General features: G+C 67.2%; 60 protein-coding genes, 2 tRNA genes and 1 pseudogene (2 of these 63 cut by a window edge). 22 read left to right on the top strand and 41 right to left on the bottom strand.

Going from position 1 to position 53,095, the window contains the following annotated elements:
* From ACXAGF_RS17670 to ACXAGF_RS17655, 4 genes are all read right to left on the bottom strand, one after another.
* Nucleotides 1-8, bottom strand: partial view of a hypothetical protein gene (locus ACXAGF_RS17670; RefSeq protein ID WP_475018677.1) — the beginning only. It extends 520 nt beyond the left edge of the window; 8 of the gene's 528 nt are visible here — the first part of the coding sequence; the start codon lies at nt 6-8; its stop codon lies beyond the left edge, outside the window.
* The gene (locus ACXAGF_RS17665; protein WP_475018676.1) at nt 5-304 is read right to left on the bottom strand and encodes a PadR family transcriptional regulator; all 300 of its coding nucleotides are present in this window, start codon (nt 302-304) and stop codon (nt 5-7) included. Before ACXAGF_RS17665 ends, ACXAGF_RS17670 begins: the two co-directional genes overlap by 4 nt.
* A 227-nt stretch (nt 305-531) precedes the next feature.
* A tRNA-Arg gene (locus tag ACXAGF_RS17660) sits at nt 532-608 on the bottom strand.
* A gap of 125 nt (nt 609-733) precedes the next feature.
* Nucleotides 734-1,894 carry a M20 aminoacylase family protein gene (locus ACXAGF_RS17655; protein WP_475018675.1) on the bottom strand — a complete coding sequence of 387 codons (1,161 nt, stop codon included), beginning with the start codon at nt 1,892-1,894 and terminating at the stop codon, nt 734-736.
* A gap of 146 nt (nt 1,895-2,040) precedes the next feature.
* Between ACXAGF_RS17655 and ACXAGF_RS17650 the strand changes: the two genes are divergently transcribed.
* Nucleotides 2,041-3,135 carry a D-alanyl-D-alanine carboxypeptidase family protein gene (locus ACXAGF_RS17650; protein ID WP_475019338.1) on the top strand — a complete coding sequence of 365 codons (1,095 nt, stop codon included), beginning with the start codon at nt 2,041-2,043 and terminating at the stop codon, nt 3,133-3,135.
* 13 nt (nt 3,136-3,148) lie between these two features.
* Nucleotides 3,149-4,333: a CobW family GTP-binding protein gene (locus ACXAGF_RS17645; RefSeq protein ID WP_475018674.1), complete on the top strand. Its 1,185-nt coding sequence runs from the start codon at nt 3,149-3,151 to the stop codon at nt 4,331-4,333.
* Nucleotides 4,334-4,398: 65 nt separating this feature from the next.
* Here ACXAGF_RS17645 and ACXAGF_RS17640 read toward each other — a convergent pair whose 3' ends face one another.
* The 5 genes from ACXAGF_RS17640 to ACXAGF_RS17620 all read right to left on the bottom strand — a co-directional run bounded on the left by ACXAGF_RS17640 (nt 4,399) and on the right by ACXAGF_RS17620 (nt 8,484).
* Nucleotides 4,399-4,635 (bottom strand): sulfurtransferase TusA family protein, encoded by a 237-nt coding sequence (locus tag ACXAGF_RS17640; RefSeq protein WP_475018673.1) that lies wholly within the window; start codon nt 4,633-4,635, stop codon nt 4,399-4,401.
* Entirely contained in the window at nt 4,632-6,155 is a 1,524-nt protein-coding gene (locus ACXAGF_RS17635) for a L,D-transpeptidase family protein (RefSeq protein ID WP_475018672.1), read from the bottom strand. The genes ACXAGF_RS17640 and ACXAGF_RS17635 overlap by 4 nt, the downstream gene beginning before the upstream one ends.
* Before the next feature lie 206 nt (nt 6,156-6,361).
* Nucleotides 6,362-7,315: an acetyl-CoA carboxylase carboxyltransferase subunit alpha gene (locus ACXAGF_RS17630; protein WP_475018671.1), complete on the bottom strand. Its 954-nt coding sequence runs from the start codon at nt 7,313-7,315 to the stop codon at nt 6,362-6,364.
* A gap of 75 nt (nt 7,316-7,390) precedes the next feature.
* Nucleotides 7,391-8,341: a site-specific tyrosine recombinase XerD gene (locus ACXAGF_RS17625; RefSeq protein WP_475018670.1), complete on the bottom strand. Its 951-nt coding sequence runs from the start codon at nt 8,339-8,341 to the stop codon at nt 7,391-7,393.
* Nucleotides 8,338-8,484, bottom strand: a complete 147-nt coding sequence (locus ACXAGF_RS17620) for a hypothetical protein (RefSeq protein ID WP_475018669.1) — start codon at nt 8,482-8,484, stop codon at nt 8,338-8,340. The genes ACXAGF_RS17625 and ACXAGF_RS17620 overlap by 4 nt, the downstream gene beginning before the upstream one ends.
* Nucleotides 8,485-8,631: 147 nt before the next feature.
* On the opposite strand from ACXAGF_RS17620, the gene ACXAGF_RS17615 reads away from it, so the two are divergent.
* From ACXAGF_RS17615 to ACXAGF_RS17605, 3 genes and pseudogenes are all read left to right on the top strand, one after another.
* The gene (locus ACXAGF_RS17615; protein WP_475018668.1) at nt 8,632-9,201 is read left to right on the top strand and encodes a shikimate kinase; all 570 of its coding nucleotides are present in this window, start codon (nt 8,632-8,634) and stop codon (nt 9,199-9,201) included.
* Nucleotides 9,202-9,206: 5 nt separating this feature from the next.
* On the top strand, nt 9,207-10,337 hold the full coding sequence (aroB, locus tag ACXAGF_RS17610) for a 3-dehydroquinate synthase (protein ID WP_475018667.1): 1,131 nt from the start codon (nt 9,207-9,209) through the stop codon (nt 10,335-10,337).
* A gap of 14 nt (nt 10,338-10,351) precedes the next feature.
* Nucleotides 10,352-11,182: pseudogene (locus tag ACXAGF_RS17605) on the top strand (transporter associated domain-containing protein); the annotation flags it as partial.
* 16 nt (nt 11,183-11,198) lie between these two features.
* Here ACXAGF_RS17605 and ACXAGF_RS17600 read toward each other — a convergent pair.
* Complete coding sequence (locus tag ACXAGF_RS17600) at nt 11,199-11,480, bottom strand: BolA family protein (RefSeq protein WP_475018666.1); 282 nt, start codon at nt 11,478-11,480, stop codon at nt 11,199-11,201.
* Nucleotides 11,481-11,593: 113 nt separating this feature from the next.
* Here ACXAGF_RS17600 and ACXAGF_RS17595 point away from each other — a divergent pair, with 113 nt between their 5' ends.
* The 4 genes from ACXAGF_RS17595 (at nt 11,594) to ACXAGF_RS17580 (ending at nt 16,251) form a co-directional block, all read left to right on the top strand.
* Nucleotides 11,594-12,226 carry a J domain-containing protein gene (locus tag ACXAGF_RS17595; RefSeq protein WP_475019337.1) on the top strand — a complete coding sequence of 211 codons (633 nt, stop codon included), beginning with the start codon at nt 11,594-11,596 and terminating at the stop codon, nt 12,224-12,226.
* 61 nt (nt 12,227-12,287) lie between these two features.
* Nucleotides 12,288-13,286, top strand: coding sequence for a cobaltochelatase subunit CobS (cobS, locus tag ACXAGF_RS17590; RefSeq protein ID WP_475018665.1), 999 nt, complete (start codon nt 12,288-12,290; stop codon nt 13,284-13,286).
* 10 nt (nt 13,287-13,296) lie between these two features.
* Entirely contained in the window at nt 13,297-15,198 is a 1,902-nt protein-coding gene (gene cobT, locus ACXAGF_RS17585; RefSeq protein WP_475018664.1) for a cobaltochelatase subunit CobT, read from the top strand.
* A gap of 45 nt (nt 15,199-15,243) precedes the next feature.
* Nucleotides 15,244-16,251, top strand: coding sequence for an esterase-like activity of phytase family protein (locus tag ACXAGF_RS17580; RefSeq protein WP_475018663.1), 1,008 nt, complete (start codon nt 15,244-15,246; stop codon nt 16,249-16,251).
* Between the two features lie 86 nt (nt 16,252-16,337).
* Here the strand turns inward: ACXAGF_RS17580 and ACXAGF_RS17575 are convergent, their stop codons facing one another.
* Both ACXAGF_RS17575 and rpmB read right to left on the bottom strand, forming a co-directional pair.
* Nucleotides 16,338-16,979, bottom strand: a complete 642-nt coding sequence (locus ACXAGF_RS17575) for a VUT family protein (RefSeq protein WP_475018662.1) — start codon at nt 16,977-16,979, stop codon at nt 16,338-16,340.
* Between the two features lie 122 nt (nt 16,980-17,101).
* Nucleotides 17,102-17,386, bottom strand: coding sequence for a 50S ribosomal protein L28 (gene rpmB / locus ACXAGF_RS17570; RefSeq protein WP_475018661.1), 285 nt, complete (start codon nt 17,384-17,386; stop codon nt 17,102-17,104).
* 281 nt (nt 17,387-17,667) lie between these two features.
* On the opposite strand from rpmB, the gene ACXAGF_RS17565 reads away from it, so the two are divergent.
* Both ACXAGF_RS17565 and yddG read left to right on the top strand, forming a co-directional pair.
* Entirely contained in the window at nt 17,668-18,444 is a 777-nt protein-coding gene (locus tag ACXAGF_RS17565; protein ID WP_475018660.1) for a DUF3108 domain-containing protein, read from the top strand.
* Nucleotides 18,445-18,474: 30 nt separating this feature from the next.
* Nucleotides 18,475-19,368, top strand: a complete 894-nt coding sequence (gene yddG, locus ACXAGF_RS17560) for an aromatic amino acid exporter YddG (RefSeq protein ID WP_475018659.1) — start codon at nt 18,475-18,477, stop codon at nt 19,366-19,368.
* A 21-nt stretch (nt 19,369-19,389) separates the two neighbouring features.
* Here the strand turns inward: yddG and ACXAGF_RS17555 are convergent, their stop codons facing one another.
* The 7 genes from ACXAGF_RS17555 to gloB all read right to left on the bottom strand — a co-directional run bounded on the left by ACXAGF_RS17555 (nt 19,390) and on the right by gloB (nt 24,180).
* Nucleotides 19,390-20,043 carry an SGNH/GDSL hydrolase family protein gene (locus ACXAGF_RS17555; protein WP_475018658.1) on the bottom strand — a complete coding sequence of 218 codons (654 nt, stop codon included), beginning with the start codon at nt 20,041-20,043 and terminating at the stop codon, nt 19,390-19,392.
* Nucleotides 20,040-20,759 carry an SDR family NAD(P)-dependent oxidoreductase gene (locus ACXAGF_RS17550; protein WP_475018657.1) on the bottom strand — a complete coding sequence of 240 codons (720 nt, stop codon included), beginning with the start codon at nt 20,757-20,759 and terminating at the stop codon, nt 20,040-20,042. Before ACXAGF_RS17550 ends, ACXAGF_RS17555 begins: the two co-directional genes overlap by 4 nt.
* Nucleotides 20,756-22,063, bottom strand: a complete 1,308-nt coding sequence (locus ACXAGF_RS17545) for an AMP-binding protein (protein WP_475018656.1) — start codon at nt 22,061-22,063, stop codon at nt 20,756-20,758. The genes ACXAGF_RS17550 and ACXAGF_RS17545 overlap by 4 nt, the downstream gene beginning before the upstream one ends.
* Nucleotides 22,060-22,308 carry an acyl carrier protein gene (locus tag ACXAGF_RS17540; RefSeq protein ID WP_475018655.1) on the bottom strand — a complete coding sequence of 83 codons (249 nt, stop codon included), beginning with the start codon at nt 22,306-22,308 and terminating at the stop codon, nt 22,060-22,062. Before ACXAGF_RS17540 ends, ACXAGF_RS17545 begins: the two co-directional genes overlap by 4 nt.
* Before the next feature lie 25 nt (nt 22,309-22,333).
* Nucleotides 22,334-22,681, bottom strand: coding sequence for an acyltransferase (locus tag ACXAGF_RS17535; protein ID WP_475018654.1), 348 nt, complete (start codon nt 22,679-22,681; stop codon nt 22,334-22,336).
* A gap of 306 nt (nt 22,682-22,987) precedes the next feature.
* Entirely contained in the window at nt 22,988-23,410 is a 423-nt protein-coding gene (locus ACXAGF_RS17530) for a cupin domain-containing protein (RefSeq protein WP_475018653.1), read from the bottom strand.
* A complete protein-coding gene (gloB, locus tag ACXAGF_RS17525) occupies nt 23,410-24,180 on the bottom strand; it encodes a hydroxyacylglutathione hydrolase (RefSeq protein WP_475018652.1) in 771 nt (256 codons plus the stop codon). The genes ACXAGF_RS17530 and gloB overlap by 1 nt, the downstream gene beginning before the upstream one ends.
* A 94-nt stretch (nt 24,181-24,274) precedes the next feature.
* Here gloB and ACXAGF_RS17520 point away from each other — a divergent pair, with 94 nt between their 5' ends.
* Both ACXAGF_RS17520 and ACXAGF_RS17515 read left to right on the top strand, forming a co-directional pair.
* A complete protein-coding gene (locus tag ACXAGF_RS17520) occupies nt 24,275-25,054 on the top strand; it encodes a methyltransferase domain-containing protein (RefSeq protein WP_475018651.1) in 780 nt (259 codons plus the stop codon).
* 87 nt (nt 25,055-25,141) lie between these two features.
* The gene (locus ACXAGF_RS17515) at nt 25,142-26,068 is read left to right on the top strand and encodes a prephenate/arogenate dehydrogenase family protein (RefSeq protein ID WP_475018650.1); all 927 of its coding nucleotides are present in this window, start codon (nt 25,142-25,144) and stop codon (nt 26,066-26,068) included.
* Between the two features lie 24 nt (nt 26,069-26,092).
* Here ACXAGF_RS17515 and ACXAGF_RS17510 read toward each other — a convergent pair whose 3' ends face one another.
* On the bottom strand, nt 26,093-27,088 hold the full coding sequence (locus ACXAGF_RS17510) for a DUF2125 domain-containing protein (protein ID WP_475018649.1): 996 nt from the start codon (nt 27,086-27,088) through the stop codon (nt 26,093-26,095).
* A gap of 102 nt (nt 27,089-27,190) precedes the next feature.
* Between ACXAGF_RS17510 and ACXAGF_RS17505 the strand changes: the two genes are divergently transcribed.
* Entirely contained in the window at nt 27,191-27,730 is a 540-nt protein-coding gene (locus ACXAGF_RS17505) for a gamma-glutamylcyclotransferase (protein ID WP_475018648.1), read from the top strand.
* A gap of 14 nt (nt 27,731-27,744) precedes the next feature.
* Here the strand turns inward: ACXAGF_RS17505 and ACXAGF_RS17500 are convergent, their stop codons facing one another.
* The 4 genes from ACXAGF_RS17500 to ftsE all read right to left on the bottom strand — a co-directional run bounded on the left by ACXAGF_RS17500 (nt 27,745) and on the right by ftsE (nt 31,068).
* A complete protein-coding gene (locus ACXAGF_RS17500) occupies nt 27,745-28,533 on the bottom strand; it encodes a lysophospholipid acyltransferase family protein (protein ID WP_475018647.1) in 789 nt (262 codons plus the stop codon).
* Nucleotides 28,534-28,614: 81 nt separating this feature from the next.
* The gene (locus tag ACXAGF_RS17495) at nt 28,615-29,328 is read right to left on the bottom strand and encodes a YdcF family protein (RefSeq protein WP_475019336.1); all 714 of its coding nucleotides are present in this window, start codon (nt 29,326-29,328) and stop codon (nt 28,615-28,617) included.
* Between the two features lie 77 nt (nt 29,329-29,405).
* Nucleotides 29,406-30,416, bottom strand: a complete 1,011-nt coding sequence (locus ACXAGF_RS17490; RefSeq protein WP_475018646.1) for a cell division protein FtsX — start codon at nt 30,414-30,416, stop codon at nt 29,406-29,408.
* Nucleotides 30,409-31,068, bottom strand: coding sequence for a cell division ATP-binding protein FtsE (ftsE, locus tag ACXAGF_RS17485; RefSeq protein WP_475018645.1), 660 nt, complete (start codon nt 31,066-31,068; stop codon nt 30,409-30,411). Before ftsE ends, ACXAGF_RS17490 begins: the two co-directional genes overlap by 8 nt.
* A 193-nt stretch (nt 31,069-31,261) precedes the next feature.
* On the opposite strand from ftsE, the gene ACXAGF_RS17480 reads away from it, so the two are divergent.
* The 3 genes from ACXAGF_RS17480 (at nt 31,262) to ACXAGF_RS17470 (ending at nt 33,103) form a co-directional block, all read left to right on the top strand.
* The gene (locus ACXAGF_RS17480; protein ID WP_475018644.1) at nt 31,262-31,948 is read left to right on the top strand and encodes a hypothetical protein; all 687 of its coding nucleotides are present in this window, start codon (nt 31,262-31,264) and stop codon (nt 31,946-31,948) included.
* 110 nt (nt 31,949-32,058) lie between these two features.
* Nucleotides 32,059-32,604 (top strand): hypoxanthine phosphoribosyltransferase, encoded by a 546-nt coding sequence (gene hpt, locus ACXAGF_RS17475; RefSeq protein WP_475018643.1) that lies wholly within the window; start codon nt 32,059-32,061, stop codon nt 32,602-32,604.
* Between the two features lie 139 nt (nt 32,605-32,743).
* On the top strand, nt 32,744-33,103 hold the full coding sequence (locus tag ACXAGF_RS17470; protein WP_475018642.1) for a response regulator: 360 nt from the start codon (nt 32,744-32,746) through the stop codon (nt 33,101-33,103).
* A 66-nt stretch (nt 33,104-33,169) separates the two neighbouring features.
* Here the strand turns inward: ACXAGF_RS17470 and ACXAGF_RS17465 are convergent, their stop codons facing one another.
* The 4 genes from ACXAGF_RS17465 to argH form a co-directional block, all read right to left on the bottom strand.
* Complete coding sequence (locus tag ACXAGF_RS17465; protein ID WP_475018641.1) at nt 33,170-35,767, bottom strand: TIGR02302 family protein; 2,598 nt, start codon at nt 35,765-35,767, stop codon at nt 33,170-33,172.
* Nucleotides 35,768-35,908: 141 nt separating this feature from the next.
* Nucleotides 35,909-37,177, bottom strand: coding sequence for a diaminopimelate decarboxylase (gene lysA, locus ACXAGF_RS17460; RefSeq protein ID WP_475018640.1), 1,269 nt, complete (start codon nt 37,175-37,177; stop codon nt 35,909-35,911).
* 12 nt (nt 37,178-37,189) lie between these two features.
* Nucleotides 37,190-37,378, bottom strand: coding sequence for an LPS translocon maturation chaperone LptM (lptM, locus tag ACXAGF_RS17455; protein ID WP_475018639.1), 189 nt, complete (start codon nt 37,376-37,378; stop codon nt 37,190-37,192).
* Between the two features lie 119 nt (nt 37,379-37,497).
* Nucleotides 37,498-38,901: an argininosuccinate lyase gene (gene argH, locus ACXAGF_RS17450; RefSeq protein ID WP_475018638.1), complete on the bottom strand. Its 1,404-nt coding sequence runs from the start codon at nt 38,899-38,901 to the stop codon at nt 37,498-37,500.
* 25 nt (nt 38,902-38,926) lie between these two features.
* Here argH and tlpA point away from each other — a divergent pair, with 25 nt between their 5' ends.
* The gene (tlpA, locus tag ACXAGF_RS17445) at nt 38,927-39,601 is read left to right on the top strand and encodes a thiol:disulfide interchange protein TlpA (RefSeq protein WP_475018637.1); all 675 of its coding nucleotides are present in this window, start codon (nt 38,927-38,929) and stop codon (nt 39,599-39,601) included.
* Between the two features lie 33 nt (nt 39,602-39,634).
* On the opposite strand, the gene ACXAGF_RS17440 is transcribed toward tlpA, so the two are convergent.
* The 8 genes from ACXAGF_RS17440 to ACXAGF_RS17405 form a co-directional block, all read right to left on the bottom strand.
* A complete protein-coding gene (locus tag ACXAGF_RS17440; RefSeq protein ID WP_475018636.1) occupies nt 39,635-41,035 on the bottom strand; it encodes a sulfatase-like hydrolase/transferase in 1,401 nt (466 codons plus the stop codon).
* Between the two features lie 75 nt (nt 41,036-41,110).
* Complete coding sequence (locus ACXAGF_RS17435; RefSeq protein WP_475018635.1) at nt 41,111-41,989, bottom strand: 3-hydroxybutyryl-CoA dehydrogenase; 879 nt, start codon at nt 41,987-41,989, stop codon at nt 41,111-41,113.
* A gap of 151 nt (nt 41,990-42,140) precedes the next feature.
* A complete protein-coding gene (locus ACXAGF_RS17430) occupies nt 42,141-43,070 on the bottom strand; it encodes an electron transfer flavoprotein subunit alpha/FixB family protein (RefSeq protein ID WP_475018634.1) in 930 nt (309 codons plus the stop codon).
* A gap of 25 nt (nt 43,071-43,095) precedes the next feature.
* The gene (locus ACXAGF_RS17425; protein ID WP_475018633.1) at nt 43,096-43,845 is read right to left on the bottom strand and encodes an electron transfer flavoprotein subunit beta/FixA family protein; all 750 of its coding nucleotides are present in this window, start codon (nt 43,843-43,845) and stop codon (nt 43,096-43,098) included.
* 170 nt (nt 43,846-44,015) lie between these two features.
* Entirely contained in the window at nt 44,016-44,801 is a 786-nt protein-coding gene (locus ACXAGF_RS17420; RefSeq protein ID WP_475018632.1) for a rhomboid family intramembrane serine protease, read from the bottom strand.
* 28 nt (nt 44,802-44,829) lie between these two features.
* Complete coding sequence (locus ACXAGF_RS17415; protein ID WP_475018631.1) at nt 44,830-45,408, bottom strand: cob(I)yrinic acid a,c-diamide adenosyltransferase; 579 nt, start codon at nt 45,406-45,408, stop codon at nt 44,830-44,832.
* A 16-nt stretch (nt 45,409-45,424) separates the two neighbouring features.
* A complete protein-coding gene (locus tag ACXAGF_RS17410) occupies nt 45,425-45,628 on the bottom strand; it encodes a twin transmembrane helix small protein (protein WP_475018630.1) in 204 nt (67 codons plus the stop codon).
* Between the two features lie 87 nt (nt 45,629-45,715).
* A complete protein-coding gene (locus tag ACXAGF_RS17405; protein WP_475018629.1) occupies nt 45,716-46,561 on the bottom strand; it encodes an SDR family oxidoreductase in 846 nt (281 codons plus the stop codon).
* Nucleotides 46,562-46,650: 89 nt separating this feature from the next.
* Here ACXAGF_RS17405 and ACXAGF_RS17400 point away from each other — a divergent pair, with 89 nt between their 5' ends.
* Nucleotides 46,651-47,592, top strand: coding sequence for a YihY/virulence factor BrkB family protein (locus ACXAGF_RS17400; RefSeq protein ID WP_475018628.1), 942 nt, complete (start codon nt 46,651-46,653; stop codon nt 47,590-47,592).
* Here ACXAGF_RS17400 and gluQRS read toward each other — a convergent pair.
* On the bottom strand, nt 47,539-48,462 hold the full coding sequence (gene gluQRS / locus ACXAGF_RS17395) for a tRNA glutamyl-Q(34) synthetase GluQRS (RefSeq protein WP_475018627.1): 924 nt from the start codon (nt 48,460-48,462) through the stop codon (nt 47,539-47,541). The two genes, ACXAGF_RS17400 and gluQRS, sit on opposite strands and share 54 nt — an antisense overlap.
* Nucleotides 48,463-48,544: 82 nt before the next feature.
* On the opposite strand from gluQRS, the gene ACXAGF_RS17390 reads away from it, so the two are divergent.
* Both ACXAGF_RS17390 and ACXAGF_RS17385 read left to right on the top strand, forming a co-directional pair.
* Nucleotides 48,545-49,183 (top strand): DNA-3-methyladenine glycosylase family protein, encoded by a 639-nt coding sequence (locus ACXAGF_RS17390; protein WP_475018626.1) that lies wholly within the window; start codon nt 48,545-48,547, stop codon nt 49,181-49,183.
* A gap of 122 nt (nt 49,184-49,305) precedes the next feature.
* Entirely contained in the window at nt 49,306-49,863 is a 558-nt protein-coding gene (locus ACXAGF_RS17385) for an HNH endonuclease (protein WP_475018625.1), read from the top strand.
* Nucleotides 49,864-49,908: 45 nt separating this feature from the next.
* On the opposite strand, the gene ACXAGF_RS17380 is transcribed toward ACXAGF_RS17385, so the two are convergent.
* Nucleotides 49,909-50,424: a disulfide bond formation protein B gene (locus tag ACXAGF_RS17380; RefSeq protein WP_475018624.1), complete on the bottom strand. Its 516-nt coding sequence runs from the start codon at nt 50,422-50,424 to the stop codon at nt 49,909-49,911.
* A 12-nt stretch (nt 50,425-50,436) separates the two neighbouring features.
* Nucleotides 50,437-51,024 carry a YqaA family protein gene (locus ACXAGF_RS17375; RefSeq protein WP_475018623.1) on the bottom strand — a complete coding sequence of 196 codons (588 nt, stop codon included), beginning with the start codon at nt 51,022-51,024 and terminating at the stop codon, nt 50,437-50,439.
* A gap of 159 nt (nt 51,025-51,183) precedes the next feature.
* Between ACXAGF_RS17375 and ACXAGF_RS17370 the strand changes: the two genes are divergently transcribed.
* A tRNA-Leu gene (locus tag ACXAGF_RS17370) sits at nt 51,184-51,268 on the top strand.
* Between the two features lie 58 nt (nt 51,269-51,326).
* Here the strand turns inward: ACXAGF_RS17370 and ACXAGF_RS17365 are convergent.
* Both ACXAGF_RS17365 and ACXAGF_RS17360 read right to left on the bottom strand, forming a co-directional pair.
* Complete coding sequence (locus ACXAGF_RS17365; RefSeq protein ID WP_475018622.1) at nt 51,327-53,024, bottom strand: recombinase family protein; 1,698 nt, start codon at nt 53,022-53,024, stop codon at nt 51,327-51,329.
* Nucleotides 52,984-53,095: the final stretch of a hypothetical protein gene (locus tag ACXAGF_RS17360; protein ID WP_475018621.1), read on the bottom strand. 185 nt of this gene lie beyond the right edge of the window; 112 of the gene's 297 nt are visible here — the last part of the coding sequence; its start codon lies off the right edge, out of view; it ends in the stop codon at nt 52,984-52,986. The genes ACXAGF_RS17365 and ACXAGF_RS17360 overlap by 41 nt, the downstream gene beginning before the upstream one ends.

The raw sequence follows: 53,095 nt of genomic DNA, 5'->3' as shown, positions 1-53,095 counted from the left end.
TTGATCATGCAGTGGCCCCATAGAAACTGCTAGCTGCAGCGGCAGCAGCCCTTGCTGCTCTATGGATCCGCTGCCCCTCGCCTGTGAGATAATAGCAACGCCGGGCCATGCCAGCCTCGCCTGTTTCAATTGCTTCGGAACGAATCCATTTCTTGTCCTCCATGCGCGACAGGTGGACATAGATCGTCGCGCGCTTGAGCTTGTTGGATGCCTTGACCATTTCCAGACCATACATTCCATTTTTGCCGACCAGTAGGTCGAGGATCTCGAACTGGATCTCCGTTACGTTAAAGCCCAACATCATTTGATTCCCTAAGTGCCTGAGTGTGAGTGGTGCCTAAGTGTCTTACGTCCTGTAAGAGTTACTCTTACATCATGTAAGACTGAAGCGCAAATGCAGGGTATCGTGTGCCAATCATGCGCCACCGAATTCCCGCTAACGCCTGAAAACGCCTGTAAATTCTGGTAATTCTGGTGAATGCATGGCGCACGACGATGCGCTCTGAGTTTGGTTTAACTATTTGAGATTATTGGTGATCCCGCCGCGATTCGAACGCGGGACCCTCAGATTAGGAATCTGATGCTCTATCCTGCTGAGCTACGGGACCACTGACAGAACCCATACAAAAGCCGGCGCGCGAAGCCAAGTGGTTTTCCGCGAGAGGCGCGGCCGTCGCGGCGCCGATGCCTAGCCGGTGGCTCTGAAGGGCGCGGCGGGCGGGCGGCGCAAAGCCTATGCCGTCAGCCGTGCCTCGGCCAGCTTGACCCAGTAGCTGACGCCGTGCGGGATGGCGTCGTCGTTGAAGTCGTAGGCCGGGTGGTGCAGGCCGGCGCTGTCGCCATTGCCCATGAAGATGAACGCGCCGGGGCGCGCCTCCAGCATGTAGGCGAAGTCCTCGCCGCCCATCATCGGGCTGAGAGCCGCGTCGACGTTGCCGGCCCCGGCGATGGTGGTGGCGACCGCCACAGCGTGCCCGGTTTCGGTCTCGTGGTTGATCACGACCGGGTAGTTGCGCTGGTAGCGCACGCCGATCTCGGCGCCGTGGGCGGCGCCGGTGCCGGCACAGAGCTGGCGCAGGCGGCTTTCGGCCTCGTCGCGTACCTGGGGGCTCAGCGTGCGCACCGTGCCGGCGAGCTTGGCCTCCTCGGGGATGACGTTGTGGGCGAAGCCGGCGTTGAACTTGGTCACCGAGACCACCAGCGAATCGACCGGGTCGGTGCTGCGCGCGACCAGCGTCTGCAGCGCGGTCACGAGCTGTGCGCCGACGACGATCGGGTCGATCGTCCGGTGCGGCTGGGCGGCGTGGCCGCCGCGTCCCTTCACCGTGATCTCGAACTCGTCCGTCGCCGCCATGATCGCTCCGGGGCGTATGCCGAAGCGGCCGACCGGCATGCCCGGCATGTTGTGCATGCCGTATACCTCCGCGATGGCGAAGCGCTCCATCATGCCGTCCCTGACCATCTCGCGGCCGCCGCCGCCGCCCTCCTCGGCCGGCTGGAAGATGACCGCGACGCTGCCGTCGAAGTTGCGCGTCTCGGCGAGGTACTTCGCCGCGCCGAGCAGCATGGCGGTGTGGCCGTCATGGCCGCAGGCGTGCATCTTGCCGGGCACGGTCGAGGCCCAGGGCTTGCCGGAGGCCTCGACGATCGGCAGCGCGTCCATGTCGGCGCGCAGGCCGATCGTGCGGCCCGGCCCGCGCCCGCGGATCAAGCCGACGACGCCGGTGCGGCCGATGCCGGTCACCACCTCGTCGACACCGAACGCCCGCAGCTTGTCGGCGACGAAGGCCGCGGTCTTCTCCACCGCAAACATCGTCTCGGGGTGCTGATGAATCTGGCGGCGCCAGCCGGCGATCTCGTCCTGCAGTTCCGCGGCGCGGTTCAAAATGGGCATGCGCTTTTCCTGTGTTGCGGCCGAAAATCGGCAGGGGATCGGTCGAGGCCTTTGCCATCAGCATGCCATATAGGCTAAATAGGCGGAGCAAACGAGACAACTCCCGAATTTCCGAGGACAGGCCCTTGCAGACAATTGCACGGTTCATGCGCCGCAAGGCGTCCCGCGTTGGAGCAGCCGCGGTTGCAATCTCCCTTCTGGCGGGCACAGCCCTGGCCGACAGCGGGCCGCGCCTGCTCGTCGACGTCAACACGCTGAAGGTGATCGAGCATCGCGACGCCTTCCGCAAATGGTATCCCGCCTCGCTGACGAAGCTGATGACCGCCTACACCGTGTTCCGCGCGATCAAGGCCGGCCAGATCACGCTCGAGACGCCGGTGGTGATGTCCAAGCACGCCGCGGCTGAGCCGGCGAGCAAGATGTACTTCAAGCCGGGACAGGCGCTGACGCTCGACAGCGCGCTGAAGATCATGCTGGTGAAGTCGGCGAACGACGTGTCGGTCGCCATCGCCGAGGCGGTCGCCGGGTCGGAGCAGGCCTTCGTCGGGCGCATGAACGCCGAAGCGGCCCGTATCGGCATGAGCTCCTCGCGCTTCGTCAACCCCAACGGCCTGCCCGGCAAGGGACAGTACACGACCGCGCGCGACCTGGCGGTGCTCGCCGTGACGCTGAAGCGCGAGTTCCCCCAGTACGCCCCCTATTTCGCGCTCGAGGGGTTCACCACCGGCAAGAAGAACTATGCCAACTACAACATGCTGATCGGCCGGTTCGATGGGGCCGACGGCATGAAGACCGGCTTCATCTGCGCCTCCGGCTTCAACCAGGTGTCCTCGGCCACCCGGGGCGGGCGCAGTGTCGTTTCGGTCGTGCTCGGCGAGGCCAGCCTCGGTGCGCGCGCGGACGAGTCGGCCCGCATGCTGCAGAAGGGGCTGACCGAACGCGGCGGTGGGCCGAGCCTCGGCGGGCTCGCGCCCTACGGCAACACGACCGAGGTCACCGACATTTCCAAGGAGATCTGCAGCAAGCACGCCGCCAAGGTGCGCAGCGAGGGCCGCGACGAGGCCGGACGGCAAAAGCTGCTGTCGCCCTATATCCGCGAGATGAACCGGCCGCCGCGCTACGTCTTCGCCGGCCTGATCGCCGGCGGGGCGGCCAAGGCGGGCACCAACGAGCAGGCCTCCATCGGCGATGGCGACGCGGCCGCGAACGTGCCGATCCCGGTTCCCCGGCCGTCCTTCTGAACAGGAAAGTCCCATGTCCGCCGCTGATCACACCGTCCCGGTCACCATCCTGACCGGCTTTCTCGGTGCCGGAAAGACAACCCTCCTGAACCGGCTGCTGAAGCACCCGGAACTCACCGACACGGCCGTCGTCATCAACGAATTCGGCGAGGTCGGCATCGATCATCTGCTGGTGGAGCGGTCCGGCGACGGCATCATCGAACTGTCCGACGGGTGCCTGTGCTGCACCGTCCGCGGCGAACTGGTCGACACGCTCGCCGACCTGATGGATCGCATGCAGACCGGCCGTATCCGTCCGCTCCGGCGCGTCGTCATCGAGACCACCGGGCTCGCCGATCCGGCGCCGGTGATCCAGGCGGTGATCGGCCATCCGGTCATCGCCCATTCGTTCCGGCTCGACGGCGTGATCACCCTCGTCGATGCGGTCAACGGTGTCGCGACACTGGCCCAGCACCCGGAATCGGTCAAGCAGGTCGCCGTGGCCGACCGGCTGGTGCTGACGAAGGCCCGGCTTGCGGACGAGGCGGCGCTCGCGCCGCTGCGGCAGGCGCTCCTTGAGCTGAACCCGCGGGCGGCGTTCGTCGACGGCGACGAGCAGGCGCAGACCGGGCCGGGGCTGCTCGCCTGCGGTCTCTACGATCCGGGCTCCAAGATCGCCGACGTCGATCGCTGGCTGCGCGACGAGGGCCGGCACGACGCCCATGCCGATCACGATCACGGTCACGCGCATGGGCATCCGCACCACGATCACGGCCATCACCATCACCACGGCGACCATGCCAACCCGCATCAGCACGCCCATGACGTGACGCGCCACAGCGCCAGCATCCGCTCCTACTCGATCCTGCACGACCGGCCGATCGACGCGATGGCGCTCGACATGTTCGTCGATCTGCTGCGGTCGGCCCATGGCGACAGGCTGCTGCGAATGAAGGCGATCGTGGCGGTGACGGAGCATCCGGACCGGCCGCTGGTGCTGCACGGCGTCCAGTCGGTGTTCCACCCGCCGGAGCGGCTCGCCGCCTGGCCGGACCCGTCCGACCGGCGCACGCGCATGGTTCTGATCACCCGGGACCTGCCGGAATCCTTCGTGCGCGACCTGTTCGACGCCTTCGTCGGCACGCCGCGCGTGGACCGGCCCGACCGGGCGGCGCTCGAGGACAATCCGCTTGCTGTGCCGGGGCTGAAGATGCGCTGACGGCGGCGGGCGGCGGAGGCGTCGGCGCTCTTCCTGCAGCCGCGGAATCTGACGTTGCGGCGTTTTCAGCCCTTGCGGATCAGGAAGCGGTGGCCGGCCTCGGTCTTCTCGCTCGCCTCGAGCGTGTGGCCATGCTCGTTGCAGAAGTGCGGGATGTCGATGACCGCCAGAGGATCGGTCGTTTCGATCCAGAGCATGGCGCCGGCGGCGAGCGGCTCCAGCTTCTTCTTCGTCTTCAGCACCGGCAGGGGGCACTTCAGCCCCCTGAGGTCGTAGACCTCGGTCGCAGCCGGCAGCGTCATTGCCTCTTCCAGAACTTCCAGAACGGCGCCTTGCCGCCGGCATCGGCGGTCGCCTGCGGGCTCGGCGCGGTCAGCGAGGTGCCGTCGCCAACTGTGCCGGTCTGCGCGGCAGCTTCGTCCTGAGGGGCTGGCTGCGGCGCGGGCACGTCCGCGGGCGCGCCGGCCGTGGCGGCCTGAGCCTGCGGCTCCGGCTGCTGCTGCGGCCGTTGCGGGGCGGCGGTTGCCGCGGCAGCGCCGGCGGCCCCGGTCGCGGCGCTGCTCCTGCTCGACCACAGCTTCCAGAACGGTTTGGCATCGGCCGCGGCTGCGGCCGGGGGCTCGGCCGTGGCGGCGCCGGGGTTGCTGCCCGGAACGGCCACACCGACCTGGCCTGTCTTCTGCTCGGCCTTCGCGGTGGCGACGTCATCGGCGAGCTTCTGCAGTTCGGCCGCCTTGCGTGCTTCTTCTTCCTGCCGGGCCTTCTCGGCCATCTCGATCTTGCGCTGCGCGGCTTCCTCGGCCTTCTTCTTCTCGGCCTCTATGTCGCGCAGGCTCATCAGCTTGCCGGCGTCGATCGAATTGCCGGTGGGGGCATAGGCAAGCTCGCGCCCCTTGCGCTTGTCGGCGACGATGGCCTTGCGCTGGGCCTCGCTCGGCTCCAGCCAGACCGTGCCCTCGTATTTCTTCATCGCCTTGGCGTACTGCGCCGCATAGGTCTTGTCATGGGCGTTCAGCGCGGCCAGCAATTGCGGCGGGGTCGTCGTCGCCGGGCACTGGCTGGCGCCGGCGAAGGGGCTGCCATCGGCCGTCTGCTGGTTGAACACGTACCTCGCGTCACAGACGGCAACCTCGGGCGGACGCTTGGTGAGGTGGAAATGGTCGTAGCCCACCTTGAGCATCTTCCAGAATTCGATGTGCGGATTGTCGCGGTGGCGCGCCATGTTCTCCGCCGTCATGCGGAAGGGGAAGGCCTGGAGCTGGATCGTCTTCTGGCCGCCCTTGAAGGCGTCGCGGGCGAAGGCGAAGATCTCGATCATCTGCTCGTCGGTCATCGAGTAGCACCCCGACGAGGAGCAGGCGCCGTGGATCATCAGGTCGGAGCCGGTGCGCGCGTTCGCCTGGTCGTAACGGTTGGGAAAGCCGGTGTTGATCGCCAGGTAGTATTTCGAGTTCGGATTCATGTGCTGCGGGCCGAGCGGGTAGAAGCCTTCCGGCGCCTGCCGGTCGCCTTCCTTCACCTTCGGCCCCAGCTTTCCGGACCAGGCGCAGACGTTGTAGCTCTTGATCATCTGGAAGCGGTTGGAGCGGTCGGCCTTCCAGACCTCGAGCGTGCCTTCCTCCTTGAAGATGCGCAGCATCAACGGCGAATGGCGGTCGATGTTGAGCGAGGCCATCTTCGAGACGACCTGGCCGGACAGCTGGTACTGGGTCTTGTTCGACACCTTCTTGACGTCGACGCCGACGGTGTCGAGCGTGTCGTTGGTGCAGCCGGCCAGGGCCAGGGCGAGAACGGAAACGGCGGCGAGTACCTTTAAGCGCATGCGTCAGGTCCAACAAATCTGATAGGCACGACGTCCGGGACGGCGGACGCGGAATCATACCCGTTTATACTTAACCAAGCGTTAGCGGGAAGTCGCTCGCGCAACTCGCGATCTGTGGCTACGCTGAAACCACGGGAATATGTCCAAGATTTGGCCATATTCCCGCCGTCCCCGCAAAATCGGTGTGCCTGCGGACAAAACTCCGCTCAGAGTTGCCGGCCGATGTTGAGGTAGCGCTGGCGCCGGTCGCGACGCAACTGGTCGCCGGGCTTGGCCGACAACTCGCGCAGTGCCTCGGCCACGACGTTGCCGGTGGCGGAGATCACCGCGTCCGGGTCGCGATGGGCACCGCCGACCGGCTCGGTGATGATGCCGTCGATCACGCCAAGCGCCTTGAGGTCGTCGGCAGTGATCTTCATGTTGCTGGCCGCCTCCTTCGCGCGGGTGGAATCGCGCCAGAGGATGGAGGCCGCGCCTTCCGGCGAGATGACGCTGTAGATCGCGTGCTGCAGCATGTAGACGCGGTCGCCGGTGGCGATCGCGATCGCCCCGCCGGAGCCGCCCTCGCCGAGAATGACGGAAACGATCGGCACGCGCACGTTGAGGCACATCTCGGTCGAGCGTGCGATCGCCTCGGCCTGGCCGCGCTCCTCGGCGCCGATGCCCGGGTAGGCGCCGGCGGTATCGACCAGCGTGATGACCGGCAGGCCGAAGCGATCGGCCATTTCCATCACTCGGATCGCCTTGCGGTAGCCTTCGGGGCGGGCGCTGCCGAAATTGTGCCTCAGGCGCGACTTGGTGTCGTTGCCCTTTTCCTGGCCGATGATGGCGACGGACTGGCCGCGGAACCGGCCGAGGCCGGCCTGGATCGCCTCGTCCTCGGCAAACTTGCGGTCGCCGGCCAGCGGGGTGAACTCCTCGAACAGCTTGTCGGCGTAGTCGAGGAAGTGCGGGCGCTGCGGATGGCGGGCAACCTGGGTCTTCTGCCACGGCGTCAGCTTGGAATAGATGTCCACCATGGCTTCGCGGGCGCGCGCCTCAAGCCGGCCGACTTCGTCCGACGTGTCGATGCTCTCGTCTTCCTCGGCGAGCTTGCGCAGCTCGTGAATCTTGCCTTCGAGGTCCGAGATGGGTTTTTCGAAGTCGAGGTAATTGTGCATGAGATGCGGTTCCGATCGTTTGCTCCAACTGTCCGTCGGCCGTTCTCGCAAGGCACGACGGCGGAATGGGGGCCTCTAATCCGGCTTTTTTGCCTGTTTGGCAAGGGGGTGATGGTCCTGAACCAGACGGTGCAGGCGCTCTTCTAGCACGTGGGTATAGATCTGGGTGGTTGAAATGTCGGAATGCCCGAGCAGTTCCTGCACCGCGCGCAGGTCGGCGCCGTTCGCCAGCAGGTGGCTGGCGAAGGCGTGGCGCAGAACGTGCGGCGACAGCGTGGCGGCCCGGATTCCCGCCCGTGCGGCCAGTGCCTTCAGGTCGCGGGCGAACACCTGCCGCGGCAGATGACCCTCCTTGCTCGCGGCGGGAAACAGGAAGGGACTGTCCGGCGCCTCCTCCCGTCCGGCGCGCTCGGCCAGCGCCGCACCGTAGGCCTGAAGGGCGGCGACCGCCGAGCGCGACAGCGGCACGAGCCGCTCCTTGCTGCCCTTGCCCCGGACAACGATGAAGCGGCCGTTCTGCGCGAGCACGGTGGCGGGCAGCGAGACCAGTTCGCTGACGCGCATGCCGGTGGCGTAGAGCAGTTCCACCAGGGTATGCATGCGCAGCCGGGCGAGCCGGTCCGGCCCCGGCTGCCCCGCCTCTTCCACGGCCAGACCCAACAGCCGCGTGACGGCGTCGACCGACAGCGTCTTCGGCAGCGGCCGCTCCTTGCGCGGCGCGTCGAGGATCCCGGTCGGGTCGTCGGCGCGCAGGCCCTCGGCATAGAGGAACTTGTAGAACTGTCGCAGCGCCGACAGCCGGCGCGCCTGCGAGGACGCCTTGAAGCCCTGACGCGCGAGGTGGCCGAGATAGGCGCGCAGATCGTCGGACGCGGCCTCGGTCATGGCGACCTTGCGCCCGGACAGGAAGGAACGCGCATCCTCGAGGTCACGCTCGTAGGAGGACAGCGTGTTCACCGCCGCGCCGCGTTCGGCGCTCATCATTTCCAGAAATGCCTCGATCCGGATCGCCGAACGGTCCGTCATGGCTGGTTGACCCGCTCGGAGGGGATGCGGATGGTGACATCGCGCGGGCGCGGCTCGACGAAGGTGACGAGCGCGACCATCGCCCCGTAGATCAATCCGGCAACGACGGCGCAGAAGAACAGGAAGCGAAAGAGGGTGGGCATTGCGCACTCCGTGGATGTCTCCGCTCTATATCGCCCCGCGCCGGCGCAAGCGCAAGGCGGTGTCAGGCGGTTCAAACACTTGACGCTTTGGCCGCTTTTGCCGATACCGGAGGCAGCAACAACCGGAAACTCCCGATGATCGGCCTGATGGAAACTGCCCCTCCGGAGCTCGTGCAGCAGGCACGGGCGGTTCTCGGCAAGCGCAACCTCGTGCTGGTCGGGCTGATGGGCGCCGGCAAGTCGGCGATCGGCCGGCTGGTGGCGCAGGCACTCTCCGTGCCCTTCATCGATTCCGACCACGAGATCGAGCGCGTCTCGCGCATGTCGATCACCGACCTGTTCGCAACCTACGGCGAGGACGAGTTCCGGGCGCTCGAGGGGCGGGTGCTGAAGCGCCTGCTGCGCAGCGGGCCGCGCGTGGTCTCCACCGGCGGTGGCGCCTTCGTCAACGAGCGCACGCGCCGCTACATCAAGGCGGGCGGGCTGACGGTCTGGCTGAAGGCCGATCTCGACGTGCTCTGGGAGCGGGTCAACAAGCGCGACACACGCCCGCTGCTGAAGACCGAGAACCCGCGGCAGACGCTCGAAAACCTGATGAACGCACGCTATCCGCTCTATGCGGAGGCCGACCTGACGGTGCATTCGCGCGACGTCAGGAAGGAAGTGATGGTCGACGAGGTGCTGGCCGCCGTCGTCGCCAGCAAGGACGAGAAGTGAACCGCATGAACACCTCCCCTTCCGAAAGCCGGCGCACCGTCCGAGTCGAACTCGGCGACCGTGCCTACGACATCCTGATCGGCCCGGGCCTGATTGGCGCCGCCGGCACCGAGATCGGCGCGCGCCTCAAGGGGCGCCGCGTCGCGGTGGTGACGGACGAGCAGGTCGCCCCGCTCTATCTCGAGCCGTTCATGCAGTCGCTGGCAAGGGCCGGGATCGAGGCGGTGGCGCAGGTGCTGCCGGCCGGCGAAAAGACGAAGAGCTTCGAACAGCTGATGGCGGTGTGCGACGGCGTGCTCGCCGCGCGCATCGAACGCAACGACGCGGTCGTCGCGCTCGGCGGCGGCGTCATCGGCGACCTCACCGGCTTTGCCGCCGGTATCGTGCGGCGCGGGTCGCGCTTCGTCCAGGTGCCGACGTCGCTGCTGGCCCAGGTCGATTCCTCGGTCGGCGGCAAGACCGGCATCAACTCGCGCCACGGCAAGAACCTGATCGGCGTGTTCCACCAGCCGGACCTCGTGCTGGCCGACAGCGACGTGCTCGACACGCTGTCGCCGCGCGAATTCCGCGCCGGCTATGCGGAGGTGGCGAAATACGGGCTGATCGACAAGCCGCAATTCTTCGCCTGGCTGGAGGGCCACTGGCGCGAGATCTTTGCCGGGGGCGCCGCCCGCATCGAGGCGATCGCCGCCAGTTGCCAGGCGAAGGCGGACGTGGTTGCCGCCGACGAGCGCGAGAACGGGTTGCGGGCGCTGCTCAATCTCGGCCACACCTTCGGTCACGCACTCGAGGCGGCGACCGGGTATGACAGCCGTCGCCTCGTCCACGGCGAGGGGGTGGCCATCGGCATGGTGCTCGCCCACCAGTTCTCCGCGCGCATGAACCTCGCCAGCCCGGACGACGCGCGCCGGGTCGAGGCGCACCTGAAGGAGGTCGGCCTGCCGGTGGCGATGGACGCCATTCCCGGCGAGTTGCCGCCGGTGGAGGTGTTGATGGACGCGATCGCACAGGACAAGAAGGTGAAGGGGGGCAAGCTGACCTTCATCCTCACCCGCGGCATCGGCCAGTCCTTCGTCGCCGATGACGTGCCGGCGTCCGCGGTGTTGGGCTTCCTGAGAGACAAGCACCCGCGATGAGCCCGCGCATCGATATGCTGCATCGGTTGTTCGGGCTGTTTGGCCTGAAGCCCGCGCGGGATGCCACGCTCCTGCCGGCGCCGGGCGACGCGCGCAGCCAGATCGATCTTGCCGCGCGCGAGATCGCGCGGCCGGACCGGAGCGCCGGCAAGGCCGAGCTCGACGAGCTGGAAGTGTCCGACGTCATGGTCCACCGCACCGCCATGCGCAGCCTCAATGCCGACGATCCGCCGGAGACGATCGTGCGGGCCGTGCTCGAAAGCCCGTTCACGCGCATGCCGCTCTGGCGCGGCTCGACCGACGACATCATCGGCGTCGTCCACGCCAAGGACCTGTTCCGCGCGCTGGCCGAGCCGGGGACGACTCCGACCACGGTCGACATTGCCAGGGTCGCGGACAAGCCCTGGTTCGTACCCGACACGACCAGCCTCAAGGACCAGCTCAACGCCTTCCTGCGGCGCAAGATGCACCTGGCCATCGTCGTCGACGAATACGGCGAGGTGCAGGGCCTCGTGACGATGGAGGACATCCTCGACGAGATCGTCGGCGACATCTCCGACGAGCACGACATCGACATCCAGGGTGTGCGGCGGGAGGCGGACGGCTCGATCGTGGTCGACGGCGGCGTGGCGATCCGTGACCTGAACCGCGCGCTCGACTGGGAATTGCCGGACGAGGAGGCGACGACGATCGCCGGGCTGGTCATCCACGAATCGAAGTCGATCCCCGAGGAGCGGCAGGCGTTCACCTTCCACGGCAAGCGCTTCATCGTCATGAAGCGGGTGAAGAACCGGATCACCAAGCTGCGCATCCGCCCCGCCGACGGGGCGGCCGGGCCGGCCTAGAGCAGGCGGGCGGCCGCTACCAGCGCATCGGCTCACCGGGGGCGGCGGCCTCGATCGCAAGTGCATGCAGGCCGGCGTCGAACTCCTCCTGCAGCAGGGCGTTGACCATCCGGTGGCGAGCCACCCGGCCGACGCCGGCGAACCGGGCCGAGACGACGCGGATGCGCATGTGCGTCCCGGAAGCGCCGGTGAATTCCGGCTTGTGGCCGGCATGAAGGTGGCTTTCGTCGACCACCTCCAGCCGCTCTGGCGAGAGCGCCTCGGCCAACCTATATTCGATCCGCGATCTCATCGACATCTGCCACCTTGAACCTTGCGCAAGACAGCGGCTTGCGTGCGTCAAAATGGGCCCACCAAGCCAGCAACATTCCGCTTTGTCAATTCTTGCTGCGGCCCCTCGCCAGCTCCATAATCGTCGCCATGAAACTCGATTCCAAATTCTTCGACCAGATCAGGACCCGCCGCCGGGTGGAGCGTCCGGAGCCGGTCGCGCCCACCTGCCAGTGGGACGGCTGTGACAAGACCGGCGCCCACCGCGCCCCGGTCGGCCGCAACGCCGAGGGCCAGTTCTTCCTGTTCTGCTTCGAGCATGTGAAGGAATACAACAAGGGCTACAACTACTTCTCCGGCCTGTCGGATACGGAGATCGCGCGCTACCAGAAGGAAGCGATCACCGGCCATCGCCCGACCTGGACGATGGGCGTGAACAAGTCGGCGAAGAACGGGCCGGTGCAAGGCAATGTCCGTTCCGGCAGCGCGGGCGCGCAGCAGCGCATTCGCGACCCGTTCGGCTTCGTCAACGAGGGCAGGGGCCGCGCACCGCGCATGGAGCCGCGCGCACGCAAGCTCAAGACCCTGGAGGCGAAGGCTTTCGATACACTCGGCCTCTCCGCCACTGCCACCGCCGAGGACATCAAGTCGGCCTACAAGGGGCTTGTCAAAAAGCACCATCCCGACGCAAATGGCGGAGACAGGGGCTCTGAAGAGCGCTTTCGGGCCGTCATTCAGGCATATCAATTGTTAAAGCAGGCCGGCTTCTGCTAGAGCAGGTCGGCAGCAACAGGACATTAGGGCGGATGCGAGCGGCGTCTGCTGCGGAGACATTATGAGCAAGATGGATCTCGACATTTCCAACCTCCCGGATACCACGGTGTCGGTCCGGGAGGTTTTCGGCATCGATACGGACATCCGCGTGCCCGCCTATACCAAGGCCGACGCCTATGTGCCGGATGTCGATCCCGACTACCTGTTCGACCGCCAGACCACGCTCGCCATCCTCGCCGGCTTCGCCCACAACCGCCGCGTCATGGTGTCGGGCTACCACGGCACCGGCAAGTCCACCCACATCGAGCAGGTCGCCGCCCGCCTGAACTGGCCCTGCGTGCGCGTCAACCTCGACAGCCATGTCAGCCGAATCGACCTCGTCGGCAAGGATGCCATCGTCGTCAAGGACGGGCTGCAGGTCACCGAGTTCAAGGACGGCATCCTGCCCTGGGCCTACCAGCACAATGTCGCGCTGGTGTTCGACGAGTACGACGCCGGCCGCCCGGACGTGATGTTCGTCATCCAGCGCGTGCTCGAATCCTCCGGCCGCCTGACGCTGCTCGACCAGAGCCGCGTCATCCGCCCCCATCCGGCCTTCCGCCTGTTCGCCACCGCCAACACGGTCGGCCTCGGCGACACGACCGGCCTCTACCACGGCACCCAACAGATCAACCAGGCGCAGATGGACCGCTGGTCGATCGTGACGACGCTGAACTACCTGCCGCATGACAACGAGGTCGATATCGTCGCCGCCAAGGTCAAGTCGCTGGCCGCCAGGCCGGAGGGCCGCGAGACCGTCTCGCGCATGGTGCGGGTGGCCGACCTGACGCGCGCCGCCTTCATCAACGGCGACCTGTCCACGGTGATGAGCCCGCGCACGGTCATCACCTGGGCGGAGAACGCCGAGATCTTCGGCGACATCGCCTTCGCCTTCCGCGTCACCTTCCTCAACAAGTGCGACGAACTGGAGCGGGCGCTGGTCGCCGAGCACTACCAGCGCGCCTTCGGGGTGGAACTGAAGGAAAGCGCGGCCAATCTTGTGCTGGACGCGACGGCCTGACGGGTGAAGCATGGCTGCGCGCGGTGACAATTCCAGGCCGAGACCAAATGCCCCGGTCGATGTCGAGCCCTTCCGCCGGGCGGTGACCGGCTGCATCCGCTCGGTCGCGGGCGACGCCGAGGTCGAGGTCGTGTTCGCCAACGAGCGGCCGGGCCTCACCGGTGAGCGCATCCGCCTGCCGGAGCTGTCCAAGCGTCCCTCGCGCGAGGAGCTGGCGGTCACGCGCGGTCTCGGCGATTCGATGGCGCTGCGCAAAGCCTGCCACGATGCGCGGGTGCACGCGACGCTGTCGCCCCAGGGGGCGGATGCCCGCGCCATCTTCGACGCCGTCGAGCAGGCCCGCGTCGAGGCGATCGGATCCAACCGCATGCCCGGCATGGCGGCCAATATCGGCTCGATGCTGTCGGAGAAGTACACCCGGGCCAATTTCGGCGCGATCAGCCGCCAGGCCGACGCGCCGCTCGAGGAAGCGGTCGCGCTCCTGGTGCGCGAGCAGCTCACCGGGCAGGCGGCGCCCGCCTCGGCCGGCAAGGTGCTCGACCTGTGGCGCGGCTTCATCGAGGACAAGGCCGGCGGTGACCTGCCGGGCCTGAAGGCGGCGATCAACGACCAGCAGGCATTCGCCAAGGTGGTCCGGCACATGCTTGCCTCCATGAATGTCGCCGAGGACATCGGCGAGGAGGAGGCCGAGCCGGACGAACAGGACAGCGAGACCGACGAGGATCAGCCGCGCAGCCAGGAGCAGGACGATAGCGATTCCCAGGAGGAGGCCGGCGACGAAGCCGCCCCCGCCGAGGAGAACGAGGCCTCGCAGGAGCAGATGGACGAGGGCGAGATGGACGGCGCGGAGATCTCCGACGACGACCTCGCCGACGAGGAGAACGAGGACAGCGAGACGCCCGGCGAGGTACGTCGGCCGAGCATCTTCGGCGACTTCAACGAGAAGGTCGACTACGCGGTCTTCACCCAGGAATTCGACGAGACGATTGCGGCCGAGGAACTGTGCGACGAGGCCGAACTCGACCGCCTGCGATCCTTCCTCGACAAGCAGCTGGCCCATCTCCAGGGCGCCGTCGGCCGGCTGGCGAACCGCCTGCAGCGCCGCCTGATGGCCCAGCAGAACCGCTCCTGGGAGTTCGACCTCGAGGAGGGCTACCTCGATTCGGCCCGGCTGCAGCGCATCATCATCGACCCGATGCAGCCGCTCTCCTTCAAGCGGGAGAAGGACACGAAGTTCCGCGACACCGTGGTCACGCTGCTGATCGACAATTCCGGCTCCATGCGCGGCCGGCCGATCACGGTCGCGGCCACCTGCGCCGACATCCTGGCGCGCACGCTCGAGCGCTGCGGCGTCAAGGTCGAGATCCTGGGCTTCACCACCAAGGCCTGGAAGGGCGGGCAGGCGCGCGAGACGTGGCTGGCGAGCGGCAAGCCGCAGACGCCGGGCCGGCTCAACGACCTGCGCCACATCATCTACAAGGCGGCCGACGCGCCGTGGCGGCGTGCCCGCCGCAACCTCGGGCTGATGATGCGCGAGGGGCTGCTGAAGGAAAACATCGACGGCGAGGCGCTGATCTGGGCCCACAACCGGCTTCTCGGCCGGCCCGAACAGCGCCGCATTCTCATGATGATCTCCGATGGCGCGCCGGTCGACGATTCGACCTTGTCGGTCAATCCCGGCAATTATCTGGAGCGGCACCTGCGCGCGGTGATCGAGCAGATCGAGACGCGCTCGCCGGTCGAGTTGCTGGCGATCGGCATCGGTCACGACGTCACCCGCTACTATCGCCGCGCGGTGACGATCGTCGATGCCGACGAACTCGCCGGCGCCATGACCGAGCAGTTGGCGTCGCTGTTCGAAGACGTGTCCTCCGGCCGCAGGCGGCCGAGCGGACCGAGCCGCAGCAGTTGAACATCAATCCGAACCCGGCGACGTCGCGCGTTCGCTAGCCCCGAGATGCCGATGAAGCGCCTGCCCGTCCTGTTTTCCGCAGTCCTCGCCGCAACGATGCTCGCCGCCCCCGGATCGGCCACCAGCGTCGCGCTCGAGGTCGACAGCCGCATCATCTCGCACTTCGGCATCGGTTCGACCGACCGCGCCTTCGGCCGGCTCGAATTCGTCGGCGGCCTGAACTACTCCTCGCCCAATTCCCTGCTCGGCGCGGTCTCCGCGATCCGGTTCCGGCCGGACCGAACCCATTTCGTCGCGGTTCTGGACACCGGGCACTGGCTGACGGGCCGGATCCGGCGGGACGGGGAGGGGACGCTGTCCGGCCTGGGCGAACTGACCATCAGCCCGATGCTGAACGCTGACGGGGTCGCCGACAGCCGGAAGGCGTGGATGGATGCCGAAGGCTTGGCCTTTGTGCCGGGCGCGGCGATCGTCAGCTACGAGCAGCGCCACCGGATCGACTACTATCCCGATCCCGGCTTTGAAGGGGCGCCGCCGCAGGGCCGCTATGCCATTCCCTTCCCGCGTGCCGAGCTGCGGAACAATCGCGGCTTTGAGACGGTGGTGACCGCTCCCGGGGACGGACCGCTGCGCGGCGCGCCGGTGATCATCGCCGAACGCAGCCTGGACGGCAACGGCAACGTGCTGGCGGCGATCCTCGGTGGCCCGCGCAAGGGGACCTTCGCAGTTGTCCGCAACGATCCCTTCGACATCACCGACGGCGCCTTTCTGCCGGACGGCGACCTGCTGCTGCTGGAACGCCGCTTCAGGCTGGCGGACGGGGTGGGCATGCGCATCCGCCGCATCAAGGGCGGGGACATCAGGCCCGGCGCGGTCGTCGACGGCGAGGTGCTGATCGACGCGAACATGAGCCACCACATCGACAACATGGAAGGGATCGACGTCCTGCAACTGCCGGACGGCGACATCCGCATCATCGTCGTCTCCGACGACAACCACTCCATCCTGCAGCGCAATCTGATGCTGGAATTCCGCCTGATCGGCGGCCTCTGACAGGCTGAAACAAAAAGACCGCCCCGGATTCCCGGCGCGGCCGCGTTCGTTGCTACGTTCGCCTTGTCAGCCAGGGCCAGGGCTGGTCAGGCCACGGCCTTGTCGGCGCCGGGCATGGGCTTGAGCGTGCTCATCAGTGCGCCGTAGGGCAGCAGCATCACCAGGCCCATCAGCATCTTGACGCCGAAGTCGGTGATCGCCCACGAGGTCCAGCGCTGCGCCTCAGCGCCGAAGAGCCCGAGCACCGGCGCATGTTCGATCGCGAACGGGTCGTTCGGGCCGAAGATCGCGAACATCGGCGCGAAGGCGAGGGAGAAGAACACCAGCGTGTCGAGCGCGGATCCGACCAGCGAGCCGACCAGCGGCGCCCGCCACCAGGCCTGGCGCCGCAGCCGGTTGAACACCGAAATGTCGAGCAGCTGGCCGAGGAGGAAGGCGGAGCCCGAGGCGACGGCAATCCGCGGCGTGGCGACGGCGAAGGAGAACAGCACCGCCACGGCAAAGCCGGCGACCACCACCTTGCGGGCGACCTTCGGGCCGAACTGCCGGTTGGTCAGGTCGGTGATGAGGAAGGCCACCGGGTAGGTGAAGGCACCGAAGGTGAGGATGTCGCCGAGGTTGACGCCAAACAGGCTGCCCGGCAGCGGGTACTGCACGAGCACGTTGGAGGCGACGACGACGAGCGTCATCAACAGAACGTAGGTCAGGGTAATGCGGTTCGCCTGCATTTTTTTATCCTGGGGTATGCCACCAGTGGACGGCGCGAGGTGTGCTCAAGCAAACGAGGCCTGTCCGGCTGTCCGGCCAAGCCTCGAGAAGCAGTCAGGGAAGGCCGCGGCCCTCTACAGGATCAGGCGGCGAGCTTCTTGGCGATCTGGCGACGCAGCAGGCGGGCGCGCATCGACAGTTCGTTCTCGTCGGCCTTCAGCAGGAAGGCGTCGAGGCCGCCGCGATGCTCGACCGAGCGGAGCGCTGCAGCGGAAACGCGCAGGCGGAAGCGCTGGCCAAGCGAATCGGAGATCAGGGTGACGTTGCACAGGTTCGGCAGGAACTTGCGCTTGGTCTTGTTGTTGGCATGGCTCACATTGTGGCCCGACTGGACGCCCTTGCCGGTCAATTCGCAACTACGGGACATGGATGCACCTATTCTTCTTTGGTTTCGGACAATGCGAATTCGACGCCGTGGTCGGCCGCCGTCCGTCTGGCCTTATTGGAAAGTCGCGGTTCTATAGTCACCTGCAGCGGTGGCGTCAAGCCAATCCTCCGCCTTTCGGGCAAAACAGTTGCAAACGGCGGCATTTTGCGGCCAATGGGCGGTGCGCGGACAGGCGCGTTTGCGGTGGCGTCCCGGATAGCATTGGCGCAGAATTGCCGCAATGGGTCGTACACTGACGGGTGGGTAAGGAGCGCAGGACAATGAACTGGCGGGCTTGGTTTGCAGCAGCGGCTGTCCCGGTGATGCTGACGGGCGCTTCGAGCGTCGCGCCGGCGGCGGAGATCAGCCATATCACCAATTACAGCATCCGATTGTCCGGCCTGCCGGTCGCCACGGCGAGCTTCCGTTCGCAGTTCGACGGCCGCCGCTACTCGATTTCCGGGCGCATGGACTCGGCCGGGCTCGCCGAGATCCTGGCGAGCACGCACGGCACGACGTCGGTGAGCGGCGTTGTCAATGGCGGCAGGCTGCAGGCGACGAACTACGCGATGTCCTATCGCAGCGGCAAGAAGGCGCGCGCCATCAGCGTCGCCTTCCGCAACGGCGATGCGGTGCGCGCGTCGATCCGCCCCGAGCGCAAGCGGGCCAAGAACTGGGTGCCGGTGCGCGCCAGCGACATGCGCTCGGTGGTCGACCCGATCTCCGGGCTGATCGTGCCCGCCAAGACGAATGTCTGCAACTCGACGCTGCCGATCTTCGACGGCGAGTCGCGCATGGACATCCGGCTGTCGGACAAGGGAACCCGGCCGTTTTCGACCAGGGGGTTCCGGGGCGAGGTGAAGGTCTGCGGCGTGCGCTTCGTGCCGCGTGCGGGCTATCGCAAGGGGCGCAAGGACGTCGAATACCTGCGCAACCTGAGCACGATGGAAATCTGGTTTGCCAGGGCCCAGGCGGTTGACGTATACGCACCCGTCTATGTCCGCATTCCCACGGCGCTCGGCCCGGTCACGGTTTCCGCCACCCGGTTCGGCGACTGAGGTCCTGCGGCGCGTCCGCGGGAGGAAACGGTGAGGTTACGGGCAACGCTGGTCGGCTTTTCTGCGATCCTGATGTGGTCGCTGCTCGCGCTGTTTACCGCAGCCTCCGGCAAGATGCCGCCGTTCCAGCTGTCGGCGATCTGCTTTCTGATCGGCAGCCTTCCGGGCATCATCGTCCTGCTCGTGCGGCCGACGCGGCTGGCGCTGTTGCGCCAGCCGGCCAGGGTCTGGGCCGTCGGCATTGCCGGCCTGTTCGGCTACCACTTCCTCTACTTCACCGCGCTGCGCAACGCCCCGGCGGTGGAGGCCGGCCTGATCGCCTATCTGTGGCCGCTGCTGATCGTCGTCGGCTCAGCCATGCTGCCGGGCGAACGGCTGCGCTGGCATCACGTCATCGGCGCCCTGGCCGGGCTCGCCGGGACGGTGCTGATCGTCGCCCGCAACGGCGTCGCCTTTGATGGCGCCCACGCGCTCGGCTATGGCGCGGCCTTGCTCTGCGCCATCACCTGGTCGGGCTATTCGCTCTTGACGCGGCGCTTCGAGGCGGTCTCGACCGACGTCGTCACCGGCTTCTGCCTTGCCGCCTCGCTCCTGTCCCTGCTGTGCCACCTGGCGCTGGAGACGACGGTCTGGCCTGCGGCGGGTGGTGAATGGCTCGCCGTTCTCGGCCTTGGGCTGATGCCGGTCGGGGCGGCCTTCTATGCCTGGGACTACGGCGTGAAGAACGGCGACATCCAGATCCTCGGCGCCGCAAGCTACGCCGCGCCGGTGCTGTCGACGCTGACCCTGATCCTCACCGGCTTCGCCGAGCCGTCCTGGGGCATCGCCGCGGCCTGCGCCCTCGTCACCGGCGGGGCGGTGCTCGCTGCCCGCGACATGCTCTTCCGCAGGCGGCGCCCCGCAGCCGAAGGGGTGGCGGCCTGAGCGCGGCAGCGCCACCGCCGCTCAACGGCAGCCGCCGAAAAACTCCATCAACCGCGGCAGCATCAGCTCTGCCTCAAAGGCCGGATCGGGATGGCTGCCGTCGGCCATCACCTGCGCCAGCACCGCGGGGGCGACGCCGGCCCAGTCCGGGCGGAAGTCGATCGTCCGCGCGCCGCGCTTCCCGGCCTCGGCGAAATGGGCGGAGATATAGTCGTCGACGAAGGGCCGGAGGTAGCGCTTCAGTCCCGTCTGCGGGCTCATGGCCATCACCGCCAGACGGGCGCCGGGAAGGTTGTGCCGCAGTTGCCCGAGAATGGCGGCGATGTTGTTCCGGCTCGCCTCGACCGAGACGAACCGGTGGAGCGCGGCGTCGTTGACATACAGCTCCATCAGCACCGCGTCCGGCTTCAGCAGGGTGACGGTCCCGACCTGGGTCAGCGCCCAGTCCGTCGTGCCACCGCCTCTGGCGACCGTTGTCACGGACACCGGCCTGCCGCGACAGGCCGCGAGCCGCCGCTGCAGTTCCGCCGGCCAGCGGCCGCGGTCCGTCAGGGAGGTTCCCACGGCGACGATGGCATAGGGCCGGGCGGTGCCCGCGCCCGGGTCCGACCGTGCCGGGCCGGCCGGCGTGGCGGCCAGAGCCACGGCAGCGGCCATGGCGCTCGCGCCTCTCACGCGGTGCTTCCGCCATCGACCGTCAGCACGGTCCCGGTGACCGAAGCTGCGCCGTCCGAGAGCAGATAGACCACGGCACCGGCGACCTGGCCGGGATGCGGCAGGCCGAGCGGCGCGCGCCTGCGGATGGCGTCGAGCCGGTCGCCCTGAAGCGAGGCCGTCATCTCGGTTTCCATGAAGCCCGGCGCCACGCAATTGACGGTCACGCCGAGCTTGCCGGCCTCCCGGGAAAGGGACCGGGTGAAGCCTTCCAGGCCGGCCTTGGTCGCGGCATAGACCGACAGGCCGTGGAAACCGGTCGATGCGATGATCGAGCTGATGTTGACGATCCGCCCCTGCCGCTGCACCAGCATCGATCGCATGATGTACTTGGTCAGGATGATCGGCCCGACAAGGTTCGTCGCCACAACGTCCTGGATGTCGGACCGGTGCATGGTCGCCAGCACGCCATCCAGGCCAATGCCGGCGTTGTTGATCAGCGCGTAGATCGGCCCGAACTCCCTGGTCAGCTGGCGGGCGACCGCCTCGACCGCTTCGGGGTCGCCCACGTCGAGCGCAACGAACGAGAAGCTGTCGGGATGCCGGGCGGCCAGCACGGACAGCGCCGCGCTTGTCTTCCTGCTGGCGCCGACGACACGGTAGCCGTCCGACAGCAGCGCTTCCACGATTGCAAGACCCAGCCCCCTGGAGGCCCCGGTGACGATGACCGTCCTCATTGGGTCACCACCCTTGCCGTCTTGCCACCGGCGGAGACCGCGATCGCGTCGACCACCCGGATCGTCGCCGGCCGCGCTTCGCGGGGAAGGTGGTCCGTGCACCAGCCGCGCACGGCCGACCTGGCGTCGTCGGCCGCCACTCCGGGCTTAAGGACGATCGACAACGACAGCACGTAGCCGCTGAAGGGGTTCTTCCTGGCCTCGACCGCACACTCGGCGACGCCGGGGCATTCCGCGGCGATCCTTTCGACCTCCTCGATCTGGACCTTGACGCCGCCGACGTTGACGACCGAGCTCTCGCGACCGCGGAACAGCACCCGGTCGCCCTCGACCTCGACCCGGTCCTCGGTGCAGGCGAAGCCGTCCTCGTCCTTTCTGATGTGCGGCGCGTGGATGCTCGCGCGTTCGTCGTCGGCACGCGCCCAGAGCACCCCATCCTTGATCCTGAAGCTGATGCCCTCCAGGCCGGCAAGGTAGTGGAGCGGAAAGCCGGCACGACCGTCATGGACGGAAAAGCCGACCCCGAGCTCGGTCGATGCATAGATGTGGGTGATCCTTGCCTGCGGCTGGTTCTGCTGCAGCGCCGCCAGAAGGCGGTTGTCGGCAATCTCGCCGCCGACGGTGATCTGCCGGAGGCGGAGCTGGTCCGCCCCCGGAAGCATCAGGCACTTGCGCCACAGCGTCGGCGTTGCCGACAGGTGGGAGCACCCCTCGCGGGCAAGGAAGGCGAGGCGCTCCGGCAGTTCCCCCGGTTCCGGAGCCAGAAGCAGGCCGCCGCCGAGCAGCGCCTGCATGACGACCTGCAGCCCGGCAAAACGCGAGGCCTCGTAGAGCAGCCCCCACCGGGCCGGCTCGCCGGCCGGACCGGTGCCCTGCCTGGTCCGCGCGATGATCGAGCCGAGCGTGTGGCTGACAACCTTGGGCGGGCCCGTGGTTCCGGAGGTCGTCAGCAGCCACTCGGTGCGATGGATGCGCGGCCCCGGCGACGGCAGCCGGCCGGACGCGGCCTTCAGGTCGTTCCGGTCGGTAACGAGCGCTTGGCAACCTGCGGCGGCCATCAGATGCGCGACGGAGTCCGGCGGCAGCGAGGGCGACAGCAGCAGCATCCGCCGGACGCGACCGTCGAGTGCGATGAGCTGCCGGACGAGGTTGATCGGGCTCGTTGCCGAAACCGCGGCGGTTTCCGTGGCCGGCCCGCCGCCGCTCTGGTCGTTCCCGGCGTCGTGCATCGAGAGCGTTGCCTGCTGGCTCCTGGCCAGCGTCGGCGATCCGGTCCGTTGCTGCAGGAGTTGCAGCAGGTTCATGGCCGCGGCGCGTATTTTTCGTAGAACGCCACGAACTCCCCGAAGGTGCGGGGATAGGCCGCCTCGGTGGCGGCCGTGAACGGGTCGAAGCCCAGTTCCTCGTCCAGCCGCGTGACGAAGACCGCGAACGCCATGCTGTCGACGCCGGTCTCGAGCAGCACCGTGTCCTGATCAAGCGCCGGCGGCGGCTCGGCGTGATCCTCGGACCAGAGTGCGTTGAATATCGACTGTATCCTGTCCCTCATGGCCGGTCCTGACCTCCCCAAGGCCTCATGCTTGAAGTCTCGCGCCCCAGACGCCCGTTCGGATGCCTCGCTCCACCACCGTCCCCGGGTTGCCGATCACGACCGAGCCATCCGGGACGTCCTTCATCACGACCGTGCCGGGCCCGACGATGCAGTGATTGCCTACCTTCCGGCCCGGCATGATGATCGCGCGGGCGCCGATGAAGCAATAGTCGCCTATGTAGGTATCCATGTGCCGGTTGTTGATGAAGTCGTGTGTCAGCACGGCGACTTCGAATGCCAATGCGGTATGTCTGCCGATATGCACGCCGGCCGGATTGGTCTTGTCTAGCCTGACAGACAGCGAAACACGTGTGTTCTCACCGATGTCCATTCCGTACAAGGAAGCGTAATATCGTCTTACCGCATGTACTACGACATGCCGGTGTACGAATGTTCGCACATCAGGTATTACTGAAAGCGACGACACCAATAGCCCCTTTTTGCCGTGCCTCATAACAAAAGCACATTTTTCCGCAGGTTACAATGACAATGGCGTCGTTCTGTACGTCTCGTCGAGAATGGTACTTTTACAAATATTTGCCGGTGATGCCCTCAGACCAAGTAAAAGCGGGCGTCGGGCGCAGAAAGTCGGCGCTCCGCCGCGATATCCGGGTGCGGCTCCAGAATTGAGGAAGGCCTAGAGTCCGGGTCGCCAGCCCGGCGCGGCGATCTCGAAGCCGTCGAAGGAGAAACCCGGCGCCACCGTGCAGCCGACCAGCGTCCAGTCGCCCAGCGGTTCGGCCGATTGCCACCAGTCGGCCGGCACCAGCACCTGCGGGCGCTGGCCCCGCATCAGGTCGGGGCCGAGCACCTGGGCATGGCTAATCAACCCGTCGTCGGAAATCAGCAGCCTGAGCGGGCCGCCGGCATAGTAGTGCCAGATCTCGGCGGCATCGCGTACCCTGTGCCAGTGGGAAAGCTCCCCGCGTTCGAGCAGGTAGTAGATTGCCGTCGAGTGGCCACGAGACCCGCCGGCGGCATCTCGAAACGTCTCGACATACCAGCCGCCCTCGGGATGGCGGGCCATGCCGAGGGTGGCGATGATGTCCTTTGGCGTCATCAGAACCGGTCCTTTCGTGCGCGCAGTTCGGCAAAGACCTCGGCGTCCGTGGCGTTCGGCATGCCCAGCACCGCACGTATGCCCGGATCCGCGGGCCGCAGGAAGGGATTGGTCGCCTTTTCCACGCCGATCGTCGTCGGTGCGGTGAAATGGCCGGCGCCGCGGATGCGCTCGATCTCCCCGGACCGTTCGCGCAGCAGCGCGTTGTCGGGGTCTAACGCCAGCGCGAAGCGGGCATTGGCGAGGGTGTATTCGTGGCCGAAATAGACGACGGTCTCGTCGGGGAGCGCTGCGAGCTTCGACAGCGACCGCCACATCTCGGCAGCCGAGCCCTCGAACAGCCGGCCGCAGCCGAGCGCGAACAACGTGTCGGCGGCAAACAGCAAACCGTCCTCGGGCAGGTGGTAGCAGATGTGCCCGGCGGTGTGGCCGGGCGTCGAGATCACGCTCACCGGATGGCCGGCAAAGCTGAAGCGGTCGCCGTCGTCCACCGCCTGATCGAGGCCGGGGATTCGGTCGGCCTCGCGCGCGGGTCCGACGACCTTCGCGCCGAACTGCGCCTTCAACGCCAGGTTTGCCTCGACGTGATCGCCATGGTGGTGCGTGGTGAAGATGTGGGTCAGGCGCCAGCCGCGCCGCGCCAGCGCCTCGAGGATCGGCCGCTCCTCCGGAGCGTCGATGCTGGCCGTGGCCCCGGTCGCCGGATCGTGGAGCAAAACCCCGAAATTGTCGGTCCGGCAGCCAAACAGTTCGATATCGAGCGGTCTCATCGGTGGTCCCTTCCTGCGGCGCGTCGGGTGTCGAAGGCTGGAATGTAGGGGGTAAGGCCTTGAAGTCCATCGCCCGGTCGCTAACATCGCGCGCATGCACGCAGATATTGTCGATCTCCGCGAGTTTTACCACTCTCCCCTCGGGCACCTTGCGGAGCATTCGATCACGATGGCGCTATCCTCGATCTGGTCGCGCATGCCGGACGAGCGCCTCGTCGGGCTCGGCTATGCCGTTCCCTATCTCGAGCGCTTCAGGGCCGATACCGAGCGGACCTTCGCCTTCATGCCGGCGGGGCAGGGGGCGGTGAACTGGCCGGTCGGAGAGACCTCCTCGACGGCGCTGGTGTTCGACGAGGAACTGCCGTTGCCCGATTCCTCGGTCGACCGGGTGCTGATGGTGCATGCGCTCGAATTCGCGGAGAACCCGCGCGAGACGATGAAGGAGCTGTGGCGGGTGCTGGCGCCGGGCGGCCGGCTCGTCATCGTCGTGCCCAACCGCCGCGGGGTTTGGGCCCGGATGGAGCACACGCCGTTCGGCTCCGGCCGGCCCTATTCCCGCGGCCAGCTCATTCATCTCCTGCGCGAGACCAACTTCACCCCCGGGGCCAGCGCCGACACGCTGTTCTTTCCCCCGTCCAAGCACCGCAGCGTGCTCCGGATGCATGCCGCCTTCGAGCGGCTCGGCCGCTGGCTGTGGCCGGTGTTCTCGGGCGTGCTGGTGGTCGAGGCGCAGAAGCGCCTCTACCAGGGCCTGCCGGTGGCGGTGCGGGCGTCGCGCCGGGTGTTCGTGCCGGTTCTGGCCCCGTCCGGCGTGCCGACCACACGCGGAGCGCTCGGTCGCCGCCCCCTCGACAATCGCCCGTCACGCCGGTAATGGCTGGCGCAGTCATTGCGGCGGTCGGCCCGGATCGGCCAGTTTTGCGGATGCGCCAGCGTCCAACCCGAAGGAAAAGGCGGCAGCATGTCGGAACAACAGTTTGACAAGATCGCGCTGATCGGGATCGGCCTCATCGGCTCGTCGATCGCGCGCGCGGTTCGGCAGAATGGGCTCGCCGGCGCGGTCGCGATCGCCACCCGCAGTGCCGAGACGCTCGAGCGCGCGCGCGCGCTCGATCTGGGCACCGACTATTGCCTCGATGCCGCCGAGGCGGTGCGCGACGCCGATCTCGTCATCGTTTCGGTCCCGGTCGGAGCCTCCGGCAGCGTCGCCCGGCAGATCGCCCCGAACCTGAAGCCGGGGGCGATCGTCACCGACGTCGGCTCCACCAAGGGCTCGGTGGTGGCGCAGATGCTGCCGCATATCCCCAAGGGCGTGCACTTCATCCCCGGCCATCCGCTCGCCGGTACCGAGCATTCCGGTCCGGACGCCGGCTTCGCCGAGCTGTTCCGCGGGCGCTGGTGCATCCTCACCCCCGTGCACGGCACCGACAAGGTCGCCAAGAAGCGGCTCGCCACCTTCTGGGAAACGCTCGGATCTCGGGTCGACGAGATGGATACGGAGCACCACGACAAGGTGCTGGCGATCGTCTCCCACCTGCCGCACATCATCGCCTACAACATCGTCGGCACCGCCGACGACCTGGAGACGGTGACCGAGTCCGAAGTGATCAAGTACTCGGCGTCCGGTTTCCGCGACTTCACGCGCCTGGCCGCCTCGGACCCGACCATGTGGCGCGACGTCTGCCTGCACAACAAGGACGCCATCCTGGAGATGCTGGCGCGCTTCTCGGAGGACCTCGCCTATCTTCAGCGCGCCATCCGCTGGGGCGACGGCGAGAAGCTGTACGACCTGTTCACCCGCACCCGCGCGATCCGCCGCTCCATCATCGACGCGGGCCAGGACACGGCGGCCGCCAACTTCGGCCGTCCGGACGCGCCGGCGAAGTGAACGAGCGGCGCGTCCCGGGAGCGTTCAGAGCGGACCGATCGCCGCGATCGGAATGATGCCGAGATAGATCACCCCGTCCCGGACCCTTAGCTTCACGCTGGCCTCGTCACGGCCGCCGGACAGGCCGCGGATCGTGTCGGCGATGGTCCCGAGCGCGTCGGCGATGTCCGGGAAGGCCCCGGCGAGGATGTCGCGCACCTTGCCGATGCCCTTGACCTCGAGCTCGAACCGGCCGGAAATGAGGCCGTCGTCGGCAATCTCAAAGCGACCGGAAAGGGTGCCGGCATTGCCGCCGCCGAAGTCGATTGCGAGGTTGCGTAACTCGCCTTTCGTGCCGCGCGGCGCGTCGCCGGGCGGACCGTCCCGCAGCCATCCGGCGGCGTCGGCGACGGTCAGGTCGAGCGCCAGGTCTAGGGGCGGCACCGGCGTGCCGGCAAGGTCAAGCTCGAGGCCCTCGGCCGACAGAGCCGCGTCGAGGGCTTCGCCATTGGCGCGCGCATGGAGCTCGCCGTGGCTGGTGAGGAAGGCGAGATTCGCGCCGTCGAGGCCGGCGGCGAGGGTACCCCGCAGGCCGTCCTGGGCGATCGAGACGCGCTGCAGGCCGCCGGTGCCGGCCACGCCGCTGGCATGCATCAAAGTCCAGTCGGCGGTCAGCGTGAGGTCGGGAGAAACCCGGATCAGCGCCGGTCCGTCCAGTTCGACCACCGCATGGCCGGGCCGGTAGACCTGGGCGGCGGACCTCAGCGCGCCGAAGCTGGCGGAGGTGCCCGTGCGCCTGTCGTCGATCCCGACCGTGTCGCAGAAAACGCCGATGCGGAACGGGTAGCCTTTGACGTCGAGCCCGTTGCAGGCGACCGACAGGGCCTCGCCGGAAAGCCGGTCCTGCACGGCGCCCTTCAGCCGGTCGGCGCCGAGGAACCAGCCCCCGGTGTAGAGCGCGACGAAGGCGACAATGCCAAGGCCGAGCAGCCAGAACTTGCGCCCGGTCCGGCCGGGTTGGGCGTCGTTGGTCGATGTCATGCTCTTCTCCGTTCTGGCGGAAGCGGTCGTCTTTGCCTAAATAGGCGATGACGGCAGTGAGCCGTCAATTGCGGCGGCATTCGGGTGGAGACGGAAACTCCGGTGGACAGCAAGGAATTTTGGGTCTTCGGCTATGGTTCCTTGATGTGGAACCCGGGCTTCGAGGTGGAGGAGAGCCGGCCGGCGCGCCTCCACGGCTTCCGCCGGTCGTTGTGCGTCCGCTCCTGGGTGCATCGCGGCACGCCGGAGCATCCCGGTCTCGTGCTCGGCCTCGACCGCGGCGGCTCGTGCCGCGGCATGGCGTTCCGGGTGGCGGCCGAACGCTGGGAGGCGGTGGTCGACTACCTGCGCGAACGCGAACTCGTCACCCATGTCTATCTGGAGCGGATGCTGCCGGTGACGATCGACGGCGGGCTCCGCAAGCCGGCGCTTGCCTATGTCATCGACCGTGCCCACCATCAGTATGCCGGCGCGCTTTCGATCGAGGAGGCGGCCGCCGCCGTCAGCACCGCGACCGGCAAGTCCGGGCCGAACACGGAATATGTCGCCAATACCCTCGCGCACCTGCGCGAAATGGGCATCCGCGACCACTGGCTGGAAGAGGTCGGCCGCACGGTGGCGCGACTGAGCAACGGCCGCTGAGTGCCGCGCGCCGCTCAGGCGCGGGCGCGCAGCTCGGCGATCCGCGTCGCGGCGGTCGGCGGTAGCGGCAGCTGCGGATTGGCCTCGACCGTCTCCAGCAGCAGCCGGTCGCTTGCCGTTTCCATCACCTCGATCAGGTGGGCGAGAAAGTCATCCGGATCCATTCCGGCGGGAATGGGCGGCAGGATGCGCACCTTGAAGTGGCCGGGATAGCGCAGGAACTTGCGTCGCGGCCAGAACAGACCCGGATGCATCACCACCGGCACGACCGGAACCTGCAGGTCGCGGTAGAGCCGGGCAATCCCGTACTTGTATTCGGGCGGCGCGCCGGGGGGGCGGCGCGTGCCTTCGGGATAGATGATCAGCTGGCGGCCGCTGCGCATCTCCGCCTTGGCCCGCTCCATCACCGCCGCCATGACCTTGCCACGCGCGCCGCGATCGACCGGTACCATGCGCTGCTTCAGGATGTACCAGCCGAACAGCGGGATCCAGGTCAGTTCGCGCTTGAGGATGTAGAACGGGTCGTCCTGCCAGGGCAGCAGTGCATAGGCGTCCCAGAACGACTGGTGCTTCGGGGCGAAGATGTGGCCCTGGTCGCGCGGGATGTTTTCCAGCCCCTCGATCTCGAAGGTGGTGCCGACAATCTTGGCGAACAGCCAGTGGCTGCTGCGCGCCCAGTTCTTGGCGATGACATAGGCCTTCTTGCGCGGCAGCAGGAAATAGAGCGGCGTCAGCACGATCATCTGCAAAACCAGATTGAGGTAGAAGGCCAGGTTGAACAGGACGGAACGCACGACGATCATCAGGCAGAAGCACTCCTTGGAGGGTATGCCTGCCTACACGATAATTCCGGAATCGGAAACCGGTTTGGGGTAGGGCGTCCGTCAGTTCGGCGCGACCAGCGCCGCCTGTGCCGGCGCATCTCGGCGCAGGCCGCTGGCGGTGCCCGCACCGACGGTATCGCGCGCCACGGCGACGGTGTACTTGATGTACTCCGACAGCATCGCCTTCATCACGCCGGGCTCGCCGAGCCAGCTGCCGTGCTTCAGGTCGGAATTGATGACCGGATAGGACAGGAACTCGGTGTGCTTGTCACTGCGACGCAGTTCGAGCAGGCTGCGCGGCATGTGGTAGTTGTTGGTGACGACGAGCACCCTGCGGTAGCCGTGGTCGTTGATCCAGCGCGCCGTCTCGTTGGCGTTGCCGATCGTATCCATCGCGTCGTAGCCGATGTCGACGCAGCATTCGAACAGGTGCGACGAACTCTGGGTGAACTTGCGAATCTGGCTGCCGCTGGTGGTCGGGTTGACGCCGGAGATCAGCAGCCGCTGGCCTGCGCCCTGCTTCAAAAGCCCGATCGCCTGGTCGATGCGCTGGAATCCGCCGGTCAGGACGACGATGGCGTCGGCGCGCGGATTGCGCGGCGGCTCCATGGCGGCGATGGTCTCGGCGAAGTAAAGAAAGCCGCTGATCATCAGGCCGCCGCCGACCAGCAGTATAAGCAGAAACGCGCGCACGAATCGGCGGATGGGACGAATCCGCCAGCGCCTGGCAGACGGCTCCCGGTCCTGCAAGATCGTGTTTTGCGACTCGTCCATTGCGGCCATGATTCTCTCATAACGGGCGATTACGGCAAGGACGAGTCCTTTGCCGAACTCTCATGGCGCATTCGGGCCTATGTGTTCGGCAGGCCGTCGGAGCGGGCCGGGTCGGAGCGGATGCGGTCGATCTCGAAGATCGTGCGCATGACGGTGAAGCGTGCCGTCAGCGTCGTCATCAGGGCGATGACGATCATCGTCGCGGCAATGCCGAGATAGCCGCCGAGGCCGACGGAGAAGGTGCCGAACAGCGCGGTGGCCTGGTCGCTCTGGGGGGTCGCCAGCGAGCGGTTCTGCCAGAAGCCGGCGACGGCGAAGACCAGCGCCGCCAGCGCGCCGCCGGCGAACGAGCCCTTCAGGCTGATCATCAGGAAATGCTTCTGGAACTCGGAAGCGACGAAACTTGCCTCGGCGCCGACGAAATGCAGAACTTCGATGATGTGGCGGTTGCCGGACAGCGCGCCGCGCGTGGCGAATATCACCGTCAGCACCATGGCGGTGAACACCAGCACCAGGACGCCGGTGCCGATCCAGGCGGTGGTCTCGGCCATCGCCACCAGCCGGTTCACCCAGGTGCGGTGGTCATCGAGGAAGGCGTGGGGGATCGCCTGCGTCAGCGTCTGCCGCATCGCAGCGAAATCCGGCGGGTTGCGCTCGTCGATAGTGATGACGACGAGCCGCGGCACCGGCAGTTCGTCGAGGTCGAGGCCCTCGCCGAGCCAGGGTTCCAGCAGCCTGGCGGTGGCGGCGCGATCGACGATCTGCCCGTCCTTCGTTCCGGCGAAGGTCAGTGCCAGGTCGCGCGCCTCGCGCAGCGCCGCCTCCATGTCGAGCGTGTCGTCCGGCTTGATCTGGATGGTGATCTCGCGTGAGATCTGGCTCTGCCAGCTGGCCGCGGTGGCGCGGACCATGCTGACGCCGCCATAGGTCAGGCAGGCCAGGAAGGCCATGATGGCGATGACGCACATCAGCGCGTTGCCGGAGACGTTGGCGGCGGGCACGATCGGCGCCGTCGGCCGCACGCGCATCTCCGGCCGCTTCGCCGGCCCCTCGCGCCGGGGTGCTGTCGATGCCGCGGCGTCACTCATAGATGTCGAGCCGCCCTTGCGAGAGGATCATCCGCCGGGCCTCGACCTGGTCCATCAGCGACAGGTCGTGCGTGGCGATGACGACGGCCGTGCCGAGGCGGTTGAGCTCCAGGAACAGGCTCAGCAGCCGTCGCGCCATCGGCGGGTCGACATTGCCGGTCGGCTCGTCGGCGAGCAGCAGTTCCGGCCGGTCGATCAGGGCGCGGGCAATCGCCGCGCGCTGCTTCTCGCCGCCCGAGAGCACCGGCGGCAGCACGTTGATGCGCTCGCCGAGGCCGACCCACTTCAGCAGCTCGAGCACGTCGGAGCGATAGGTGGCTTCGTCCTTGCCGCGCACCCTGAGCGGCAGGGCGACGTTTTCGTAGGTCGTCAGGTGGTCGAGCAGGCGGAAATCCTGGAAGACGATGCCGATGCGGCGCCGGAGCATGGGCAGCTCGTCGCGCGGGATCGTGGCAATGTCGCGGTCGAAGGTGCGCACCAGACCGCGCGTCGGCTGCAGCGACAGAAACAACAGCCGCAACAGCGTCGTCTTGCCGGCGCCGGACGGGCCGGTCAGGAACTGGAACGACCGGCGCGGAATGTCGAAGGTGAGGTCGCGGAGGATCTCCGGGCCCATCCCATAGCGCAGACCGACATTCTCGAAATGTATCAACGGGGTATTCCGGTTCTCGTCTTGGCGCGCCTGGGCGCGGTTTCGCCGCTCGCGGATCGCACGGAAACAAGGCCCATCCAAGGCCGGTTTCCGAAGCATTAACCAATATGGTTTACGAATCGTAAGGATTCGATTCAATGCCCGACTTTTTGCGGGTGATCCCTTCGGGCGCGCAACGACAAGGAGCATCGCCATGAACGCATCCGGCGCGCGGCGCGAAAGGAACGCCGCCATCGACCTTCTGCCGCCGGAGCCGGGCACGCGCCGGCGCAGTCCGGCACGGACGAGGCCGGGTGCCGATGTCGTCGATGCCGACTTCGTCGTGCTGCCGGACCGCCGCGCGCCAGGCCGCGTTCACAACGACAACCGCCGCAGCGGCCAACCGCCGCGGTCCGGTCGCGGCGCGTCCGCCGGCCGGCTCGCCGTCGCGGCGATTGTCTGGAGCCTGCGCCTCTGCGAGCGACTGCTGCAGTTGCTGCCGGCGCGCGCCTTCGGCGCGGCCGTCGCGGGTTGCTGCATGGTCATGTTCTTCTTCTCCGGCGGCCTTTCGGCACTGGCGACGGTCCTCGCCGGCGCCGCCAGCGGGGACCAGGTCGTCGTCGGCCGTGTCGCCACCGCGCTCGACGATCGCGACGGGATGAAGGTGCTATCGGTCTACGGCACGGTCGAAAACCGCTCGCACGAGGCGCGGCCGATGCCGTCGATCCTCGTCGAGGTGATCGCCGGCGGCAAGACGGTGGCGCGCCATCGCGTGGAGATGGGCGCCAGCACCCTGCCGGCCGGCGCGGCGGACGGCTTCACGCTGAAATTCCCCCACAACGGCACAAACCTGCCGAAAGTCGCGGTTTCCTTGATAGCTGCGGATGCGCCGCGGCATTGAGTGTGCTATGCGGCAGGCAAGCGGCAGTGGCCGCCAGCGCATAGACCGTGGGTCAGATCCGGCCCGAGACGGCTGATGCGGACGTAAACGCCGTTTGGAGCCAGATCGCGATGCTTGTTGTGCGCGGAAAGAAGATCGAAACCCTCTACAGCGCCGAGGAGATCGCAAAGCGCAACGCCGAGATGGCCGCTTCGATCAAGTCCGGCCCGACCAAGGACCTGCTGGTCATCTCGATTCTCAAGGGCTCGTTCATCTTCGCCGCCGATCTCATCCGCGCGATGCATTCGACCGGCCTTGCGCCCGAGGTCGAGTTCATCACCCTTTCCAGCTACGGCAAGGGTACGACCTCGCAGGGCGTGAAGATCGTCAAGGACATCGACAGCGACGTGCACGGCCGCGACATCCTCCTGATCGACGACATTCTCGAATCCGGCCGCACGCTGCGCTTCGCCAAGGAACTGCTGCTCGAGCGCGGGGCAAAGCACGTCACGATCGCCGTGCTGCTCGACAAGCGCGTCAAGCGCCAGACCGACCTCGAGGCCGACTATGTCGGCTTCGAATGCCCCGACCACTTCGTCGTCGGCTACGGCATGGACGTGGCCTATGCGTTCCGGGAACTGCCCTTCGTCGGGGTGGTCACCGGCGAGGCCGACTGAGCCGCGCCGTCTAAAATTCTCCGTCCGCCGTTTACCGATCGCAAACGAAACTCTGGTCATGTCTGGCACAGTGTAACGATGATCGGCGGCGCCTCGCGCCGCTCTGACAGGGCCGGATGCTCGGCCCGAAGGGATGGCCATGGCGAGAATTCTAATCACCGAAGACGAGGATTCGCTTCGCATCTTCGTGGCGCGGGCGCTGCGCCTGGACGGACACGAGACCGTCGAGGCTGCCGACGGTGCCCAGGGTCTCGAAACGCTGGCGACCGGCGGGTTCGATCTGCTGCTGTCGGACATCCGCATGCCGGTGATGGACGGCATCGAGCTTGCCCACAAGGCGGCCGACGCCCATCCGCATCTGAAGATCCTGCTGATGACCGGCTATGCCGAGCAGCGCGAGCGGGCCGAGGACCTGGCGGAGAAGATCGTCGACGTCGTTGCCAAGCCGTTCAGCCTGCCGGACATCCGCACCGCCGTTGCCCGAGCGCTCGCGGCGTGACCGCCGGGCGACCCCGGTCGGTTCGATGATTGCCGCGCGGGCGCGTCGGCCGGTCGCGGCCGGAGCCTATTCCAGGCCCAGCAGCCGCTCGAGGTAGTTGCGCTCGATCACCGGCGCATTGCCGATGCCGAGGCGGCGGCGGATCTCCTCGAGGATCTCCCGCGCCCGCTGGATGTCGATCTCCTCGGGCACGCGCGTGCGGCCGTCATAGTCCGGCCCCTCGGCCGAGTTCGGCCGCTCGCGGCCGAGCGGGTCACGGCCGGTGCGGCTCATCTGCGGCTGGCCCTGGCCGGGGCCGCCCTGGCCCATCGCTTGCATCTGGCTCATCATGTCCTGGGCGCCCTGGCGCAGCGCCTCCAGCGCGCGCCCCTGGCTCCCGACCGCCGGCTCGCCCCTGCCCTGGCCGAGGGCGCTGGAGGCGTCGCCCATCTCCCGCCCGGCCTCGCCGAAGCCCTCTCCGGGCTCGATGCCCATCTCCTTGAGGCTCTCCTGCAGTTCCTGGAGCTGCTTGCCGAGCGCGTCCTGCTGCGCCTTCAGGTCCTTGAGTGCCTGGCGCAGCTCCTCTTCGGTCATCTGGTCGGTCGGCGACTGGCCCTCGCCCTGCTCGCTGCCCTCCTCGCCGGGATCGCCGAACATCTCCTCCTCGCCCGGCAGCGGATCGCCGCGCTGCATGCGGTCGCGTAGCGCCTGGTCGAAGTTGAAGGTCTGGTCCATCAGCTTTTGCTGGTCCTGCATCAGCCGGCCGAGCTTGTCCATCTGCTGGCGCATGGCGTCGGACTGCTGGCCCTGCTGCTGCATCGGCCGGCCGGCCTGCAGGTTGTTCAGCATGCGCTGCATTTCGGCCAGCAGCTGACGGGCCTGGTCCTTCGAGCCGGAGCGGGCGAGGTTCTCGATCTGGTCCATCATCCGCTCGAGGTCCTGCTGGCGCAGGATCTGGCCCTGCTGCTGGGCGTTCTGCTGCATCTGGCCGTTCTTCTCGGCCTGCCGCGCCAGTTCCTGCATGTAGGCCTGCATGGCCTCGCGCAGTTCCTCCATCAGCCGGGCGATCTCCTCGTCCGGCGCGTTGCGCTCGAGGGCTTCGGACAGCGCCTGCTGCGCCTCGCGCAGGCGGCGGTCGGCGAGCGACAGGTTGCCGTCCTCGATGCCGAGCGCGATCTCCCAGAGGTAGTCGGCGGTGTCGCGCAGCTCGTCGTCGTTCCGGGAGAGCCGCATCCGCTCCTGCGCCGAGGCGATCAAGAGAAAGTGGGTGAGGTTCGGGATCGTCTCTTCCGGCCGCAGCATCAGTGCCTGGCTGAGCGTGATCGCCCGCGGCAGCTGGTTGGCGTCGAGCGCGAAGGTCTGGCGCTGCTCGGCGACGGCACCGGCCAGCGGCTCGAAGAAGGTGCGGGCCGGCAGCACCATCTCCTGCGGCTGGCTGCGACCCTCCTGGCCGGCGGCGTCGCGCGCAACGAGGGTGATGCGCACCCGTTTTCCCGCCAGCGGATGCTCGGAGATGTTGCGGCTGGTCGTGCCCTTGGCGTCGCGGGCGCTGCGGCGGGGCAGGTCGAGGCGGTATTCCGGGTCCGGATAGAGCGGGCGCGCGTCGGCGGCGGGCGGGTCGACCGGGACGATCTCGGCGTGGGCTTCCTGGATGCCGTAGTCGTCCTTGGCGATGAAGCTGATCTCCAGTGCGGCGGCCACAGTGCGGCGCGGCAGTCCGTCGAAGGCGATGTCCGGCACCCGGTCGGGAATCACGCTGAAGCCCCACTGGCGGCCGTCGAGCGACAGCGTGCCGTCCTTGACGATCTTGTGTCGCAGCGTCGTCGGTCCGGCCGGCGTCGCGGCGGCCGGCTCGGCGGCGGCCGTCTGCGTCCCATTCTCGGCTGCGTCCGGGCGCAGCGCCGCTTCCGGCTCGCCGTCCGGCCGGTAGGAGACGCCCTCCTTCCCGTTGCCGCCGGTGATGCGCACGGTCAGCTCGCTGAACTGCGGAACGCGCAGCCGTCCGTCCAGCTGCCCGGCCGTGCCGGTCAGGAAGATCGGCGCGCGCCCGGTATGGGCGGGCGGGGTGACCCAGGCGTCGATGCGGATGTCGGGCCGGTCCTCGCCCGGCTGGCGCAGCGTGACGATGTCGGAGAGCAGGCCGGCACGGTTGGAATAGGAAAAGGCGAAGGCGACGGCGACCAGCAGCACGGGTACGGCGCGCAAGCCGTGGCGGTCGAAGCGGGCGATGTCCGGTCGCGGCAGGCCGGCCTGCAGCGTGCCGATCAGCCGCGCCATCCGCACCTGGTGCTCGCGCCACAGCGCCGCGGCGACGGGCCCGGCGCCGGCCGGGCGGTCCGACTGCACCGCGATCGCCTGGTGGGCCAGTCCGTTGCGCCGTTCAAGCATGCGATCGGCGTGCTCCGCCCGCGGCCAGACCGCGTGCCGCAGGCGAACGGCGAAGACCAGGAAGCCGGCGGCGAAGGCCAGGATCGTCGCCACGTGCAGCCACGCCGGCACATGGCGGAAGTAACCGAGCCAGGTCAGCGCCAGCAGGCTGGCGATCAGCAGCAGGAGCGGCAGCAGCTTCGGCAGCAGGCACTCGGCGAACAGCACCGCGGACGCCAGCACACGCTTGCGGGCAAGCCGCCGCGCGAGGCTCTGGCCTTGATCCGGATCGCCGGCATTTCTCGCGTCGTCCTGCATCGGTCCTCATTTCGCGCGGGCGGGCGCGGCACGCCAATTCCGCCTCGAACGAAAATAGCATCCTTTGTGGCGAAGACGAGGGCGCGCGCGAAATCGTGATCGCTTTGACCGGGCCCGGCCGCGCGGCGGCAGCGCGGCCCGTCAGGCGAGCCAGGCCGGGACCGAATCGAGGCCGATCAGATCGTCGTAGCTCGGGCGCGGGCGGACCAGATGGAACTCGTCGCCATTCACCAGAACCTCCGGCACGAGCAGGCGCGAGTTGTAGGTGCCGGCCTGCACGGCGCCATAGGCGCCGGCCGAGCCGACAGCGAACAGGTCGCCCGGCTTCGGCATCGTCATCTCGCGGTCGAGCGCCAGATAGTCGCCGGTCTCGCAGACCGGTCCGACGACGTCGGCGCGGATCCGCGGCGAATTGGCGGCGGACAGCACGACCGGGCGGATCTCGTGCCAGGCCTCGTAGAGGGTCGGCCGGATCAGGTCGTTCATCGCCGCGTCGACGATCACGAAGGTCTTCTCGCCGCCGTCCTTGACGTAGATGACCTCGGTCACGAGGATTCCGGCATTGCCGACAATCAGCCGCCCCGGCTCGGTGACGATCTTGCAGTTCAGGCCGCGCAGTTCGCTCTTGACGATCTCGGCATAGGCATCGGGCAGCGGCGGCGGGGAGTTGTCGCTCTTGTAGGGGATGCCGAGGCCGCCGCCGATGTCGACGTGCTCGATCGTGTGGCCGTCGGCCCGCAGCGTCTCCACCAGTTCGCGCAGCAGCTTGAACGCGTCCTCGAACGGTTGCAGCTCGGTGATCTGGCTGCCGATGTGCATGTCGATGCCGGTCACCTTGATGCCCGGAAGGCCGGCGGCGCGGGCATAGACCGCGCGGGCCCGCTCCCAGGAGATGCCGAACTTGTTCTCCTTCTTGCCGGTCGAGATCTTGGCGTGCGTCTTGGCGTCGACGTCCGGGTTGATGCGGAAGGAGACATGCGCCTGCCTGCCGGCCTTGACCGCACGGGCGTTGAGGATCTCCAGCTCCGGCTCGGACTCGACGTTGAAGCAGTAGATGCCGGCGGCGATGCCGAGGTCCATCTCGGACACGGTCTTGCCGACGCCGGAGAACATGATGCGCTCGGCCGGGATGCCGGCGGCGAGCGCGCGCCGCAGTTCACCCTCGGAGACGACGTCGACACCGGCGCCGAGCCGCGCCAGCGTCTTCAAGACGGCCTGGTTGGAATTGGCCTTCATCGCGTAGCAGACGAGCGCGTCGACCCCGTCGAAGGCCTGCGAGAACACCTTGAAGTGACGCTCCAGCGTCGCGGTGGAATAGCAGTAGAAGGGCGTGCCGACCGCCTTGGCGATTTCCGGGACGGGGACGTCCTCGGCGTAGAGGACGCCGTCGCGATATTCGAAATGGTTCACGTGTCTCTTCCGTCAGAGAAGGGCGTCGAGGAGGAAGGGCCTGTCCTCGGGCGCCTGTTTCGCCGGTTGCCCGCCCGCCGCCGTGCTGGATACCGGTGCCGCGCCCGGCGGGTCGAGGTCGCCCTTGCGGCCGCAGGCGGAAATGACCGCCGCCGAAACAACAAGGACGAGGGCCAGCCTGGCAGTGGTCTTCAGTGTCATGCGCGTTCGCGGCTCCGGAAACGGTCTTGGTTGGTCCTGAAACACTTAGCAGAATCGGCAGGCGCTTGTGCACCCCGATTCTGCTGATGGATCAAATCGCGCGATTGATCGGTCGGCGGTCAGTTGCGCTCCCGCCACCAGGCGACCTGCTGGCGCACGTTCGCAGGCGCGGTGCCGCCGAAGGACGTGCGGCTCGCGACCGACGCCTCGACCGTCAGCACGTCAAACACCTTTGCGGTGATTGCCGCGTTGATCGCCTGCAGCTCGGCCAGCGGCAGCTCGGCCAGCTCGCAGCCCCTCTGCTCGGCGAGGGCGACGGCGCGGCCGGTGACGTGGTGGGCGTCGCGGAACGGCAGGCCGGCCTCGCGCACCAGCCAGTCGGCGAGGTCGGTCGCGGTCGAGTAGCCTGAGCCGGCCGCGGCCTTCATGCGGTCGGCCCGCACCGTCATGTCGCGCACCATGCCGGTCATCGCGGCCAGCGCGAGCTCAAGGCTCTCGGCCGCGTCGAAGACCTGCTCCTTGTCCTCCTGCATGTCCTTGGAATAGGCGAGCGGCAGGCCCTTCATCACGGTCAGCAATGCCACCAGCGAGCCGTTGATGCGGCCGGTCTTGGCGCGCACCAGCTCGGCGGCGTCCGGGTTCTTCTTCTGCGGCATGATCGACGAGCCGGTCGAAAACGCGTCCGACAGCCGGATGAAGCCGAACTGCGGCGTCGACCAGATTACGATCTCCTCGGCCAGCCGCGACAGGTGCGTCGCGGTGATCGCCGCGACCGACAGGAACTCGAGCGCGAAGTCGCGGTCGGAGACGGTGTCGATCGAGTTGCGGGTCGGCTCGCGGAAGCCGAGCGCGCTGGCCGTCATGTGGCGGTCGATGGGAAAGCCGGTGCCGGCCAGCGCCGCCGCCCCGATCGGGCTTTCGTCCAGGTGCTCGATCGCGTGGCGCACCCGGGCGCGGTCCCGGCCGAACATCTCGACATAGGCCATGCAATGGTGGCCGAAGGTCACCGGCTGGGCGGTCTGCAGGTGGGTGAAGCCGGGCATGACGGTGCCGGCGTGCTCTTCGGCGCGGTCGAGGAAGGCGGCGATCAGCGCCGTCAGCAGGCCCTCGGCCTTCTGCAGTTCCGCCTTCACCCAGAGGCGGAAATCGAGCGCGACCTGATCGTTGCGCGAGCGCGCCGTGTGCAGCCGGCCGGCGGCCGGGCCGATCAGCGCCGCCAGCCGCGCCTCGATGTTCATGTGGATGTCCTCAAGCTTGCGCGAGAACGCGAAGCTGCCGCTTTCGATCTCCTTGAGGATCGTCTCCAGGCCTGCGACGATCTGGTCCTTGTCGTCGGCCGAGATGATGTTTTTATGGGCCAGCATCGTCGCATGCGCGATTGAGCCGCGGATGTCCTGGGCGTAGAGCTTCTTGTCGAAGCCGATCGAGGCATTTATCTCCTCCATGATCGCATCCGGGCCGGAGGCGAAGCGACCGCCCCACATCTGGTTCGAGGACTGGGTCTCAGATTTTGCGTCAACCATGGGATTGCCTATCCTGGAGAATGAAATGACAGACGGGAAGAAGCCGGGCCGCCCGGCCGTGAAACTGATCGCGCTGGCCGCGCTGGCCGGCGTCCTTGCCGGTGCGGCAGCGGTATACGTGATGGAGAGCCGGTCTGGCAATGGCGGCGGCTCCGGAGCTGCCGCCACCGGCCAGTGCGCGGCGACGGGGGCGCTGGCGGAGGCGCTGCGGCCGCACTTCACCGGCCAGGTCGCGGCGATGATGGCGACCGAGGCGCCGCGCCCGCTGCCGCAGCTCGCCTTTGCCGGCCCCGACGGCACGCCGCGGACGGTCGCCGATTTTGCCGGCAAGACGCTGCTGGTCAATCTCTGGGCGACTTGGTGCGTGCCCTGCCGCGAGGAAATGCCGGCGCTGAACGCCCTGCAGAAGGAACTCGGCGGCGACCGCTTCGAGGTCGTGGCGGTCAATATCGACACCGGCACCGACGAGAAGCCGAAGGCCTTCCTCGAGGAGACCGGCGTACACGACCTTGCCTACTATCGCGACGGCACGATGGGCGTGTTCAACGCGCTGAAGAAGGAAGGTCTTGCCTTCGGCCTGCCGGCGACGCTGCTGATCGACGACAAGGGCTGCCTCCTCGCCTCGATGAACGGTCCCGCCGTCTGGGACAGCGAGGATGCGAAGGAACTGATCCGGGCCGCCACCGCGCCGGCATCCTGACCGGGGCGCGGTCGGGGACGGCTTGCGGCCGAGCTATCTTGGGTCGCGCGGACTGGGCTGGGGAGGGCCTGCGACCTCGCGTCCGTGGGCCGTCCGGGTGCTGCGCAGAAGATACCAGTCGACCGCACCGAGAATGAAGCGGTTCTTCGCGTCGCGTTCCCAGAGCGGGGTGTGGTGGTCCCCGACCAGCAGGATGTCGGTCGGCGCCAGCCGCGGGTCGGCGGCGATGGCCGCGGCGGTGTCGAACACCTCGCCCCACAATTCGGTCAGCTGGCAGGTCGTCCGGTTGGCGATCCCGGCCGCCGCCGTCTCGCAACCGAGCGGCCCGTCCTTCTTGGCGACGAAGGGGATGTGCGAGTTGAGCGTCAGCCAGTAGACCATCTTCGGCTGTCCGCCGGGCGCCAGCAGCCGCGCGCGCACGGCCTCGCCGACCTCGCTGTCGCACAGACCCTGGAAGACGCTGCCGCAGCGACCCGCGACCTGCGCGGGGTTGTCCCGGATCAGGTCGGTGGCAAAATGCATCTCGGTGAAGCCGATCTTCGGATACCAGCGGTCGCGACTGAACATCTCCGGCTTGTAGCCGTGGTAGGCCGCCGTCGCATATCCGCGGTCGGCAAGGCGTCGCGGCAGGCAGTCGAACGGGCCCTGCTCGTCGAGATAGGTCAGGTGATCGCCCCAGCGGCCGCACAGCTCGCGCGATTCGGCCGAGGTCGTGGACCCGGAATAGCGCGCGGTGCCATGCTCCAGCGTGTATGATCCGGCCGCCGCGACCCGTTCGAGCTTGGCCGAGAGCAGCGCCCGCTCGCGCGCGTCGGCGAAGGCGCCAAGCCCCTCCACCAGCACCACGAGGAGGTTGTTGCCCCGCGCCGCGATCGCGTCCGCCTCCAGGCCGGCCTGCGTCATCGCGCTGTCGAACCGGGGCGTCGCCTTGCTGACATAGGGCAGGTTGAAGCTGAAGTCGGCCGCGGCCAGGGCGAACGCAAACACCGCGACCGGCACCGGCGAGGCGTGACGGATCGCGGCGCGATGGCGGTTCAGCAGCCAGGCGGCGAGCATGGCCGTGCCGAAGGTGAGCGTCGTGACGGCGAGGTACAGGGTCGAGGCGCCGACATCGATCGTCGCCAGGTGCCGGACCGAGTCGAGCGCCACGTCGAGCGGCAGGTGGAAGGCGATCATCACGATCAGGCCGAGGTCGATCGCCGCGACGAGCACGAAGAGCAGGTAGGCGCAGGCCGGCGGCAGGACCAGCGCCGCGGCGGCCGCGCACAGGTACAGCAAGGGCGAAACCAGCCGCTCGGCGATGTAGAACGGCATCGCCAGCAGGAAAAGCCCGTTCGGCACCAGCCCGACGATCAGCAACAGCAGGAGCGAGCGCCGGTCAACGACACGCGACACCTTCGACGGTCCGTTCTGTTCTACGGAGAACGCGCTCATTGTTCAGCCCCAGGATTCTTCCGCCACCCGTGTGATAGCGGCGAAACTTTCAGAAGAGCTTAAGACGGCGGGGAATTAGCGCGTCGGGACGGGCACGTCGCCGCGGTAGTCGTAAAAGCCGCGGCCGGACTTGCGGCCAAGCCAGCCGGCCTCGACATACTTCACCAGCAGCGGGCAGGGGCGGTACTTCGAATCCGCCAGCCCCTCGTAGAGCACCTGCATGATCGACAGGCAGGTGTCGAGGCCGATGAAGTCGGCCAGCTGCAGCGGGCCCATCGGGTGGTTGGCGCCGAGCCGCATCGCCGTGTCGATGGCATCGACGGTGCCGACCCCTTCGTAGAGCGTGTAGATCGCCTCGTTGATCATCGGCAGCAGGATGCGGTTGACGATGAAGGCGGGAAAGTCCTCCGCGACGGTGACGGTCTTGTCGAGCGTGCCGACGAACGCCTTGGCGGTGCTGAAGGTGTTCTCGTCGGTGGCGATGCCGCGCACCAGCTCCACCAGCTTCATCACCGGCACCGGGTTCATGAAGTGGATGCCCATGAAGTGTTCGGCCCGGTCGGTGGCGGAGGCGAGCCGGGTGATCGACAGCGAGGAGGTGTTGGTGGCAAGGATCGCCTCGGGCTTCAGCACCGGGCAGACCTGGCCGTAGATCTTGCGCTTGACGGTCTCGTCCTCGGTCGCCGCCTCGATCACGAGATCGGCCTGGGAGAGGTCGTTGATGTCGGCGGAACCCTTGATCCGCGACAGCGCGGCCTTGCGCTCCTCGTCGGTCATCTTGCCGGAGGCGACCTGGCGGGCGAGGTTGCCGTGGATCGTGGCCAGCCCGGCCTCGATCCGCTCCAGCTCCAGATCGTAGAGCTGGACCTTGTAGCCGGCGGCGGCGCTGACATGTGCGATGCCGCAGCCCATCTGCCCTGCCCCGATGATTCCGACGTTCCTGATCGTGCTCATTGATCGCCCACCGACTGAAAGCCCCAACCCTCGGCCAGGATCGACCGAAAGTCAAAAACCGGGCTGAACAGGTCAGCCCGGTGCAGTGATAAAGGCGCGCGGCGCAATTTTCCAGTGCTTTATCGTCGCCGGCAACTGCGCCCGAGCGCGCTCAGAGCGCCTTCTCGAACTCCGGAAGCACCTCGAACAGATCGGCAACGAGACCGTAGTCGGCGACCTGGAAGATCGGCGCTTCCTCGTCCTTGTTGATGGCGACGATCACCTTGCTATCCTTCATGCCGGCGAGGTGCTGGATCGCACCGGAAATGCCGCAGGCGATGTAGAGCTGCGGGGCGACGACCTTGCCGGTCTGGCCTACCTGCCAGTCGTTCGGCGCGTAGCCGGCGTCGACGGCGGCGCGCGAGGCGCCGACGGCGGCGCCGAGCTTGTCGGCCACCGGCAGGATCACTTCCTTGAACTTCTCCGCCGAGCCGAGCGCGCGGCCGCCCGAGATGATGATCTTGGCCGAGGTCAGCTCCGGGCGGTCCGAGGACGACAGCGCGTCGGCGACGAAGGTCGACACGCCCGGGTTGGCGCCGGCGGACACCGTCTCGACCGGGGCCGAGCCGCCTTCGGGCGCGGCGGCAAACGAGGCGGTGCGCACGGTGATGACCTTCTTGGCGTCGGTTGCTTGCACCGTCTGGATGGCGTTGCCGGCATAGATCGGCCGCTTGAAGGTGTCCGGGGAAACCACCTCGATGATTTCCGAGACCTGGGCGACGTCGAGCAGGGCGGCGACGCGCGGCATGACGTTCTTGCCGACCGAGGTCGCGGCGGCGACGATCGCGTCGTAGCCGCCGGCGAGCTCGACGATGGTGGCGGCCAGCGGCTCGGCGAGGTTGTTCGCCAGCCCGGCGTCGTCGGCGACGAGCACCTTCGACACGCCCGACAGCTTCGCGGCCTGCTCGGCCGCGGCCTTGGCGCCGGAGCCGGCGACCAGCACGTGGACGTCGCCGCCGATCTTCGTTGCCGCCGTCAGCGCCTTGGCGGTCTGGTCGGAAAGGTGGTTGTTGTCGTGGTCAGCCAGAAGAAGAATGGCCATGGTCAGTATCTCCCTTTCCTATCCCTCAGAGCACGCCGGCTTCGGTCTTGAGCTTCTCGACCAGCTCGGCCACCGTCTTGACCTTGACGCCGGCCTTGCGGCCGCCGGGTTCCTCGGTCTTGAGCACCTTCAGGCGGGCGGCGGTGGAGACGTTGAAGTCGGACGGGGTCTTCTTGTCGAGCGGCTTCTTCTTCGCCTTCATGATGTTCGGCAGCGAGGCGTAGCGCGGCTCGTTCAGGCGCAGGTCGGTGGTCACCACCGCCGGCAGCTTCACCTCGATCGTCTGCAGGCCGCCGTCGACCTCGCGGGTGACCTTGGCCGTGCCGTCGCCGATCTCGACCTTCGAGGCAAACGTGCCCTGGGCCCAGCCGAGCAGGGCCGACAGCATCTGGCCGGTCTGGTTGCTGTCGTCGTCGATCGCCTGCTTGCCGACGATGATCAGGCCGGGCTGTTCGGCCTCGGCGACACCTTTAAGGATCTTCGCTACCGCGAGCGGCTCGACCGCGTCGTCGGTCTCGACCAGGATCGCCCGGTCGGCGCCCATGGCGAGTGCGGTGCGCAGCGTCTCTTCGGCCTTGGCCGGACCGATCGAGACGACCACCACTTCCTCGGCCTTGCCGGCTTCCTTCAGCCGCAGCGCCTCTTCGACGGAAATCTCGTCGAACGGGTTCATCGACATCTTCACATTCGCAAGCTCGACGCCGGTGCCGTCCGGCTTCACCCGGATCTTCACGTTGTAGTCGACGACCCGCTTCACGGGGACCAAGATCTTCATGGTTTCTCCTTCCAATGCCCGCGTGGGAAAATGCACCTCTCCAAGGCGGTCCGATTGTCGCTGGGCGACATCGATACGCGTTTTTCCCCCAAATTCAATGTTCCGGCGCGCCTCCCGGCCGGAAACAGCCATGGCTATATCCGTCGGTTCGGTGGGCGTAAACAGCCGCGTCATCGGCCCCAGTGGATCGGGGGGCGGCTCGATGCCGGGGCCACGCCCGCCTCGGCGGTTGGCAGTGCTTCCTTATGTCGCACCGCGATCGGGGTGACGATGGTGCGGTCGAAGAGCGGCACGCCGCGGCGCTTCAGGGGCACCACCAGCGCGGCGCCGGCGAGGATCCCGCCGACATGGGCGCCCCAGGACACCCCGCCGTCCTGCTCGACGTAGAGCATGTAGAACTGCTGCGCGATCCACAGCAGCAGCGGAACGACTGCCGGCAGCGGCAGCGGAAAGCGCATGAACACCAGCACCCACACCCGGACCTTCGGGTGCAGCAGGAGGTAGGCCGCGACCACGCCGCTGACGGCGCCCGACGCCCCGATCAGCGGCGCCGGCGAGGCGGGCTGGACCAGGCCGTGGGCGAAGGCGCCGGCGGCGGCACAGGCGAGATAGAACACGAGGAAGCGGAAATGGCCGAGCGCATCCTCGACGTTGTCGCCGAACACCCACAGGAACAGCATGTTCGTCGCCAGGTGCAGCAGGTCGGTATGGATGAAGGCATAGGTGACGTAGGTCGCGTTCTCCGGCACCAGCACGAGGCTTGGCTCGAGCGCGGCATGGCCGAAGATGACCGCCGGGATGTAGCCGAGGGAGACGACCGTCTCGTCGGCAAAGATCTGGCTCGCCGCCACGCCGGTCACGAGCCAGACGGCGACATTGACGATGATCAGGCCGATCGTGACGTACTGGGCCTTGATGTACTTCAGGGAGTTCGAATCGTGCAGCGGTATGAACATGAACGCCCTTTCCCGGTCGCGCTGGCCTCTACCTGTTCTGTCCCGGCACCCAGAGCACGTCGGATGCCCCCTTGTCGTTGGCCCAGCGGGCCGCGACGAACAGGAAGTCCGATAGCCGGTTGACATAGGCGGCGGCCGGGGGCGACACGGTCTCGCCGTCGCCCGCGCCGAGCGCGACCACTCGCCGCTCGGCGCGCCGCGCGACGGCGCGCGCGACGTGCAGCGCCGCCGCCGCCGCGCCGCCGCCCGGCAGCACGAAGGAACGCAGCGGCTGAAGGTCGGCATTGAGGCGGTCGATCTCGCTCTCGAGCCGGTCGACCTGGGCCTGGACGATGCGCAGCGGTTCGTATTGCGGCGTCTCGCCGGTGTCGGGCGTGGCGAGGTCGGCGCCGAGATCGAACAGGTCGTTCTGGATCCGCATCAGCATCTGGTCGAGTTCGGGCAGGGCGCGGGTGTGCTGGCGCGCCAGCCCGATCAGCGAATTGGTCTCGTCGATGTCGCCGTAGGCGGCGACGCGGGCGTCGTCCTTCCTGCGGCGCGGACCGGACACGAGGCCCGTGGTGCCGTCGTCGCCGGTGCGGGTGTAGATCTTGTTGAGCCTGACCATCGCTATCGCGTCCTCGTCATGCGGGGCGCCCGCCGCCGGCGAACCAGAGCGTCAGCATGATGAGGACGATCGCGATCGCCTGCAAGGCGATGCGCAGCCGCATCAACTGGTTTGATTTGCTGCCGCTGCCGCCCTTGACCATGTTGAACAGGCCACGGATGAGCACGATCGCGACGAGGCCCATCACGAACAGGGTGATGTAGGTGAGGATGGTGGACATGTGGGGACCCCCGAGTTGCTGGTTCATGCCGAGGCGGCCCCAAGTTTACACCAACGGGCCGGCGCGGGTGGCGGAAAGGTTTGGCGGTTAGCCGAGCCGACCGATGATGCGGTAGAACACGCCCGCTGGCAGCAGCTTCTTCAGCAGCGCGCCCTTCTTCGCCGGCGACGTCACGATGTAGTGGGGCCGTGGCGCGCGGGCGTTGAGGGCGTGCTTCAGCACCTTGTAGACCGCTTCGGGGCCGAGCTTTCCCGCTGCCGGCTTGCTGTCGCCGCGCAGCCGCCGCAGCTGCCGCTGGTACTCCTGCGCATGCACCGAATGCTCGAGGTCGATGTGCCGCTCGATGTGCGGGATCGCGTTGGCGGTGAAGCGCGATTCGATCGGGCCCGGCTCGATCAGGCTGACATGGATGCCAGAGCCGGCCAGTTCCATCCGCAGCGTCAGCGACAGGCCCTCGAGCGCGAACTTGGAGGCGTTGTAGGCGCCGCGCCAGCGGTAGGGGACGAGGCCGAGGATCGAGGAGCATTGCACGATGCGGCCGTGGCCCTGTTGGCGCATGGCGGGGATGACCCGCCGCGTCAGGTCGTGCCAGCCGAACACGTTGGTCTCGAACTGCAGCCGCAGCGCCTCCACCGGCAGGTCCTCGACCGCACCCGCCTGGCCGTAGGCGCCGTTGTTGAACAAGGCGTCGATCCGGCCGCCGCTGCGCGCCAGCACTGTGTCGGCCAGCGCGGCGATCGTCTCCGGGCGGGTGTAGTCCATCAGCAGCGCCTCGATCCCGTCGGTCTGGAGCGGCGCCAGGTCCCTTTCCTGCCGCACCGTGGCGAACACCCGCCAGCCATCCGCCTTCAGTGCCCGCGCGCAGTGGGCGCCGATGCCGGACGAGCATCCGGTGACGATGATGGTCCTGCCGGCAGAAAAGGGAGCGGTCATGCGGTTTCCTGTACAAATTCCGTTTCGTTTCCCATATTCACCGGGCGCTGACAATCGCCCGAGCGGGCCAGAAACGGGACAGGGAGGAAATGGCGACCGGTCTACGCATCCTATACAAGGTCGTGTTCGACGCGGTCTGGCACTTCACCGAGGACGACGGCTGGGCGATGGCCAGCCACGTGGCGCTTTCCACCCTGCTGGCGCTCTTCCCCTTCCTGATCTTCGGCACGGCGCTCGGCTCGTTCCTCGGCGCGGAGCAGTTCGCCGACACCGCCGTCCACCTGATCTTCGACACCTGGCCGGAATCGGTCGCCAACCCGATCTCGCGCGAGGTGGTGGCGGTGCTGACGATCCCGCGCGGCGGCCTGGCCACCGTCTCGGTGCTGGCCGCCGCCTATTTCGCCTCGAACGGGGTGGAGGCGCTGCGCGTGTCGCTCAACCGCGCCTACCGGGTGGCGGAGACGCGCTGGTGGTACGTGACCCGGCTGGCCAGTCTCGGCTTCGTCATCCTCGGCGTGGTCGCGCTGACCGCCATCAGCATCGTGCTGGTCGCCGCGCCGCTGGCGGTGCGGGCCACCGACCAATGGATCCCGTGGCTCGGCTACGTCTATTCGCTGGTGCTCGGCTGGGGGCTGTTCGGCACGCTGATCGTGCTCTTCATCGGCCTTCTGCTCGCCCATCTGTGGCTGCCGGCCGGGCAAAGGCGGGTCACCGACGTGCTGCCGGGGATCGTGCTGACGCTCGCCGCCTGGAGCATCGGCGCCTATCTCTTCGCCAGCTACCTCGCGGCGTTCTCCACCTATGTGAAGACCTATGCGGGGCTGGCCTCGATCATGATCGCGCTGGTCTTCCTCTACATCATCGGCGCGATCTTCATCCTCGGCGCGGAGATCAACGCGGCGCTGATGAAATACCGGGTGAAGCGGCTGATCCTCGACCGCCTGCGCAACCGCAAGCCCCTGCCGGAGGTGCCCGTTTCAATCGAGGACGAGGCCATCGCGCGCGAACAGCAGCCGGAGGTCCGCCGGTGACAGCCCCTTGTCCCGGTAGGCGGCGATTCCCGTGTCCCCGTCGCTCTTCGACAGCTTGCGCCCGCCGGCGTCGCGCACGAGGCCGTGATGGCGGTAGCGCGGCTCGGGCAGGTCGAGCAGCACCTGCAGCAGCCGGTGCACCGAGGTGGCGTGGAACAGGTCCCGGCCGCGCACGACATCGGTGACGCCTTGCGCCGCGTCGTCCAGCGTCACCGACAGGTGATAGCTCGAGGGTGCGTCCGGCCGGGACAGGATGACGTCGCCCCAGCGCTCCGGACGGGCCGCCACCGGCCCCGTCTCGCCGTCCGGCCCCGTGCCGGCCTCCTGCCAGTCGAGCGGGCGGCCGGCCAGCTTGGCCCTCGCCGCGGCAATGGCGGCGTCCATGTCGAGCCGCCAGGCATGCTGGCGGCCCTGCGCGATCCGGCCGGCGGCCAGCGCACGGTCGAGGCGCCGTTCCTGCGCCGGGTAGCACGGCGCGCCGTCGGGATCGCGCGGCCAGCGTCCACCGGCGGCCTCGAAGGCTGTGACCTCCGCGCGCACCTCGCCGCGGCTGCGGAAGGCGGGGTAGGCGAGGCCGCGGTCGATCAGTTCCTCCAGCGCGCGCTGGTAGAACGGGAAATGTTCCGACTGGCGCCGCACCGGGCGCTCCCACTCGATCCCGAGCCAATGCAGGTCGCGCTGGATCGCCTGTTCATATTCCGGCCGGCAACGTAAGGTATCGATGTCCTCGATCCTGAGCAGGAAGCGGCCGTCGGCCGCCATCGCGAGCTGGTGGTTGAGCATCGCCGAATAGGCGTGGCCAAGATGCAGCAGCCCGTTCGGGCTCGGGGCAAAACGAAAGACGGCTTGTCTTGGCGGCGAAGATTCCATTAGGTCTTCTTTGCACGAAACCGGCGCGGCGGCCAACGGTCTGCCGACCGGAGGCCGCAACGGAACGACCATGCAGTTGCACATGATCAGATCGCAGTCGGATGTCGCCGCCGGGCTCGTCGACCTGGCCCTGCTCGACGCCCGGCTCTTCGCCGTCATCGACAAGGCGGGCCCGGTGCCGCTGCGTCTCCACGCCCCCGGCTATCGCGGCCTGGCCGGTATCATCGTCTCGCAGATGGTGTCGCGCGCCAGCGCCGATGCCATCTGGCGGAAGCTGGAGCACCTGGCCGGCGAGATCACCCCGCACCACGTGCTCGGGCTGACCGACAAGGACTGCCGCGCGGCGGGCCTGTCGCGCGCCAAGGCGGAGACGCTCCGCCGGGTGGCCGAGGCGGTCGATCGCGGCACTGTCGATCTCGACGCGATCTGCCACATGGAGGCGGTCGCGGCGATCCGGTCGCTGACGGCGATCAAGGGCATAGGCCGCTGGACCGCCGAGGTCTACCTGCTCTTCTGCGCGGGGCACCCGGACATCTTCCCCTCCGGCGACGTGGCGTTGCAGAACGCCGTCGCCCATGCGCTCGGCCTTTCCGTCCGGCCCTCGGCGGCCGAACTCGACCAGATCGCCGAGAACTGGTCGCCCTGGCGCGGCGTCTCCGCGCGGCTGTTCTGGGCCTATTATGCGCGCGAGATGCGCCGCGAGGGCGCGCCGCTTGCGTGAGGCTTGCGCGAGGGAGTTGCAAACCGCGAAACCGCCACGGGGCCTTTGGTTTCCGGCTTCACAATACTGTAGCAACGGGCCTAATATAAAGGCGCAGATGCCGAGTCGATCAGGAGAATCACTTGACGATTTCAGTTTCGCCACAGGCCCTGCCGGCGCTCGTCTTGAACGCCGACTTCCGGCCGCTGAGCTACTACCCCTTGTCGCTCTGGTCCTGGCAGGACGCGATCAAGGCCGTCTTCCTCGACCGCGTCAACATCATCGCGGAATACGAACACTCGGTCCACTCGCCGAGCTTCACGATGCGTCTGCCGAGCGTCGTCTGCCTCAAGACCTACGTCCAGCCGTCCCGTTTTCCCGCGTTCACCCGGTTCAACGTGTTCCTGCGCGACCGCTTCGAATGCCAGTATTGCGGCTCGCCGGATGACCTGACCTTCGATCACGTCGTGCCGCGCGCCCATGGCGGCGAGACAACCTGGTGCAACGTGGTGGCGGCCTGCTCTCCCTGCAATCTCAGGAAGGGCAGCAAGCTGCCGAAGCAGGCCGGGATGTTCCCCAGCCAGAAGCCGTACCAGCCGACGGTGCAGGACCTGCACAACAACGGCCGGCTGTTCCCGCCGAACTATCTGCACGAAAGCTGGATGGACTACCTCTACTGGGACGTCGAACTGCAGCCCTGACCGGCCCGCACGCGCCACCGGTGCCGGCCGGTGCGCGCACCGGCCTCAGGCGGCCCGCGCCCGCACTCCCTTGAAGGCGACCGCGGCCAGGATCAGGCTGGCGATCACGTTCCAGCCGGCAAAGGACAGGCCGAGCAGGCGGAACGAGGCCTCGGTGCACGAGGGCGGCGTCTTGGCGTCGAGGTCGCCGAGTAGGTCGCCGGCGTTCTGTGTCACGCCCTGGGCCGAGGTCGCGCAGGTCGACGGCCCCTCCCAGAAGCCCCACTCGGCACCGGCGTGATAGACCCCCAGGCCGGCCCCGGCCAGCATCATGAGGCCGGCGATCACGAGCAGCCCGCGCGTCAGCCAGGCCGGCCCGCTCAGCCCGGCCGAGACGACGGCGGCCGCCGCGACCGGCAGGCCGTAGTAATAGGGCAGGCGCTGCAGCAGGCAGAGCGCGCAGGGAATGTAGCCGCCGATGTGCTCGAAGCCGAGCGCGCCGCCGACGGTGGCGGCCATGCCGGCCGTCAGCAGCAGCGCGCAGGGAAGGGCGGACGGGCGGGGCAGTGGCGCAAACGACATGGAGGCCGTCCTTCAGGAAACAAAGCGATAGGCGGCGTACATCGCGATCAGCAGCGCGGCGGCGATGCCGGCGAGCAGGCCGAGCTGCTTTTCGATGAAGCCCCGGATCGGCTCGCCGTAGCGGCGCAGCAGCCAGGCGAGGAAGAAGAAGCGGGCGCCGCGGGCAAGGATCGCCGAGACGATGAACAGGCCGAGATTGATGTTGGCGGCGCCGGACAGGATGGTCACGACCTTGATCGGCGGCAGGTGGGCGAGGCCGGAGGTGACGAGCAGCAGCAGCAGCGTCTCGTAGCCGACCGAGTTGCGCATGTGCTCGAAGCTGTCGAGCTTGCCGTAGAACGATAGCACCGGCCTGGCGATCGCCTCGAAGGCATAGTGGCCGAGGTACCAGCCGGCGATGCCGCCCAGGACCGAGGCGACCGTCGCCACCGCCGCGTAGCGCCACAGCCGCTCCGGCCGGGCTAGGCCCATCGGCAGGAACATCACGTCGGCGGGGATCAGGAAGACCGAACTCTCGACGAAGGCGATGATGGCAAGCCAGGCCTCCGCCGACTTCCGCGCCGCAAGTGACATGGTCCAATCATAGAGGCGTCGAAGCATGCAGGAATTCCGGTTGCTACATCAGGCGCCTTTTATCAGCCCGCCTGTCTTTGTAAATCTCTGCACGGCATTGTGATCGTGCCAAGGCGGAAGCGATTGCCGGTTGACCGGCGCGAAAGCCTTCGTGTAAACCGCGGTGACTGCTGTCGCAGGTCCCGTGCCCCATTGGCGGAACTGGTAGACGCGCTCGACTCAAAATCGAGTTCCGAAAGGAGTGCTGGTTCGATTCCGGCATGGGGCACCATCTGCGCACATATCTGCGAACTTGCTTCTCGCCTGTTCCCTCAATTGCCAAATCACATTCAGCAGCCGCGGCCTTTTGAAGGTCCGCAATGCGGCCATTGATTTTGATAGTCCGGTCCCCAACCTCGATTCGGCTTATGATCGCTCGCAGGTAGCTTTTCATTCGTGATCGGTCGGGCCCCCCGCAGTTCCCTGATCACGATTTCGGATAAAAGCTCGACTTTTGCGTCGCTGATCTCCACGTTATCATCCTGGTTGGCGAGAAGGCCCTTGAGTACATTTCGATGCCTGATCAGCGCCTCGTGAACTCTGCTCATCTGACTGACCAATAGAGGTTCCTGGGCGAGGTCATCAGAATGCCCGGCCACGAGTGCGAGGTTATGGAATTCGCGTTCCGATTTCCGAAGGTCTTCTTGCGCTCGCGAAATCCGCAGATTTTGCTCTTGTCGTTCGGCACACCACCGCTCTTGCAGGATGTCCAACAGTGATCGAAGTCGGTGAGGCGTTAGAACATCTGCAATCACGGCGTCGACAACGGCGTTGTCCAGCACCTCTTCAGAAATGTGAACGCCTGGACATCCGACACTTCCCTGCCGCTTCGAGCGATTGCAGTAATAGTATCTGTAGACCTTACCGGTCTGGCTGGTGCCTGTCGCTAGTGTTAGGCCGGCCCCGCAGCACTCGCAATGAGCGATGCCAGCTAAAAGCATGGGGCTGCTAAAGACCTTGGCGGTGCCCTGGCGAGGATCTTTGGATGCCAGCAAACGCTGAACTTCCTCGAACTCTTCGGGCGACACTATTGCAGGGACCGGTATCCGGATTAGCGACGGGGTCGTACCCCAGCGTCTTTTTTGAGGGTTCAGATTGTAGAGCTTAATCCCCATGTACATGGGGTTTGTCAGCATTTTGTGAATGGCGTTGCTGGAAAAGGGAGAACCTGCGCGCGTCCTGTATCCCTGCGCATTCAACCACTTGACGATGGCCTTGATTCCCATGGGTCGACCGTTGTCCGGACCATACAATGCCATCTCCCAAATGCGTCGGGCTAACGGCCTTTCGTCTTCATTAATAGCATATAGCCGACGATGCCGTTGATCCGGTACAGCTTGGGTGGTGTAGCCGAGTGGTTGAACGCCGCCTACGGCGTAACCTTGCTGGGCCAGCGAGGTCATTGTCCTGGTGACATCGGTGGATGTGCGCTGAGAGTGGAATTCGTCAAACGCTGCCGTGGTCGTCACAGCAATGAATCCGCCGGTGTCTTTTGGAAAATCCTGTGTTAGGCTGACAACTTCAACATCATTGTCGTATAGTCTCGATGTAAAATCCATGTAATCCCGAACGTTTCGCGTAAAACGGCTTTGGGAATGAACGATAATCTTACTAAAGGTCCGCTCCGGACTGAGCGCCTCGGTGATCATTTTCATAAACTCTGGTCTTTTCGAAGTCTTTGCGGTCTTTCCCGGCTCATAATAGACCCGCACTACGGTCCAGCCTTCTGCGTCCGCGCGAGCTTTTCCTCGCTGTTCCTGGTCGGGCATCGACAGGTTGCTATCCACGCTATCTTTATCCGAAACGCGGCAATAGATGACGGCACAGGTCGGCGACACTGCTTGTTTGAACGACGCGCCGTCATCGTCAGCGATGCGCGCCCGTATCTCTCGGGTCGAGCATCGCCGCATCTCAGCGCTGGAGTTTCTGGGGAAAGTAGGGCTTGGGTTATCGACCTTGCCCATCAGATTGGCGTTTCGTTTCCGCACGATTGTTCTCCTTGGTTTCAAGGTCGATCGGCTGTCCTCTTGGCGTTGTCGCGGCGACTTCTGATGCGTCG

It is taken from the genome of Mycoplana sp. ABR4_002 (assembly GCF_056159645.1).
The sequence above is the reverse complement of the archived record's forward strand: the minus strand, read 5'-3'. Positions and strand labels throughout refer to the sequence as shown.

Bases quoted from the DNA above. Each gene is read 5' to 3' on its own strand.
- ACXAGF_RS17515 (WP_475018650.1), top strand. From the start codon at position 25,142: ATGTCGGAACAACAGTTTGACAAGATCGCGCTGATCGGGATCGGCCTC.
- ACXAGF_RS17645 (WP_475018674.1), top strand. From the start codon at position 3,149: ATGTCCGCCGCTGATCACACCGTCCCGGTCACCATCCTGACCGGCTTT.
- ACXAGF_RS17435 (WP_475018635.1), bottom strand. From the start codon at position 41,989: ATGAGCACGATCAGGAACGTCGGAATCATCGGGGCAGGGCAGATGGGC.
- ACXAGF_RS17550 (WP_475018657.1), bottom strand. From the start codon at position 20,759: ATGAGGACGGTCATCGTCACCGGGGCCTCCAGGGGGCTGGGTCTTGCA.
- ACXAGF_RS17545 (WP_475018656.1), bottom strand. From the start codon at position 22,063: ATGAACCTGCTGCAACTCCTGCAGCAACGGACCGGATCGCCGACGCTG.
- ACXAGF_RS17650 (WP_475019338.1), top strand. From the start codon at position 2,041: ATGCGCCGCAAGGCGTCCCGCGTTGGAGCAGCCGCGGTTGCAATCTCC.
- ACXAGF_RS17405 (WP_475018629.1), bottom strand. From the start codon at position 46,561: ATGACCGCTCCCTTTTCTGCCGGCAGGACCATCATCGTCACCGGATGC.
- ACXAGF_RS17625 (WP_475018670.1), bottom strand. From the start codon at position 8,341: ATGACGGACCGTTCGGCGATCCGGATCGAGGCATTTCTGGAAATGATG.
- ACXAGF_RS17470 (WP_475018642.1), top strand. From the start codon at position 32,744: ATGGCGAGAATTCTAATCACCGAAGACGAGGATTCGCTTCGCATCTTC.
- hpt (WP_475018643.1), top strand. From the start codon at position 32,059: ATGCTTGTTGTGCGCGGAAAGAAGATCGAAACCCTCTACAGCGCCGAG.
- ACXAGF_RS17380 (WP_475018624.1), bottom strand. From the start codon at position 50,424: ATGTCGTTTGCGCCACTGCCCCGCCCGTCCGCCCTTCCCTGCGCGCTG.
- ACXAGF_RS17390 (WP_475018626.1), top strand. From the start codon at position 48,545: ATGATCAGATCGCAGTCGGATGTCGCCGCCGGGCTCGTCGACCTGGCC.
- gloB (WP_475018652.1), bottom strand. From the start codon at position 24,180: ATGAGACCGCTCGATATCGAACTGTTTGGCTGCCGGACCGACAATTTC.
- ACXAGF_RS17430 (WP_475018634.1), bottom strand. From the start codon at position 43,070: ATGGCCATTCTTCTTCTGGCTGACCACGACAACAACCACCTTTCCGAC.
- tlpA (WP_475018637.1), top strand. From the start codon at position 38,927: ATGACAGACGGGAAGAAGCCGGGCCGCCCGGCCGTGAAACTGATCGCG.
- aroB (WP_475018667.1), top strand. From the start codon at position 9,207: ATGAACACCTCCCCTTCCGAAAGCCGGCGCACCGTCCGAGTCGAACTC.
- rpmB (WP_475018661.1), bottom strand. From the start codon at position 17,386: ATGTCCCGTAGTTGCGAATTGACCGGCAAGGGCGTCCAGTCGGGCCAC.
- ACXAGF_RS17440 (WP_475018636.1), bottom strand. From the start codon at position 41,035: ATGAGCGCGTTCTCCGTAGAACAGAACGGACCGTCGAAGGTGTCGCGT.
- ACXAGF_RS17615 (WP_475018668.1), top strand. From the start codon at position 8,632: ATGGAAACTGCCCCTCCGGAGCTCGTGCAGCAGGCACGGGCGGTTCTC.
- ACXAGF_RS17565 (WP_475018660.1), top strand. From the start codon at position 17,668: ATGAACTGGCGGGCTTGGTTTGCAGCAGCGGCTGTCCCGGTGATGCTG.
- ACXAGF_RS17635 (WP_475018672.1), bottom strand. From the start codon at position 6,155: ATGCGCTTAAAGGTACTCGCCGCCGTTTCCGTTCTCGCCCTGGCCCTG.
- cobS (WP_475018665.1), top strand. From the start codon at position 12,288: ATGAGCAAGATGGATCTCGACATTTCCAACCTCCCGGATACCACGGTG.
- ACXAGF_RS17620 (WP_475018669.1), bottom strand. From the start codon at position 8,484: ATGCCCACCCTCTTTCGCTTCCTGTTCTTCTGCGCCGTCGTTGCCGGA.
- ACXAGF_RS17665 (WP_475018676.1), bottom strand. From the start codon at position 304: ATGATGTTGGGCTTTAACGTAACGGAGATCCAGTTCGAGATCCTCGAC.
- ACXAGF_RS17600 (WP_475018666.1), bottom strand. From the start codon at position 11,480: ATGTCGATGAGATCGCGGATCGAATATAGGTTGGCCGAGGCGCTCTCG.
- ACXAGF_RS17495 (WP_475019336.1), bottom strand. From the start codon at position 29,328: ATGGACGAGTCGCAAAACACGATCTTGCAGGACCGGGAGCCGTCTGCC.
- ACXAGF_RS17500 (WP_475018647.1), bottom strand. From the start codon at position 28,533: ATGATCGTCGTGCGTTCCGTCCTGTTCAACCTGGCCTTCTACCTCAAT.
- ACXAGF_RS17400 (WP_475018628.1), top strand. From the start codon at position 46,651: ATGGCGACCGGTCTACGCATCCTATACAAGGTCGTGTTCGACGCGGTC.
- ACXAGF_RS17655 (WP_475018675.1), bottom strand. From the start codon at position 1,894: ATGCCCATTTTGAACCGCGCCGCGGAACTGCAGGACGAGATCGCCGGC.
- cobT (WP_475018664.1), top strand. From the start codon at position 13,297: ATGGCTGCGCGCGGTGACAATTCCAGGCCGAGACCAAATGCCCCGGTC.
- gluQRS (WP_475018627.1), bottom strand. From the start codon at position 48,462: ATGGAATCTTCGCCGCCAAGACAAGCCGTCTTTCGTTTTGCCCCGAGC.
- ACXAGF_RS17375 (WP_475018623.1), bottom strand. From the start codon at position 51,024: ATGCTTCGACGCCTCTATGATTGGACCATGTCACTTGCGGCGCGGAAG.
- ACXAGF_RS17520 (WP_475018651.1), top strand. From the start codon at position 24,275: ATGCACGCAGATATTGTCGATCTCCGCGAGTTTTACCACTCTCCCCTC.
- lptM (WP_475018639.1), bottom strand. From the start codon at position 37,378: ATGACACTGAAGACCACTGCCAGGCTGGCCCTCGTCCTTGTTGTTTCG.
- ACXAGF_RS17510 (WP_475018649.1), bottom strand. From the start codon at position 27,088: ATGACATCGACCAACGACGCCCAACCCGGCCGGACCGGGCGCAAGTTC.
- ACXAGF_RS17415 (WP_475018631.1), bottom strand. From the start codon at position 45,408: ATGGTCAGGCTCAACAAGATCTACACCCGCACCGGCGACGACGGCACC.
- ACXAGF_RS17540 (WP_475018655.1), bottom strand. From the start codon at position 22,308: ATGAGGGACAGGATACAGTCGATATTCAACGCACTCTGGTCCGAGGAT.
- ACXAGF_RS17480 (WP_475018644.1), top strand. From the start codon at position 31,262: ATGAACGCATCCGGCGCGCGGCGCGAAAGGAACGCCGCCATCGACCTT.
- ACXAGF_RS17640 (WP_475018673.1), bottom strand. From the start codon at position 4,635: ATGACGCTGCCGGCTGCGACCGAGGTCTACGACCTCAGGGGGCTGAAG.
- ACXAGF_RS17580 (WP_475018663.1), top strand. From the start codon at position 15,244: ATGCCGATGAAGCGCCTGCCCGTCCTGTTTTCCGCAGTCCTCGCCGCA.
- ACXAGF_RS17535 (WP_475018654.1), bottom strand. From the start codon at position 22,681: ATGGACATCGGTGAGAACACACGTGTTTCGCTGTCTGTCAGGCTAGAC.
- ACXAGF_RS17490 (WP_475018646.1), bottom strand. From the start codon at position 30,416: ATGAGTGACGCCGCGGCATCGACAGCACCCCGGCGCGAGGGGCCGGCG.
- ACXAGF_RS17575 (WP_475018662.1), bottom strand. From the start codon at position 16,979: ATGCAGGCGAACCGCATTACCCTGACCTACGTTCTGTTGATGACGCTC.
- argH (WP_475018638.1), bottom strand. From the start codon at position 38,901: ATGGTTGACGCAAAATCTGAGACCCAGTCCTCGAACCAGATGTGGGGC.
- ACXAGF_RS17630 (WP_475018671.1), bottom strand. From the start codon at position 7,315: ATGCACAATTACCTCGACTTCGAAAAACCCATCTCGGACCTCGAAGGC.
- ACXAGF_RS17410 (WP_475018630.1), bottom strand. From the start codon at position 45,628: ATGTCCACCATCCTCACCTACATCACCCTGTTCGTGATGGGCCTCGTC.
- ACXAGF_RS17465 (WP_475018641.1), bottom strand. From the start codon at position 35,767: ATGCAGGACGACGCGAGAAATGCCGGCGATCCGGATCAAGGCCAGAGC.
- ACXAGF_RS17530 (WP_475018653.1), bottom strand. From the start codon at position 23,410: ATGACGCCAAAGGACATCATCGCCACCCTCGGCATGGCCCGCCATCCC.
- ACXAGF_RS17420 (WP_475018632.1), bottom strand. From the start codon at position 44,801: ATGTTCATACCGCTGCACGATTCGAACTCCCTGAAGTACATCAAGGCC.
- ACXAGF_RS17425 (WP_475018633.1), bottom strand. From the start codon at position 43,845: ATGAAGATCTTGGTCCCCGTGAAGCGGGTCGTCGACTACAACGTGAAG.